The sequence below is a fragment of the Exiguobacterium alkaliphilum 12/1 genome (assembly GCF_000714435.1).
GTDB classification, from domain to species: Bacteria; Bacillota; Bacilli; order Exiguobacteriales; family Exiguobacteriaceae; genus Exiguobacterium; species Exiguobacterium alkaliphilum.
This window is the reverse complement of record NZ_JJMW01000032.1, coordinates 1-57671: the sequence shown is the minus strand read 5'-3', so window position 1 is coordinate 57671 and position 57671 is coordinate 1. Positions and strand designations below refer to the sequence as shown.

Genomic DNA, 57671 nt, shown 5'->3' with positions numbered 1-57671 from the left:
AAAGAAACAAAAAGTCGGGTTATTCATTACTTACGATGAGTTCGGACGTTTTCTCCAGCTGCTTGATAAAGCTAGCACGTACAAAGCAATGCAAGAAATGCAAGATTTAGCCGAACTTTCGAATCGACTCGAAAACTTAGGAGTGTTATTTATTACGCACTCTGGTTTACGACAATATGCAGAAAAAAACAGCTTTTCAAAGTCGGAATTAGAGCGAGTCGAAAAGCGTTTCCGTGCACATTATTTAGAGAGCGATTCTTCTCTTTTTTATCGTTCTGCCTTTAAGGTATTAGGGCGTCAAGATGAAGTGAATACGCCTAGTCTATTTCTCCAAAATGATATTGAGCGATATAAAATTGACATAACCAAGTTCAATTTATTTCCTCAAATGTCTTCACAAGAAATTGACGGAACTATATTAGAAGGATGTCAGCCGATTCATCCGCTAACAATTTATCTCTTGCCACACTTGTCGAATATTCTCGGCCAAAACGAGCGGACGTTGTACATGTTTTTAGCTCAGTTTGACGGCAAATTCGACGAGACAAAGTGGTATTATGCGGACGAGTTGTTCGACTATTTTTACTCTGATGAAACATTATATTATCGTATCGAAGAATTAAAACAGTATCGTTTCGCCGTTAGTTATGGGGTGACTGATTCAGCTCTTCGTCTAATCAAGTTACTTACCCTTCTTGAGAACTTCAAAGGGAAGTTTTCAATCAAAGAAGATTTAATCAGTTTCGCACTTGGAATCAGTGTCGATGAGGCAAAAGCGGTTATCGATGAGTTGATTCAGGTGAAATTACTGAGATACAACCGAATCACAAGCTCTTATGAAATGTATACAGGTTCAATTCTAGAGCTTGATGAATTAGTTCAGCAATATCGTCTGAAGATAAAAGACGATAATGTTTTAAGAGCACAACCATTGAAAGAACTAACCAAGAACAAGTATTATCTGCCTTTAACATATAACAGCGAAAAGAGTATGACACGATATATTGAAGTTGATTTTTATTTTGATGCTGATTCGATATTGGAAAAACAGACGGCATCGGATGGGGAATTGTCTGTCATTCTAAGTTCGGCAGAAACAGAAAAATCACATCTTCAATTAATTGATCACTCAACTGCTGATAACCAACGATTGTTTGTTGAATTTAAATTAGATAAACAAGAACTTGTCGAGAAAATTGATGAATATCGTACACTCATGCACATGTTAAGTGATAAGGTGCTTTTGAAAACAGATGAGCAGTTAGAATCCGAAATTGGTTACCGGATGGAGAACCTGATTTTTGAAATCCAACAGTATTTATCGCCACTTGAAAACTTTAGTCCTCAACATTTGAACTGGTTTTACGGTAATAAAAAAGTTGAAGGAATTACGTCTAGATTTGCGCTTGAAAATTTCTTATCAAATTGGATGAGCGAACGATTTAATGAGACGTTAGAAGTACGAAATGAAGGATTCAACAAGCAAAAAGTTTCTAAAGTTCAACGTAATGCAGCGGTTGGAGTACTTGATAAATTGATGAAGAGTCGTGCGATCGAAGATATCGAGATAGATGGGTTTGGTCCAGACTATTTAATTTATGTCTCGATTTTGAAAAACAATCAAATCGACCCATTTAACTTAACGAACTTGAATTCAGACATATTGAAAAATATGCGAGCATCAATGCTAAATTATCTTGAGACTTCAGATCGTGGCAATTTGTTAACACTTATGCAAGTTTTACAGAAAGAACCTTATGGCATGAGAAAACCGATTGTTCCGATTCTGACAGTAGCTCTACTCAAAGACTATTGGCATCAACTTTCCTTCTACGCGAATGGACTATTTGTTGAAGAAATGAACGCAGATTTGTTGTATTCCATTCTTGAACAAGAAGCGAGCTTTTATGAATTTGAGTTCTTTAAAATGGATCAAAATATTCGTCATTCTCTTTTAGGCGTGAATGAGACCTTCTTTGGAAATTCATTTGAAGAACACCCGGTTCAACTGTTTAGCAACTTAAGAAAATGGTTGCGTCAACTGCCGAGATATACTCAAATCACTTCTCAACAAGCTGAATCAATCATCGAATTCAAAGAAATCATTCGATACAGTGAAATCGACCCAATGGATGCAGCGACACGGCTTCATAAACTAGTAGGACGGATTGATGGTAACTTCTCTACCGTGAAACAAGACTTAGAAAACCATCTAACCAATGCTAAACATGACCTTGAAGAAGAAGCATTAAATGTCTTAGGAGTTCGTGAGGACTTAGATGCATGGATTGAGCTAAACCATGATTTAATATCAAAAAATCCAGTTTTATTCGACGTGGTCAATGCAATGGAGCGTGAAGAAGACTGGTTAGTAGTCTTAATTCGTAAAACAGTCGGAGTACGCCTTGAAGAATGGTCGGACGTCACTCTTGATTCGTTCCAATCATCGCTGAAACGATTACTAGTTGTTTCTGACGATGAAGAGACGATTCGAATCGTGACAAACGATCAAACGACAGCAACTATTCAAAAAGTGGAACTATCGGTAAAAGGGAAGACAGTATTTAATAATGTACAGCGAATAGTAAAATCTAGTGGTAGAACGATGCAAGCAGACGAAATGAAGTACATTCTTTACAAATTACTCGAAGAATTAGAGATGAGTTCGGAGGAGTGACCATGCGTCTAGATTTAGTGAGGAAAATTGAATTTGCGATTCGTCATCATGGTGGCACTGCTACTTTAAAAGAAATATATGATTATGTTGAAAAGTCGTTTTATCAACTTGGTTTAGACGGATATAAAGATTGGAAGTCTCAAGTCAGAAAACATATCCATATGAATTCAAGTGACTGTGATATCTACCGGGGAGAAAGAGATTTATTTTATGCAGTTAAAGGAAAAGGGAAGGGCATTTGGGGTCTTCGCCAACCGAATAATTGACCGAAAGCGGGACCAATTCATTTGGTTCCGCTTTCAATCTTTACAATACGTCACACCCCCTTGTCACAAAATCGACAATGCGTTACACTTCGAGACAGTGTGAAAAAAATGTATAAGGGGTTTATCCATGGAAATTGTACAGCAGTTATCTCAAGTTCAATTACTCAACCAGTTTTGGTTGTTAATGGCCTTCGTCATCCCGATGGTCATCTTGTCACGGATGGTCGTGGCCGGTTCACGGTTCTCGCCAATCCTCGTCATCGTCATCTTCGGCCTCGGTCTCGGCTTCGTCATGGTCGAGATGGGCATCGCGACACCGGGTCTCCCGGAGTTCCCGCTCGTCGACTTTATGTCACGAACGACGATTATCGCGCTCGTCGTGTCGTTCTTCGTCGGTGGGCAAGAGCTTCGTAAAATCTTGAGCAAGCAAGCGCTCGACGTGAAAGACATCGTCGTGCCGTCAAAAGAAGAGATGTTCCTCGGAACGGGACGGACGCAGTTCATCTTCATCCTCCGTTCGTTCTTCTTGCTCGTCGGATTGGAAGGGTTCTTCCGTATGATGATTCAACCGGGTACGGCTGAAGGGATCATGCTTTACTACCCGATCCTCGCATTAATCGGTCTCGCGGCGTCGTTCCTCTTGATCGACCACAAGGCGCAAATCGACGACAAACAAGTGTATATGCGTAAAGGTTTGATTGAGACGGTGATTCTTCTCGCCATCTTGTTCGTCTCGTACGCGATTGCCATGCTCGTCCAACCCGTCATCGCGCTCCCGCAGATTTTCTTCGCGATGATCGTCTCGTCAGCACTCGGTGCCATCTTCCAAAACTGGACGTATGGTCCGACGGTTCGCGCGCTCCTCTTCGCCGGAATCCCGGTCGTCTTGGCAGCGAACTTCATGGTCGGGGGGTCACGCATCAGTGACGCGTTCGCCATCGAAGGTATGAACTCGGTCCTCTTCTACGGATTCTTCGGCCAGTTGTTCTGGATGTTCGGTGGGATTGCGCTTCTCATGTGGTTCGCCCGCACGGCGCATATCCGTAACCTCGCACCAGGTATGGCCGGATCACTGTCGCATAGTGGTCTCACAGGCGCATGTACGGCTGGTGACTTCGGGAAAGTCGCAGCGAAACGTGCCCCGATCATGATCAACATCCCGTTCTTCGGTCACATCTTCGTCTTCTCGATTTTGGCAGTCAGTGCCGATAACGGGGCGCTCTGGATTTGGCCGACGGCGATCATCGTCTTGGTCGGTCTCACGCTCACGTTCCTCGCGCTCAAAAACTTGCGCGCTGCGAACGGCGAAGACTTCAAAGAAGTCAAGGCGCTCATGCAGTTCTCGTTCGGCTGGCAGATCATGGCCGTCTTCGGCGGACTCGTGCTCCTCAGCTTCAGCACGATCGCATTCGACTACTCGGCAATGGCCCAGTCGTCGGCGATCTCGCACTTCGGTCTCTTCGCGGCGATTCAAGGCGGCATGTTCGGGACGGAAGCTTCGCTTCTCATCCCGCTCATCTTCTCGATGCCGTTCCTCGTCCACCCGCTCGTGTTCTTCATGTTCGGGAAGGCGCTCGATAACAACGGCGAGATGCCACGCGTACCGGTTTACGCGATGGCGCTCATCGGTGTCCTCGGTGTGTCGGTCGCGATCATCGGACTATAAGCAAAACTCCGCTCCTACATCATGTAGGGCGGAGTTTTTTGTTCAGTTCACTTCCGTCACATGGAGCACCGGTTTCGCCGTCACGTAGTTGCCTACGTTTTGAGCGAACGCGATGAGGTCCGGGTTTTGGTTGTGTTGCTCGACGGCCGCTTGGTCGGCCCAGTTCTCGATCATGACGAACCGGTTCTCTGACGTCGTCGATTGGAACAGCTCATAGCTCAAGCAACCGGCTTCTTGTTTCGACGAATCGATGAGCTTGTTGATGTCCGCTAAGAAGCTGTCAAACGCGTCTTCTTTCACGTCGAAGATGGCATTGATTAGGATCATGTGGGGTTCCTCCGATTATTTGAAGTTCGTGATTGTTTCAGCGTCGAGGCGGGCCGATTGGTAGCCTTCTTCTGCCGCTTTCCCGACTGAGAGAATCATGACCGGCACGTAGCGGTCTTTGTCTAAACCGAACGCTTCCGCAAGTTGGTCTTTCTCGAAACCGCCGATCGGGTTCGTGTCGTAACCGTGCGCACGGGCGACGAGCATGAACTGCATCGCGGCGAGGCTCGAGTCGATTTTGACGATGTCGTTCATCTCTTGCTTCGACAAGTTTTTGTAGTACGGGAGAATGGCAGCGAGCTGTTGGTCGCGCACGTCTTCTGGCATTTTGCCTTCCGCGACGGCTTGGTCGTAAATCTGTTCGCCGAGCTCGTAGCATTCCATGTCGCCGAAGATGAGGAGCATCGCAGCCGACGTGTCGTTTTGACGGACGTTGAAGCGGATGAGCGGCTTGAGCGTTTCTTTCGCCTCTGGGCTCTCGACGACGACGAAGCGCCACGGTTGCATATTGACCGATGACGGTGCCATCGTCGCTTCTTGAATCATCTCGAGCATCTCTTCTTGTGAGATTTTCACGTTCTCATCGTACTCACGAATCGATTTACGACCGAGGACGACGTCTTGGAATGTATCGTTTTTAAATGTAGTTGCCATGGGGATTACCTCTTTCTCTCTTGTTATAGTTGGTTAAGCTTTTGGAGCAGACTCGACAGCTGATTGATCTCTGACTCGGACAGCACTTTCGTGATCAAATGCTTGCCGCGGTCGTGGTCTTGTTCACAGCTCGTCAAGTCATGCTTGGCTTCGTCGGTCAAATGGACGAACACTTCACGATGGTTCGCGGTGTTCCGTTCCCGGCGGACGTAGCCTTTTTCTTCAAGGATCTTCAAATGGCGGGTGATGGCCGCATTGTCGATTTTCATCGCCTGCTGAATCTCGCTTTGCGAACAGACGCCCTTGTCATGCACGATCATGAGCATCTCGTAGCGGGTCAGGCTGAACCCCGTCTCTTTCTCGAACGAGGTCGCGACGCGTTGGTCCGCCAGTTTAATTTGGTATAGCAGTCGGCTGATATCTCGTAATTCCATCTGTGGTGTCTCACCCCTCTCATTTGATAAGTCAATTATTGACTCGTCAAATGTAAAACATTCATGCCGTGCTGTAAAGGAGAATGCTCACACAAAAAACCATCCGCTCGTGCGAATGGCGATCAGTCTTCATATTTTGTACCGTCAAATCGGTACTCGGTGATGAACGTCGTCTCGTCAAACCCATATAGGCGATCGTGGCGGTTCAAGTCGTCAATCGTCTGGATCGAGGCGAACGAGGGCTCGCCGTCGCGCCCGTTCTGCGTCACGTTCAAATAACGTTCCGTGAAGTCGTCATCCTCGTCCGGCGTCCCGTCGAACGAGAAGTGGATTGACCTCACATCGTCCTCGAGCAGACGGATGATGTCGAGGACGCGTTGCTTTTGCTCGTCCGTATTGTCCCACGCCTCGTGCAACATGATCGCGACACCTAAAAATCGTTCAGGGTTCAGTTCGAAGATGGACGTCGCCGGCATCGTCTCGATCGTCTGTCCTCGTCCGGCGCCATCGAACACGGTCGCGCGCACCGTTTCTGCTTCCGTCAAGGCATTCGCGTCGACGAGCCGGGTGTGTAACGTCGACTCTGCTTCGTTCACCCAGTACGTCGGCATCACGTCGTCATGGATCGTCCCGTCACCGTACGTCCGGGCGTGATACGTGCCTCGGAGTGGGGGACGTTCGAGTTCAAACGTCGCTTTGAAGTTCGCCATTTTCCAATCACGTGACACGTCCACCTCGACGTTTTCCCCATATGTGTCATAAATGTATGTCTCGTAACGTTCCGTCGCTTCGCCGCGTCCGTATATCGTGCCTGCCACGAAGAGTGCGGCTGCGCCGATTAACAATCTCTTTTTCATATTCTTGGTCACCTCATCTTCAATGTACCCGAAAAGTCCCACCCGCGTCTCGGTCTAAAGGCGTATACAAATTATTTCCAATTCCCTGTAAACTAGAGATGCCCTCAAATAACTATTGCACTTACGTGTACTAGTACATATAATACACTTATAACGGATTTAAGGAGAGGGTGTGAGCCATTGCTTTACAATATGGATATGAAAAGTTCGGAACCATTATACGAACAGATCGTCAACCAGACGAAAGCGCTCGTCATCCGTGGCATTTTACGGCCCGGGGACAAGGTCATGTCGGTACGCGAACTCGCGACCGACCTCGTCATCAACCCGAATACGGTCAGTAAGGCCTACCAAGAGCTCGAGCGTCTCGGACTGCTCGAGATGCATCGTGGCCGTGGCACGTTCGTGTCAAAAGATTGGGTCGACCAGGACGCTTCACGCGGACCGGTGATTGAAGCCATTCAAAAACTCGCCATCGATTGCCATTACGCGAACGTCTCGTTCGACGAAGCGGTGACGTTGTTCGAGACCGAATATAAGAAAGTAGGGGAGAGTCATGCTGACAGTCCAGCAACTAACGAAGAAAATTGATCGACAGACCGTGCTCGACGGGGTCGACTTCACGGTCCATCGCGGCGAGATCGTCGCGCTCGTCGGACGGAACGGGGCCGGCAAGACGACGCTCCTCCGGACGATGGTCGGCATCATCCGACCGGACGCAGGCGATGTCTTATATGGGAAGACGAGTATCTTCAACACGCCGGAATTGAAACGGGACGTCATCTTCGTGCCCGACTCGGCCGACGCGCTCAAACATTACACGGTGAACGAAGCAGCTGCCTTATACGAGTCGATCTATCCGTCGTTCAACCGCTCGACGTTCCGTGAGACGCTCACGCGCTACAACATCGACAACAAGAAGATTCGCCAGCTCTCGAAAGGACAGAAGGCGATGGTGACGCTGTCGCTCGCGTTCGCTGTCCAGGCGAAGTACTATTTTCTCGACGAACCGACCGACGGACTCGATGTTGTCGCCAAAGCGGACGTCTTGAAGCTCATGATCGCGCAAATCGAGCAGCGTGATTGCTCGATCATCGTCTCGAGTCACCAGTTGCACGAGCTCGAGCGAATCGCCGACCGTGTCATCATGATTGAAAAGGGACGGGTCAAAGCCGTCATGACGCTCGAAGAGGCGCGTGCCTTGAGCGTGAAGTGGCAAGTCGTCTTCCAAGACGAGGTGCCGGTCGCGCTGCTCGAACGAAAAGACATCGAAATTTTAAGCGTGACCGGGCGTGTCGTCTTGTTCATGGCCCGGGAGCGGTCGGATGAGCTCGAGGCGTTCGTCGACAGCTACAAGCCGATGCTCGTCGAAGAGATTCCGATGTCACTAGAAGACGTGTTCCGCGTCCAATTAGGAGGTGAGGCGAATGTTGTCTAACGTGCTACTAAAAAAAGATTGGAAACAAGTGTCGCTCTTATGGATCTTACTCATCGGGCTCGGGATTCTCGCCTATACGATTCCAGTGTTCAATGAGATGCAGTTTTATGATGAACAGATCCAAGATATTCAAAATAACCCTTCGCAGTATCAGGAAGGGACGCCGAAAGACATCGCCACGCTCACGACGGAAGACTTTTTCAATACGACATCCGGGGCTGGCTATTGGATTGGTGACTTAGGGTCGCTCTTACCGCTCGAGACGGTCTTCTTCCTCTATGTCGTGTTCGGATTTTTAATGGCGTCCGTCTTGATTGGCAGTGAGCGCAACAGCCAAATGTCCGATTTCTCGATGTCGCTCCCATTCAGCCGCAACCAGCTGTACATATCGAAATGGTTGATTGGCGTCAGTGGCATCGTCCTGTCTTCCATCGTCGGCGGGACCATCATGCTGATCATGATCCACACGTCACGCTACGCGTTCTTGATTGAAGGGCAGACGTTGAAAGTGCTTGCTGTCCTCGGTTTTGTCATCTTGGTCGGTATTTCTGTCTTCACGTTGTCGCTCTGGATGGGCTCGTTCGGAGGTGAGGCGATCTCTCAGGTGCTCTGGTCCATCGTTGCCTTCCTGTTCCCGCTTGGGATTTTAGTGTTAGTGAACGGGTCGATTCAAGCGATGACGGGATACGTCTCATACGAAATGTACGCCCGGGCAATGGAAAGCCTTCCGATGCGCATCTTGTCGCCGCTCGTCAACATCGCGAACGTCGACACGTACATCTTGTTTACCGACAATTCGGTGTGGCGTGACTTCACGACGGTCGGGCTATCCAGTTCACTCCTCTTCATCGGGTTGACGTTCACGCTCGGTCTTCTCATGTTCAACCGGGCCCCGCAAGAAAACAACGGCCGCTTCTTCATGTTCACAGGCTGGCTCTGGCTCGTCCATGTCGTGATGGTCATTTGTTTCGCCATGCTCGGGGGCATCATTTTCTCGGCATTCTCGTACCCGACGAGTGTGACGCTGTATATTATTGGCTTCTTGATCGGCGGCTTCCTCGCGCACTTACTCGCGAGACGTCTGCTTTACCGCTTCAACTTGCAGCTCAAATCATAAGGAGGCATTCCGATGAAACGGTTCAGTCTATTGCTCGCCCTGCTCCTCGTCTTAACGGGTTGTGCGGATTCGTCGACAGGTCGCCCGAATCCGTTCCAATACAAAGGTTCATACGTTGGCGACAATAGCGCCGTCATCGGGATTGCCCAAAACTTGCCGATGCATGACTGTTACAAGTCGATCGAGCTGCAGACGAAGAAGCGTCCGTACGGTCTGACCGTGCGCTATGACGATCCGGAGCTCGAACGGATTGAACAAGAGCGGCTCGCCATCCGGAACGCCGCGACGTACTTCACGCTCGTCAAGAACGCCGAAATCGTCCGCTTCGCCTTCCCGAACCGGACGTACGCGTTCTCACGGCCGGAGATGGAGGCGTGGCTCGGCATCGATTTCTCAACAATCAAATGGGAGAAAGACTTGGTGCTTCGCCTCGATGAGAAAATCGGTAACGAGGCGCAGACGGAAGACTACTTCAAACGCATTTGAACGTGATTGGATTTCATCATCCAATCACGTTTTTTCGATATTTTCTGAAAATTATCGGGTAAAGGGTAGATGAAAGCGTTTTCTTCGTCATATAATGGAATTAACTGAACCATCATTCATTCTAAGGAGGAAAAGCGATGAACAAACCATGGTTACAAGATTACCCAGCCGACATGTCCGAGACGATTGACTATGAGGTGAAGCCGCTTTATGAAGCGCTCAGCCGCGCCGCGAAAGATTTCCCGGACCGGAAGGCCGTCTCGTTCATCGGAAAAGAGCTGACCTACGCCCAAATCGACGATGCAGCGCACCGTCTCGCGACGATGTTGCAGTCGAAGGGACTACAGAAAGGGGACCGCGTCAGCCTGATGCTTCCCAACTGCCCGCAATACGTCATCTCGTTCTACGCCGTCTTGTACGCCGGAGGCACGGTCGTCCAGACGAACCCGCTCTATACCGAGCACGAGCTCGAAAATTTGATCACCGACTCGGGCGCCAAGATTGTCATCACGCTCGACCTCCTCTATCCGAAATCGCTCCGCGTCAAAGAGAAGACGGATATCCAGACGATTATTACGACGAGCATCGCCGATTACCTCCCATTCCCAAAGAACAAGCTCTACCCGATTAAAGTGAAGCGCGAAAACAATATCGTCATCGACACGACAGGATCGGTCTTGTTCAAAGACTTTAAAAACTTTGGACCGGTGAAGCCGATTGAAGTCGATCCGAAAGAAGATGTCGCCGTCTTGCAATATACGGGTGGGACGACCGGTCTTCCGAAAGGTGTCATGTTGACGCACTTCAACTTGTCGGCGAACGTCGATCAGATTTCGAACTTCTTCTATAAATATAACCGCGGGGACGAGAAGCGCGTCTTGAGCGTCGTCCCGTTCTTCCACGTCTACGGCATGACGTGCTGCCTAAACTTCGGGGTGGCGAACGGCTATGAGCTCGTCCTTGTCCCGCGCTTCGACGTGACCGACGTCTTGAAGACGATCAACAAGAAAAAACCGCACTTCTTCCCGGGTGCACCGACGATGTATGTCGCTATCCTGAACGACCCGAAACTGTCGAAATATGACCTATCGTCCATCGAGGCCTGTATCTCGGGTTCGGCCCCGCTCCCGGTCGAGGTGCAAGAACAGTTCGAGAAAATCACGGGCGGACGGATCGTCGAAGGGTACGGATTGTCGGAGACGTCACCGGTGACGCATGCGAACTTCTTGTGGGATAAGCGCATCGTCGGCTCGATTGGTGTGCCGCTGTCGGACACTTCTGCTAAAATTGTAAAGGCAGACGGCGAGACGCCGGCCGAAATCGAAGAGATTGGTGAAGTCTTGCTCCACGGTCCGCAAGTGATGAAAGGCTACTGGCAGAAGCCGGAAGAGACGGCGGCCGTCTTGAAAGACGGATGGCTGGCGACGGGCGACCTCGGCTACATGGGTGAGGACGGGTTCTTCTATATCGTCGATCGGAAGAAAGACATGATTATCGCCGGTGGCTTCAACGTCTATCCGCGTGAAATCGAGGAAGTGCTCTATGAGCATCCGGCCGTCAAAGAAGCGGTCTGTATCGGCGTTCCGGACCCGTATCGCGGGGAGACGGTCAAGGCGTTCATCGTCAAGCGCGACGGCGTCGACGTGACGGAAGAAGAGCTCGACAAGCATTGCCGCGAGAAGCTTGCTGCCTATAAGGTGCCGAAACTGTACGAGTTCCGCGAAGAGTTGCCGAAGACGTTCGTCGGTAAGATTTTGCGTCGTGTCCTCGTCGATGAAGAGAAGGCGAAACAAGTGAAACAAAGCAGTTGACACGGCCTTCACACGTGATAGAATAATAAATGAATGAACCATCATTCATTTTTCAGTAGCGGTAAGGAGCTTGGGGTTTATGACAAAGAATGGATCAAAGAGTGACCGCATTATCGATGCGGCAGTGAAAGTGATTGCGGACCACGGGTATCACGGTGCGAAAGTGACGGCCATCGCCAAAGAGGCGGGTGTCGCCGATGGGACGATTTATCTGTACTTTAAGAACAAAGAACATCTCTTAATCGAGTTGTTCGAGACGAAGATGGGGCTGTTCATCGACTATTCGAAGCAACAGATTGAACGAGAGGCGACAGCCGCCGACAAGCTTTACCGCTTGATTGAGTCACATCTGAAACAGCTGTCGGCCGATTACGACCTCGCCGTCGTCACGCAAATCGAGCTCCGGCAGTCGAACTTGGCATTGCGTCAAAAGATTAGCGATGTGTTGAAACCATATTTGAACTTGATCGATGCGGTCGTCGCACACGGAATCGAGACGGGTGAGTTCGACAAACAGCTCGACTATCGGCTCGCGCGGCAGATGATTTTCGGTACGATCGATGAAGTGGTCACGAGTTGGATGGCGAGCGGCTTCAAGTACGACTTGATGTCGACGCTGCCGAAAGTACACCATATGTTGAAAAAAGGGCTTGCTTAACCGTAAGCCCTCTCATTGGCCCAAAAAATGAATGCTGATTCATGAGTGATGGTGCGAACAACTTAAAGGGGGAACTACGATGAATATTTTTGTATTGCTGAAACGGACGTTCGATACGGAGGAAGCGATTCAGCTCGAGAACGGGGAAATTCAAGAAGACGGTGCCGAGTTCATCATCAACCCATACGATGAATATGCGGTCGAAGAAGCCATTCGCAAACGTGACGATCTCGGGGGAGAAGTCACGGTCGTGACGGTCGGTCCGGACGATGCGGATAAAGAGTTACGCACGGCCCTCGCGATGGGAGCGGACAAGGCGGTCCGCATCTCAATCGAGGACGACGTCGAGGACGCGGACCATGTGACGATCTCGAAGGTGCTCGCGACCTATTTGAAAGAACAAGCGCCGGACCTCATCTTCGCCGGTAACGTCGCCATCGACGGTGGTAGCGGTCAAGTCGCCCCACGTGTGGCGGAACTGCTCGACATGAACTATGTGACTACAATCACCGAGCTTCAAATTGACGGGACGACAGCGACGGTCACGCGTGACGTCGAAGGGGACACGGAAGTGATTGAAGTGGCGCTCCCGCTTCTCGTCACAGCGCAGCAAGGATTGAACGAGCCACGCTACCCGAGCCTTCCAGGAATCATGAAGGCGAAGAAGAAGCCGCTCGAAGAGCTCGACCTCTCGGACATCGACCTCGATGAAGATGAGATTGAAGCGAAAATCGAGACGATTGAACGGTTCTTGCCGGAAGAGAAGAAAGCCGGACGCATCCTTGAAGGGGACACGGCGTCACAAGTGAGCGAGCTCGTCCAATTACTTCGCACGGAAGCAAAAGTCATTTAAGGGGGACACACATATGAAAGCTTTAGTACTCGCAGAGGCGCGTGAAGGCGCGTTACGGAATGTATCATTTGAAGCCATCGCTGCGGCGAAACAATTGACGGATGACGTGACGGCTGTCGTCATCGGGGAAGACGTCAAAGCACTTGCGAACGAACTCGGGGAATATGGCGCCGGACGTGTCCTCGTCGTCGAAGACGCGCGTCTCAAACATTACACGCCGGACGGTTACGGGCAAGTGCTCCGACAGCTCATCGACCAAGAGTCACCGGATTTAATCGTCCTCGGCCATACCGCGCTCGGCAAAGACATCGCACCGAAACTCGCGGCCCGTCTTGACGCCGGTCTCATCAGTGACGTCGTCTCGATTGAAGGATCTGGTAAAGACGCTGAGTTCGTCCGCCCAATCTATTCAGGGAAAGCGTTCGAGAAAGTGAAGTTCAAAGACTCGGTCATGTTCTTCACGATTCGACCGAACAACATCGATGCGTTACCACGTACGGCTGGTGCGAGCGCATCGGTCGAGACGCCGAGCGTCGAACTGAAAGACCTCGCGATGATCGTCAAAGAAGTCGTCCGCAAAGCGACCGGCAAAGTCGACCTCGCCGAGGCGAAAGTCATCGTCGCCGGTGGCCGTGGCGTCAAGAGCGAGGACGGCTTCAAGCCGCTCGAAGAACTCGCGGAACTGCTCGGTGGGGCGGTCGGTGCTTCACGTGGAGCATGTGACGCTGACTATTGTGATTACGCTCTCCAAATCGGTCAGACCGGGAAAGTCGTCACGCCAGACCTGTACATCGCCTGCGGTATTTCCGGGGCAATCCAGCACTTGGCCGGCATGAGCAACGCCAAAGTGATCGTCGCCATCAACAAAGACCCGGAGGCGAACATCTTCACGGTGGCGGATTATGGCATCGTCGGCGACTTGTTCGACGTCGTCCCGTTGTTGACAGAAGAGTTCCGCAAGCACCTCGTCAGTAGCTAAAGTGCAGAACGTTTGGGGAAACTTACCCTCCGTGGTATACTCTGAACATGAAATGCATGAGGGTTCCTGAGTGGATTCTCACATCTTATTGGGGAGGTATTTACCAAATGGCTATTAAACACGCAACGACTCAATCGTTTGAACAAGATGTACAAGAGGGCGTCGTCCTCGTTGATTTTTGGGCAGCATGGTGTGGACCGTGCCGCATGATCGCACCGGTACTCGAAGAGCTCGACCAAGAGATGGGCGACCAAGTCCAAATCATCAAACTCGACGTGGATGAGAACCCAGAAGTCGCGGGCGCTTTCCAAATCCAAAGCATCCCGACGCTCATGATGTTCAAAGACGGTCAACCTGTCTCGAAGACAATGGGCTTCCAACCAAAAGAAGCGTTGAAAGAGTTCATCGCGACAGCACAATAATGTCCAAAACAGCCGATCGGATCTCCGGTCGGTTGTTTTTTGTATGTCACCCGACAGACGAACTATGAGATTTTTTTTACATTTTCCGACGCGTTCCTTCATATTTAAAAGTTTAGAAATAGTTTGAATTTGTGAAGAAACAGGGAAGTTTTAATCATGGCTAAGAACGGAAAAATTGCGCTATACTCATGTAGAGACGTGATGTAGTCAGATGACCCTACTTTTAGTTTGGGCACGCTATATCGCTTGTACGACTCTGTTCGAAGGAGGAATTTTCTTGTCGGTGTTACATCTCGCTATTTTATTGCCGCTCCTCGCGGCACCGTTTATCCCGTTTCTGTTTCGGGCAGTGAAGCGAATACATACGGGGTGGTTCGTATTAATCGTCCCTACGCTTCTATTCGTGTACTTCTTCCGATACATCGGTATCACGAGTGATGGGGGTGTCGTCACGGAGACGGTCCGCTGGATGCCGTCGCTCGGCATCAACTTCACGGCGTACGTCGATGGGCTCGGCCTCTTGTTCGCGCTCCTGATCACGGGGATCGGTGCGCTCGTTGTCTTGTATTCGATTTATTACTTGAATAAAGACAAAGAATCACTCGGCCACTTTTACGTGTACTTGCTCCTCTTCATGGGGGCGATGCTCGGGGTCGTCTTGTCCGACAACATGGTCGTCATGTACATGTTCTGGGAGTTGACGTCGATTTCGTCGTTCCTCTTGATCGGCTACTGGTACGAGAAAGAGCGTTCCCGTTACGGGGCGCAAAAATCGATGCTCATCACCGTGTTCGGGGGTCTGTCGATGCTTGGGGGAATCGTCCTACTCGAGTCGATGGTCGGCTCGTTCAGTATTCGAGAGATGGTCGCGAACCAAGCGGTCATCGTCGATAGCCCGTTCTTCATCCCGGCGATGATCCTCATCTTGCTCGGGGCGTTCACGAAGTCGGCGCAGTTCCCGTTCCACATCTGGTTACCGGATGCGATGGAGGCACCGACTCCGGTCAGTGCATACCTCCACTCGGCGACGATGGTCAAGGCGGGGCTCTATTTGGTCGCGCGGATGAGTCCGGTGTTCCAAGAGTCGTCGCTCTGGCTATGGATCATCGTCTCGTTCGGGACGTTCACCCTCTTCTGGGGGTCGTTCAATGCGGTCAAACAGACCGATTTGAAAGGGATTCTCGCGTATTCGACCGTCAGTCAGCTCGGTCTCATCATGTCGCTCCTTGGCCTTGGGGCCGCGGCGCTTCATTATGACGGGGTCGATGACAACATCTTCATGGTCGCAACGATTGCCGCGATCTTCCATTTGATTAACCACGCGACGTTCAAAGGCTCGCTCTTCATGATGGTCGGAATCGTCGACCATGAGACCGGGACGCGTGACATTCGTAAGCTCGGCGGCTTGATGACCGTCATGCCGATCACGTTCACGATTGCCGTCATCGGTTCGTTGTCGATGGCCGGTCTACCGCCGTTCAACGGCTTCCTCAGTAAAGAGATGTTCTTGAAGGCGACGACGAAAGTGTTCTCGGCCGACTTCTTCGCGCTCGACACGATCGGCCTGCTCATCCCGGTCGTCGCGTTCATCGCGAGCGTGTTCACGTTCGTCTATAGCTTGATCATCTTCACGCGGACGTTCATGGGCAAAGCCCAGTTTGACAAGTTGCCGAAACAGCCGCACGAGGCGCCAATCGGGATGCTCATCCCGCCAGCGATTCTCGCCGTGCTCGTCGTCGTGCTCGGCTTCATCCCAAACGTGTTATCGAACACGCTCATCCGTCCGGCTGTCGAATCGATTTACCCGTCGCTCGTCGAAGGTGGGCAGGCGGTCGAAGTCGATTTGTATTTCTGGCACGGGATCACGCCTGAGTTGCTCATGACAATCGGGATTGTCGCGCTCGGGACGGTGCTCTTCTTCACGCTCAACAAATGGATGGGCATCTACAACCGTGTGCCGTACCGCTTGACGCTCAACGGCATGTACGACGGTTCGCTCGTCTGGTCGAACAAGGCGGCGTACCGCTTCAAAGACAACTACATGACGGGCTTCATTCGCTCGTATTTAATTTACATCTTCGTCTTCATGTCGGGGATGCTCTTGTTCTCGATGTGGTGGTATGAGATGTTCAACTTCTCGTTCGACGAGATGGCCGAGATTGCGCCATATGAGTATGTGCTCGGTGCGGTCGTCGTCTTGAGCGCGTTCGCGATTCTGTTCATGCGTTCGCGTCTCCCGGCAATCATCTTGCTCGGTGTCGTCGGCTATGGTGTCGCGCTCTTCTTCGTCTTCTTCGAAGCGCCGGACCTCGCGCTCACACAGCTCGTCATCGAGACGGTTTCGGTCGCGCTCTTCCTGCTCGTGTTCTACCATATGCCGGAAATCAGCAAGAAAGAAGTGCGGATGCGCTTTAAAGTCGGCAATGCGATCGTGTCGGTCCTTGTCGGTGTGACGGTCATGATGCTCAGCTTCATGACGCTGTCGAACAAGTCGCTCAGCTCGATCTCGGAATACTATAAAGAAAACGTCTATGAATTGGCTGCCGGGAAGAACATGGTCAACGTCGTCCTCGTCGACTTCCGTGGCTTTGATACATTGTTCGAGATTATCGTCCTCGCGGTCGCCGGTCTCGGGATTTACACGATGATCAAGTTCAGAACGACAGCACAACGTACGAAAGGAGAAGGTGAACATGGACATGAAGCCAAAAAGTGATAAACGCGTCAATGACGTCATTTTGCAGACGGCCGCGGTGATCATCTTCTTCATCATCATCGTTTTCTCGATTCACTTGTTCTTCTCGGGTCACTACTCGCCGGGCGGTGGATTCATCGGAGGCTTGATGACGGCAGCGGCACTCGTGCTGTTGTTACTCGCCTTCGATTCGAAGACGCTCGCGACGGTGCTCCCGTTCGACTATCGCCGGTTGACGGCGCTCGGGGCGCTCATCGCGGTGTTGACGGCGATGCATTCTGTCTTCTTCGACTTGCCGTTCTTCACGCACGCCTATGACAAGTTCTACTTGCCGCTTCTTGGTGAAGAGACGCTCCATACGGCGATCGCCTTCGACCTCGGCGTCTACTTCGTCGTCATCGGCGTCACGATGACGATCATTCAAACGATTGGAGAGAGTGAGTAATGGAAATCTTCGTTAGCATCATTATCGGTGTCTTGACGATGTGTGCAGTCTATATGATTCTCTCAAAGAGTTTGTTACGCATCATCATCGGCACGTCACTGTTCAGTCACGCCGCCCACTTGCTCGTCTTGACGATGTCAGGACTGAAGACAGGGGCCGCACCTGTCCTCGTCGACGGTGTGACCGACTATACCGACCCGTTACCGCAAGCGCTCGTCTTGACGGCGATCGTCATCAGTTTCGGGGTGACCGCGTTCTTCTTGGTGCTCGCCTACCGCGCCTACCAAGAGCTGAACACGGATAATATGGAGGAAATGAAAGGAACGGAATCGAATGATTAACTTACCTGTGTTTCCGATTGTCATCCCGGCGCTCGCGGCGATCATCATGATGTTCCTGCCAAAGAACGTGCGTCTGCAGCGCGGACTGGCACTTGGATCGATCTTTATCACGTTGCTCGTGTCGCTCTTGTTGGTGCACACGGTCTCGAACGAGGGCATCATGACCCTCAACCTCGGGAACTGGCCGGCGCCGTTCTCGATCACGCTCGTCTCGGACATGTTGTCTGCGCTCCTCGTCACGACGTCGACGCTCCTCACGTTCTTCATCGTCTGGTTCGCTGTCCATTACTTTTCGACGGCGTATGAAGAGAACTACTTATACGTGGCGATGCTGTTCTTGCTCGTCGGGGTAAACGGCGCCTTCACGACTGGCGATATTTTTAACTTGTTCGTCTTCTTTGAAGTGTTCTTGATCTCGTCTTACGTCTTGATCGTCCTCGGCGGCAAGGGCGTGCAGTTGCGCGAGTCGATTAAATACTTGCTCGTCAACGTCCTCGCCTCGGCCCTGTTCGTCATGGCGGTCGCGTATTTATACGGTGCCGTCGGGACGCTCAGTTTGGCCGACCTTGCCCAAAAGATTCCGCTCGTCGACAATCCGAACGTCATCTCGGTCATCGGGGTGTTGTTCATCATCGTCTTTGGGTTGAAAGGGGCGCTCGTGCCACTTCACTACTGGTTACCGGGATCGTACGTCGTCGCACCGACGCCGATTCTCGCGTTGTTCGGAGCACTTTTGACGAAAGTCGGGGTCTACTCGATTCTTCGGACGTATACGCTCCTGTTTGACGTGAACGGGACGTTCTTACAGACGTTCCTCATCGTCCTCGCCGTGCTCACAATCGTGACCGGGATGGTCGGGGCGATCGCCTATAACGACGTCAAGCTCATCATCATCTATAACATCATGATCGCCGTCGGGGTCATCTTGTACGGAATCGCGGTCAACACGCAGACGTCGCTCGAAGGGGCGCTCTACTACTTGATTCACGACATGATGATTAAAGCCGTCTTATTCATGCTCGTCGGGATGATGATCGGTATCACGAGGTCCGGGCAGCTCCGAGGCATGGGCGGGCTCATCACCCGCTTCCCGCTGTTCGGTTGGACGTTCTTCATCGCGGCGCTCTCGCTCGCCGGAATCCCACCGCTCAGTGGCTTCTTCGGGAAGCTTCTCATCATCCAAGGTGGGGTCGGAGAAGGGGACTTGTTCGGTCCGATTCTCGTCCTCGTCTCGAGCTTGTTCGTCCTCTTCTCGGTCATCAAGATTTTCTTGAACGGATTTTGGGGCGAAGAGCGCGGCACGTATGACGGCCCACTCGTCCCTTACGCGAGTCGTCTGCTCGTCCCGGTCTGCCTCTTGCTCGCTGTGGCGGTCGCCTATGGGTTCGGTGCTGAGTTGATGCATCCGTATATTACCCAGGCAATCGAACCGCTCACGCAACCAGAACTTTATATCGATGCCGTGTTAAAGGAGTGACTATAAGATGGCCTATCAAATATTGATTAACTTTTTCTTGGCGTTCATCTGGATGTTCCTCACGGGATCGTTCACGACGTATGGGTTCCTGATTGGATATATTCTCGGATTGCTCGTCATCTTCATGATGCGCCGCTTCTTCCGTGAAACAGGGACAAACTTTTATTTCATGCGAGTGATTAAGCTGTTTAAGCTACTCCTCATCTTCTCACGTGAGCTCGTCATGGCGAACTTCGAGGTGTTGCGCCTCGTCCTCAGTCCGAAGCTCGAGATTCAACCCGGGATTTTCCGGTACGAGACGTCGCTCAAATCGGGCTGGAAGATCAGCCTGTTGTCGATGCTCATCTCATTGACGCCAGGGACGCTCGTCGTCCAAGTGTCGCAAGATAGTAAGATCCTCTATATCCATGCGCTCCATATGCCGGATAAAGAGGCACTCAAACGAGACATTTACGAAAACTTTGAATCTAGCATTAAGGAGGCGACGGAATGATGCATTGGTTAGACATCTTAATCTACATCTCACTCGCCATCCTTGTCATCGCGATGTTGTTCATGCTGTATCGGGTCGTGAAAGGGCCGACGACGCCGGATCGCGTCATCGCCCTTGACTCGATTGGGATCGCGCTCATCTCGGTCGTCGCGTTATTGTCGATTCTGCTCGACACGACGATGTTCTTCGAGGTTATCCTCTTACTGAGTATCCTTGCTTTCATCGGGACGGTGGCGTTCTCGAAATACCTAGAGAGAGGAGCAATCATCCATCATGACCGCGACAATGATCTTTGATATTTTGACCGGCGTCTTCACGGTCATCGGGGTGTTCTTCACGGTCGTCGCGGCGATCGGCCTTCTCCGTCTGCCTGACATCTACTCGCGTACACACGCGGCGTCGAAGTCGGCGACACTCGGTGTCATGTTCGTCTTGTTCGCGGCCGTGCTCCACGTCTGGGTCGACCAACGCGTCTTCGATGCACGGCTCTTGCTCGGGTTGTTCTTCGTCTTGTTGACGGCCCCCGTCGGCGGACATTTGATTGCCCGGGCGGCGCATACGAAAGGCGTGCCGCTCTGGAAGGACTCACTCCAAGACGCATTGAAGGAAGACAAGGACAAAGGATTGGAATAACGAAAAGACTCGCCGCGGCGAGTCTTTTGCTTGTTGGCGAACATCGATCGAAGCGCTCGTCCTTCTGGCGCCCATGCTTTCCGCAGGCAATCCCGGAGCCGCATCGCGACTAACGTCACTGCTGGGTCTCCGTTGGATTGCTTTCCTGCAGAGGACAGGACGCTTTGATGTGTTTACAAAAAAAGACGAATCAGGTCGCGATGTGCGAATGGATTCGTCAACCGATTTAAGACTCGCCGCGGCGAGTCTTTTTTACGTGGTCTCATAGTAAGAAGCTCAAGTCGGACGCTGACGTCGGATAGGCGAACTGCAAGTGTTTGACGTGTTGATGGGTCATGTTGTTCTGTATAATGAAAGAGAACAGGTTAATCAGTTCCGGCGCGTGCTGGCCAATTAAGTGGGCGCCGAGTACATGGCCGTCACGGCTGAGCAGGACGCGCGAGAACGCCGTCTCGTCATGGATGCGTTCATACGTCAAAAAGTGGGACAAGTCGATGTCTTTGCATTCGAAATCGATTCCGTTCGCTTTCGCCTCCTCGACCGTCAGACCGACCTTGGCGATCGGCGGCGATGTGAACACGACCGTCGGCGCCGGCCGCTCCGGAAACGGGCGGGTGTTTCCTCGCAAGAGGTTCAAGGCGGCGATCCGTCCTTCTTGCCCGGCGAACGGTGTGAGCGGCGGGTTGTCGCTCGCGCTGACGTCCCCGGCGGCGTAGATGTTCGGGTTCGATGTCTGCAAATAGGCGTTGACGCGAATCCCGTCGTGGTCGGCTCTGACGCCGGCCGCCTCGAGATGGAGCCGCTCGATGCTCGGGATGCGGCCCGACGCGTTAAGGACGAGCCCGTGAAGGGTAGAGTCATCAGACAACGTCAATACGTCCCCGTCGAGCGCGCTCGGCTCGACACCATAACGGACGTCAATCCCGATGCGCTCGGTCTCATCGATGAGCCGCTTCACGACGTTCCGGTCGAACGCCTTTAAGGCGCGTGAGCGGACGAGTAGCGTGACGTCGCAACCGAACCGCCGCAGAATATGGGCGAACTCGAACGCGATATAACCGGCCCCGACGATACTCACGTGCGCAGGCAACGACGCGAGGTCGAAAACATCGTCGCTCGTGATGGCGTGCTCCCCGCCCGGGATGTCGAGCGGGCGGGGAATGAGACCGGTCGCGATGATAAAATGATGAGCCGAAATCTCATGTCCGTTGATGACAATCGAGTCCTCATCGATGAAGTGGGGTTCGCCTTCGAATAAATCGATGCCGTGCTCTCTCCAGTTGTGCGTCTTCGTCGTCGGGACCGCGAAACGATATTCATCGACGCGACGCTTGAACGTCGCCCAGTCGAGTGTGATCTCACCGTTGACGCCGAGCGTCTTTATCTGGTCGACCCGGGCTACGAGTTCCGCGCCTTCCGCGAGCATCTTTTTCGGGTCGCAGCCGCGTTGCGGGCACGTCCCGCCGAACGTCCAATTCTCGACGATGGCAATCTCTTTACCGGCGTCACGTAAAATATTTGCCGCTTGGCTCGCGGCCGAGCCGCTCCCAATAATGATGACGTCATACCGTTTCATAACCATTCCCTCCCTCGAAGACTTCACCATATTTTTCCCGTCCTCGAGGAAGCTAAACTGAGGTGACCGAACTTGAGTCAAACTGACCACATTAAACATAAATTGGCGCTCCTCCCGGACGACCCCGGCTGTTACTTGCATAAGAACGAGTACGGCGAGGTCATCTACGTCGGGAAAGCGAAGAACTTGAAGAACCGGGTCCGCTCCTACTTCACGGGGGCGCACGACATCAAGACGATGCGTCTCGTCGCTGAGATTCGCGACTTTGAATACATCGTCACGGCGAGCGAGCTCGAGGCGCTCCTGCTCGAGATGACGCTCATCAAAAAGCACGACCCGAAATACAACATCCGGTTGAAAGACGATAAGACATACCCGTATATCAAAATCACGAACGAGCCGTACCCGCGCCTACTGACGACACGGAAGTTGAAGAAGGACGGCGGCTATTATTTCGGCCCGTATCCGAACGCCTATGCCGCGAACGAGACGAAGCGTCTTCTCGACAAGCTGTACCCGCTAAGGAAGTGTCAGCCGATGCCACGTAAGCTCTGCCTGTATTACCATATCGGACAATGCCTCGGGCCGTGTGAGCTCGCCGTCGATACGGACGACCAGAAAGCGATCGTCCAAGAGATTCGCCGGTTCTTGAACGGGGAGACGGCCGAGACGCTCGCCAAGCTCGAGATCGATATGGGGAAGGCCGCCGAGGAGATGCAGTTCGAGCGTGCCGCCGAGCTCCGTGACCAAATCCGGGCCGTCGAATCGATTATGAACAAACAGAATATGATCACGGCCGACCCGACCGCGCGCGACGTGTTCGGCTACACGCTCGACCGGGGCTGGATGTGTGTCCAAGTGTTCTATATGCGTGGCGGCAAGATGATTGAGCGTGACGTCTCCCTCTTCCCGCTCCACGGGGAACCGTCCGAAGAGCTCGAGAGTTTCATCGTCCAGTTCTACGAACAGAACGTCGTGCCAAAAGAAGTGCTTGTCCCTGAAATCGTCCGCGTCGACTTGTTGGTTGATGCGATCGGCACGAAAGTGATGCAGCCGAAACGGGGAGCGAAACGGCAACTGCTCGCCTTGGCGACGAAGAACGCGGAAATCGCGTTGAACGAGAAGTTCGAGTTGCTCGCCCGCGACGAAGAGCGGACGCTCCTGGCGATGCGCGAGCTCGGTGAGGCGATTGGCATCCCGAACTTGTCGCGCGTCGACATCATCGACAACGCCAACATCCAAGGAAGCGACGCCGTCTCGGCGCTCGTCGTCTTCGAGGACGGCAAGCCGCTCAAGAAAGAGTACCGGAAGTACAAGATTCGCACCGTCCAAGGGCCGGATGACTACGAGACGATGCGCGAAGTCGTCCGCCGTCGGTTCCGTCGGCTGTTGACCGAGGAGAAGCGCTTGCCGGACTTGCTGTTGATTGATGGGGGCATCGGACAATTGAACGCCGCCCTCGATGTGCTCCAGAACGAGTTCGGACTCGACTTACCGGTCGGCTCGCTCAAAAAAGACGACCGACACCGGACGAGCCAACTCTTGTTCGGGGAGGGTGGCGGCATCGTCGAACTGAACTCGCGCTCGAGCGCGTTCTATCTGTTGCAGCGGATGCAAGACGAGGTCCACCGTTTCGCCATCACGTTCCACCGCAGCCTGCGGACGAAAAAGATGACGAAATCGGTGCTCGACGATATTCCGGGGGTCGGGCCGAAACGGCGCCAACAATTGATTCGACATTTCGGGTCGATGAAACAGATTCGCCTCGCCTCACTCGAACAGTTAAAAGAAGCGGGACTGCCGGAGAAGTTGGCAGAGAAAGTGCTCGAGCATGTGCATGAGGAGACCGATGAATAAGAAAGAGCCGATGCGGAAAATCGCATCGGCTCTTCGTCATTCGTACGAATCTTTTCGGTCTAATTGGACGGTGATGTGGACGGTTTGGCGTGCCGGCTCGGCGAAGCCTTCAGCGACATATTGGAGACGCCCGGCGATCTGTTCGGCTAAAAAGCCCGCCTCGAGCTGATAATAACCGGTCGCTTTTTGCTGTGTCGAAGGAGGCGGAACGAGTTCGAACGAGAACTTACTTCCTTTTTCTTTCACAAGCGTCAATTGCCCCCATCCGGCTTCCTCGAAAAATGCGACGAGTTCATCGTCTGGCATAACCGGGAACTTTCGGGCGACCCGTTTACCGGCCCAATAGATGACTTGGCCGTAGTCTTCACCAAGCAAGTCTGTCAACACATAATCGCGCAACAATTCAATCGCGAAAGTGGGTTGGCTCATAGTTTCCATCTTCTTCCATCACTCCAATCTCTCTATACCATTATAACGACGAATTGGGATTTGGTCACCGGGATTTTTCGAAAAGAATGTGCCGGAAATCCGTCCGGTTGTCTTGTCATACAATTTTCACAAGAGTAGAATAGGAGTCAGAAAGCTATATTTAGATTTGAAAACGCTTTTATTTACAAAACGAGCCAAGTGCTCGGACAAAGGGGGAACTAGAATGGCAACGCGTCGTGACTATTTCAGTCGTAAAGTCCATTCGCTACTTGGGGTCATCCCAATCGGCTTGTTTTTGATCGTTCACTTGTCGGTCAACTACTATATCGTCGATGGGGTGGAGTCGTTCAACAAGGCAGCAAAATTCATGGAGAGCTTACCGTATTTATACTTCCTTGAAGTGACGATCATCGCCTTGCCGATGATTTTCCACGGTGTGTACGGCGTCTATTATGCGTTCCTCGGGTCGATCAACTCGAACCGATACTCATACGCCCGCAACTGGATGTATATTCTACAACGCTTCACAGGCGTCTTCCTCGTCATCTTCATCGCGTGGCACGTTTGGGAAACGCGCTTGGCGAAGATGCGCGGCGTCGAGGTCAACGCGGAGATGATGCAAAACATCGTCGACAACCCGCTCATGCTCATCTTCTACATAGTCGGGATTCTCTCGGCTACGTTCCACTTCGCGAACGGACTTTGGTCGTTTGCAATCACGTGGGGCATCACACAGTCACCGCGCTCGCAACGTTTCATGAGCTACGTGTCAGGTGCCGTGTTCTTGGCACTATCTTTTGTCGGACTTCGTTCAATCTTGACGTTCGCCGGCATCTTGTAATAGGGGGAATTTTACATGGCAAATCAAAGTTTGATCGTCATCGGTGGCGGTCTGGCTGGACTCATGGCGACGATCAAGTCGGCTGAGATGGGTGTTCCGGTTAAATTATTCTCGCTTGTACCGGTCAAGCGTTCACATTCGGTTTGTGCACAGGGCGGCATCAACGGGGCCGTCAACACGAAAGGGGAAGGGGATTCTCCTTGGCAACACTTCGATGACACGGTTTATGGGGGCGACTTCCTTGCCAACCAACCGCCTGTCCAAAAGATGGCAGAAGCGGCACCGAAAATCATCCACATGTTCGACCGGATGGGCGTCATGTTCAACCGGACGCCGGAAGGTCTTCTTGACTTCCGTCGCTTCGGCGGCACGCTCCACCACCGCACGGCGTATGCCGGTGCGACGACGGGGCAACAGCTCTTGTATGCACTAGACGAGCAGGTTCGTCGCTATGAGGCGCAAGGGCTCGTCGAGAAGTATGAAGGCTGGGAGTTCCTCCGGGCCATCATCGACGAGGCGGGCGTCTGCCGCGGTGCGGTCTGTCAAGATCTTCGTTCGATGGAGATTAAAGCGTTCCCATCGGATGCGGTCATCCTCGCGACAGGCGGCCCGGGTGTTATCTTCGGCAAATCGACGAACTCGGTCATCAACACCGGGCAAGCGGCCGGGGCGGTGTATCGTCAAGGCGCGGTCTATGCGAACGGCGAGTTCATCCAAATCCACCCGACGGCGATTCCAGGGGACGACAAGCTTCGTCTCATGAGTGAGTCGGCGCGCGGTGAAGGTGGACGTGTCTGGACGTATAAAGACGGGAAGCCTTGGTACTTCCTTGAAGAGAAGTATCCGGCCTACGGAAACCTCGTGCCGCGTGACATCGCGACGCGTGAGATCTTTGACGTCTGCGTCAACCAGAAGCTCGGCGTCAACGGCGAGAACATGGTGTACCTCGACTTGTCGCACAAAGACTCGAAAGAGCTCGACATCAAGCTCGGCGGCATCCTCGAGATTTATGAGAAGTTCGTCGGCGACGACCCACGGAAAGTGCCGATGAAAATCTTCCCGGCCGTCCACTACTCGATGGGCGGACTCTGGGTCGATTACGACCAGATGACGAACATCCCTGGACTGTTCGCGGCAGGGGAATGCGACTACTCGATGCACGGTGCGAACCGTCTCGGCGCGAACTCGCTTCTTTCGGCCGTATACGGCGGGATGGAAGCCGGTCCCGCAGCGGTCAGCTACATGCGTGGCCTCGACCAAGCGACCGAGAGCGTACCGGAAGCCCTCTTCAACTTCAACGAGCGCGAAGAGATTGAACGCTTCAACAACATCCTCGCGATGGACGGTACGGAAAACGCGTATCAGATTCACCGTGAACTCGGTGAGCTCATGACGGACAACGTCACGGTCGTCCGCTATAACGACAAGCTCATCGCGACGGACCAAAAGATTCAAGAACTCCGTGCACGCTTCAATAACATCTCCGCGACCGATACGGCCCGCTGGAGCAACCAAGGTGCCTCGTTCATCCGACAGCTCGACCACATGCTCGATCTCGCGCGCGTCATCACACTCGGCGCTTTGAAGCGGGACGAGAGCCGTGGGGCCCATTACAAGCCGGACTTCCCGGAACGGAATGACGAGCAGTTCATGAAGACGACGATGGCACGCTATGACAATGGGGAAGTCGATATCTCGTATGAAGAGATCGACGTTTCGTTAATCCCGCCGCGTAAACGGGATTACTCGAAGAAAGGGGCGAAGACGAAATGACGACGCCAATGCAATCAGACCAAAAAGACATCCGCTTCATCATCGAACGCCAAGATGGACCGGATCAACCGACGTATACGGAAGAGTTCACGGTACCTTACCGACCGAACATGAACGTCATCTCGGCGCTCATGGAGATTCGCCGGAACCCGGTGAACGCCGAAGGCCAAAAGACGACGCCAATCAACTGGGACATGAACTGTCTCGAGGAAGTATGTGGCGCCTGCTCGATGATCATCAACGGGAAACCGCGCCAATCGTGTACGGCACTCGTCGATAAGCTCGAGCAACCGATCCGTTTGTCACCGATGAAGACGTTCCCGGTCGTCCGTGACCTTCAAGTCGACCGTCAGCGCATGTTTGACGCGTTGAAAAAAGTGAAGGCATGGGTCCCGATCGATGGCACGTACGACCTCGGTCCAGGACCGCGGATGCCAGAGAACAAGCGTCAATGGGCGTATGAGTTGTCGAAATGTATGACGTGCGGTGTCTGCCTCGAGGCGTGCCCGAACGTCAACGATAAGACGAACTTCATCGGTCCGGCCGCCATCTCGCAAGTCCGCCTCTTCAACTCGCACCCGACCGGCGCCTTCCACGCGGAAGAACGTCTCGAGGCGCTCATGGAAGACGGCGGCATCATGCAGTGCGGGAACGCACAAAACTGTGTCGAAGTTTGCCCGAAAGGCATCCCGCTCACGACGTCAATCGCCGCGATGAACCGCCAGACGACGCTTCACTCGTTCAAATCGTTCTTCGGTAGCGACAAGGGCCGTACCGGCTCTGCGGTCGAGGCGTAAGGGGAGCGGATGACGAAATACTTCCGCGAAGCCGATTGGGAAACACGTGTCAGAGCAGGGGTCGCACTAGACGTCAAAGTCCGATTCTCGGAGTGCGACCCGTACGGTCACATGAATAACACGATTCCGTTTATCTATTTCGAAGATGCGCGAATCGAGTTGCTTGAGGCGACAGGTTTTTCATTGAAAGATGGGTTCGTCGTCGTGGCGGACGCGCAGTGCGATTACGTCCGCCAAGTGATGCCGCGCCAATCGATCAAGGTATATGCCAATGTCTTGACGGTCGGAAACACTTCATGTGATATTCATTACGGGGCATATGATGGAGAACAGCTCATGTTCGCGGGGCGCACGAGCCTCGTGCACTTGTCGAAATCCGGTCGTCCGGTCGAATGGACTCCAGAATATAAAAACCGCTTGCAGAATTTTTGCGAATCCGCTATCATTTGATAATGAGTTCACAAACAATTATTTTGCAGGTCCGCCTGTAGAATTGAAATTTGAAGGGAGACTATCACGTCATGGAAAAAACGTTCACAGTCGTTGCAGATTCAGGAATTCACGCTCGTCCAGCTACACAGTTGGTTAACACAGCTTCTAAGTTCCAATCAGATATCAACCTTGAGTACAACGGTAAAACGGTAAACCTCAAGTCGATCATGGGTGTACTTTCACTCGGAATCGCGAAAGATTCGACAATCAAAATCACTGCAGCTGGTGACGATGCAGAAGAAGCGGTTAACACGCTTTCTGACATGCTCACAAGCGAAGGTCTTGCTCAGTAATTCGGGCAACGGACGAGGCGGCCAATCGGCTACCTCGTCTTTTTTGTTTGTCACATGACCGTTTCTTTTGCCGGAACGGCTTTTTTGGTAAGATAGATGGGAATGGAAGTGATCACATGAAACGAGCGATTGGAGTACTCGATTCAGGTGTTGGCGGCTTGACCGTAGTCAAAGAATTGATGCGCCAACTACCGAAAGAAGAAATCATCTACATCGGCGACACGGAGCGGTGCCCGTACGGCCCGCGCCCGCACGACGAGATTGAAGCCTATACATGGGAACTGATTGAGTTCCTGCTCAGCAAGAACGTGAAGATGATCGTCATCGCCTGCAACACGGCGACGGCCGTCGTCTTGAAGGAAGCGCGTAAACGTCTCCATATCCCGGTCATCGGTGTCATCGACCCGGGTGCCCGGGCCGCCGTCAAAGGCACGCGCAATAAACATATCGGCGTCATCGGAACGAAGATGACGGTCGAAAGCAACTCGTACGAGACGGCCCTCCGTCACGTGGCGGGCGAGGTCGACGTCTATTCGCTCGCCTGTCCGCCGTTCGTCCCGCTCGTCGAAGCGGGCGAGCTCGAGGGGGAGCGCGTCCGAACGATCGTCGAAGAGACGCTTCGTCCGCTCCAGCCGTCCGAGATGGATACGCTCATCCTCGGTTGCACGCACTACCCGCTCCTCGCGCCCGTCATTCAAGACGTCGTCGGGCCGGACGTGCACCTCATCTCGTCTGGTGACGAGACGGCGCTCGAAGTGGCGGCCATCCTCGATTTCCAAGAACTCGAGAACGACCTCGATACGGTCCCGACGCATCAGTTTTATGCGACGGGGGACGTCGACATGTTCAACCGGCTCGCGACCGAATGGCTCGGTCTATCCGTCACGGCGGAGAAAGTAGAGGTGTCCCTCAATGCGTAGTGAACGAAAATATGATGAATTGCGTGACGTCGAAATCATCCCGCACGTCAATAAGCACGCCGAAGGCTCGGTCCTCATCTCAATCGGGGACACGAAAGTCATCTGTACGGCGACGGTCGAAGAGCGTGTCCCGAATTTCTTGCGCGGCAAGAGACAAGGGTGGATCAACGCCGAGTATGCGATGTTGCCTCGGGCGACGGGAGACCGGACCGTCCGGGAAGTCGTGCGCGGCAAACAGTCAGGGCGGACAATGGAAATCCAGCGGCTCATCGGCCGTAGCCTCCGTTCGGTCGTCGATTTGGAACGGCTCGGGGAACGCACGATTTGGATTGACTGCGACGTCATCCAAGCCGACGGCGGGACGCGGACCGCTTCCATCACGGGCGGATTTTGTGCGCTCGTCCTCGCGGTCGACGCGCTCATCCGCCAAGGGAAACTGACGGACACGCCGATCAAGGAAGGCGTCGCCGCCATCTCGGTCGGACGGACCGATGCGCTCGTGCTCGACTTGGACTATGAAGAGGATGCAGCGGCCGAGGTCGATATGAACGTCGTCATGACGGCGAGCGGACGCTTCGTCGAAGTGCAAGGCACCGGTGAAGAAGCGACGTTCACCCTACAAGAGATGAACGAGCTGCTTCAACTCGCACAAGGCGGGATTGAGCAGCTGTTCAAAACGGCAGAAGCCGCCCTCGGCGCCTCATGGTGGTACGTCGGCGAACAGATGGAGGAAACGACATGAAGTTGATTGTGGCAACACATAACCCAGGAAAAGTGAAAGAGTTGGAGGCGATGTTGACGCCGCTCGGGTTCGAGGTCGAGTCGCTCTTAGACTACCCCGACGCGCCGGAGACGGACGAGACCGGGACGACGTTCGAAGCGAACGCTGAACTGAAGGCGACGGAAGCGGCACGTTATTTCGGACAGGCGGTCCTCGCGGACGATTCAGGACTTGAAGTCGATGCGCTCGACGGGGCACCGGGGATTTACTCGGCCCGCTTCGCCGGACCGGAGAAATCCGATGCGGCCAACAACGCACTGTTGTTAGAGAAATTGAACGGGGCGACCGATCGTACGGCTCGCTTCGTCTGTGCCCTTTGCCTAGCGAAACCGTCGGGCGAGACGTTGACGGTACGCGGGACGCTCGAAGGGACGATCGGCTATGCACCGCATGGCGAGAACGGTTTCGGGTACGACCCGCTCTTCATCGTCCCGTCGCTCCATAAGACGGCGGCGGAACTCGAGCGGGACGAGAAGGCAGCGGTCAGTCACCGCGGACAAGCGTTACGGAAGTTGGAGGCAGAAATCATTTCGTTCATGGAAGGGTGAGCCGTATGCGTTTTCTAATCGTCAGTGATAGTCACGGATTGACAGAAGAACTATTGAGCATCTTCAACCGGCACGAACAAGAGATTGATGACGCGTTCCATTGTGGGGACTCGCAGCTCGCACTCGTCGATGAGCACTTGCTCCCGTATCGGACCGTACGCGGCAACTGCGATTTCGGTGGCGACCTTCCGCTCGAACGCGTCGAGGCGACGCCGGCCGGGACGATTCTCATCGTCCACGGTCATCACCATGACGTGAAGTACGACTTGAACCGATTGCGCTACCGGGCCGAGGAAGTCGGGGCGAGCGTCGTCTTGTTCGGCCACTCCCACGTCGCCGGGGCGTTGATTGAGGACGGGATTGTATACATCAACCCGGGTTCGATTCGGATGCCGCGCGGTCGCAGTGAGAAGACGTATGCGCTCCTTGACCTTGAGAACGGAGCGGCCTCGGTCCGGTTCTATCAATCGGAAGACGGCTCGGCTGTACCGGACCTCGACGTGAGCGGAAAGCTGTGACGGAATGAAAAGAAGGAATTGACAGCAAACCATTTTTCTATTATAGTTTTCTTGTCAATGTCCCAATAGCTCAGCTGGATAGAGCAACGCCCTTCAAGACAAATAGGAGCCTTTATAGGGAAACAAGAACCTATAAAGTGGACGACACTATATCGGTGAAGCCTTAACAGATCATGCTGATGGTAATACCGAGGAAACTTGTACCTTTCCGAAGGTCGAGCTGGTTCGAAGGACTGTACATGTTGCAGAGGTAGAGCTAGTGAAGGAACGTTTTCGTTCGTGAGGTTCCGTAGAGACTACACGTGTCGCACCTGAAACGGTGAAGATATAGTCCAGACTACAAACAACACACGTTGGTGGCGAAAGCCATGGTGGTAAGCTAAGGCGTCGGTCGGGGGTTCGAATCCCTCTTGGGACACTTCCATTTAAAATAGAGATAGCCTCCACGGGGGCTGTCTCTTTTTTCGTTTTTCATGGGAATGATTTGACATTCCACTCGATCCTAAGGAAGATGGAGAAGAGTGGAAGAAAGGGTGTGGGGAGATGGGTCAAAACCAGCAGTATCCGTTTCCGGGGAACTGGACACGACTTCAAAAGATGGTGAAAGAAGCCGACATGGCCGGGGAGCGGCAACGCATCGAACCGATTCTATGGGAATGGTATGAACAGTTAAGCGGTGACGTCTACTTGTTCATGGAAATCTTTCAATGTCTGATGGAACGTCCGGACGAGCCGGAGACGCTCGAACGACTCGAAGAGCTCGTCACGACGCAGATGGAGACGTCGGAACGGCCGGAGACGTGCGGCCTTCAAATCGCCCAATATTACATCATGCGCGATCAACCGTTCGAGGCGGCCCATTGGATTGAAAAATATTTGAGTGTCCAAGACGGCGACAACGTCAACACGCAGGCGTATCAAGTGCTTCAAGTGTTGAAACTGACGGAGTTCCCGGCGGCGATCGCGAAGTTGAAGCGGACGCTCCATCAAGGGAGCACGGCCGAGCAGATCGAAATGCTCGCACACGTTCATTTCAATATCGACGACGTGCTTGATAACGTGTTGAAGGCATACCTCCTCGAGGACCGGCCGAAAGTGATTAAAGTGATGGTGCTCGAGCGGGCGATCGCGGAACTTGAGACGATTGAATGGACCGACCGTGGGGAACGATACGTGTATGACCGTACCGAGGCGAGCACGTTCGCGCGCGAATGGGGCTTCACGTATGGTGATTTGCAAAAACGGTTTTATGGGGACGAGATCGCGACGCAGCTGTCGACGAACTATTGTTACGTCCATTACCCGTTCGTGCCCCATCTCGCCGATGAGCTCGAACCGGCCATCGTCGAGGCGAAACGGGCGATGTTGAACGCGATGGAAGCGAACGGTCTTGCCGGGGAAATACTTGAGGCGGACGCCTCGTTCACACGGTCACTCCTCGACTAAATCGTTGTGTGCTCGTGTCGGATTTATGCTATAATACGGATTGTTGTACATTCTTGTACGTATAAACGAATTGTTGGAGGGACTTAGCATGACAGCAAAATGGGAAAAAACATCAGGTAGCCAAGGCGTACTCACGTACGAAGCACCTGCAGAAGCTTTTGATAAAGCAGTCGACGCAGCATTCAAAGACGTCGTCAAATCATTGAACGTGCCTGGCTTCCGTAAAGGGAAATTGCCACGCCCAATGTTCAACAAAATGTACGGGGAAGAGGCGCTCTACCAAGACGCACTCGACATCCTCTACCGTGACACGGTTCAATCTGCAGTCGAAGAAGCTGGTTTCGAACCAATCGCACTCGAAAACATCGATGTAGACGGCACGCTCGAAAAAGGCAAACCTGTAACGTTCAAAGTAACGTTCGTTGTTGAGCCTGAAGCTGAGCTTGGCGAATACAAAGGTCTCGAGTACGAAGCTGTTGAAACAACAGTCACTGACGAAGAAGTCACAGCAGAACTTGACGCGCTTCAACAGCAAGGCGCTGAGCTTGCTGTTAAAGAAGGCGCAATCGAAAACGGCGATACAGCTGTCTTTGATTTCGCAGGTTTCGCTGATGGCGAGCAGTTCGAAGGCGGCACAGCTGAGAACTACACGCTTGAAATCGGATCAGGCCAATTCATCCCTGGCTTCGAAGAGCAAATGGTCGGCATGACAGCTGGTGAAGAAAAAGACGTTGAAGTAACATTCCCTGAAGAGTACCACGCTGACAACTTGGCGGGTAAACCAGCGACATTCAAAGTCAAGCTTCACGAAGTGAAAGCGAAGCAAGTACCTGAGCTCGACGACGAGTTCGCAAAAGACATCGACGAGTCAGTATCTTCACTCGACGAGTTGAAAGCGAAAATCCGTGAGCGTTTAGAAGCTGGCAAGAAGCAAGAAGCAGACGGCACGATGCGCGACCAGCTCGTTGAACAAGCGACTGCAAACGCGACAATCGACGTACCTGCAGTTCTCGTCGAGCAAGAAGTAGACCGCATGGTTCAAGAGTTCGGTACGCGTGTATCTTCACAAGGCATCGACCTCAACATGTACTTCGAACTCACAGGAACTTCTGAAGACGCAATGCGCGAAGAGATGAAAGAGCAAGCAGAAGAGCGCGTAAAAGCTCGTCTCGTCTTGAAAGCCATCGCTGAGAAAGAAGCAATCGAAGTGTCTGACGAAGATGCTGAAAAAGAGCTCGAAGAAATGTCTAAGCTCTACAACATCGCACCAGACCAACTCCGCACGATGCTCGCGCCACAAGGCGGAATCGAGACACTTAAAGGTGACCTCAAGTTCCGTAAAGCGATCGACATCCTCGTTGAAAACGGGAAAGCGAAGTAATCGGATCGAAAGGACGGCTGCCGCGCAGTCGTCCTTTTTTCGTCACGACACTTTGCATGTGTTAATCTTTGATGAAGTGATTTGTTCATGCTACAATTATTGCAACGCAGAGATGTAAATGTCTTTTCACGGTGCAAGTCGCACCGGAAAATACAAATAGGCGATTTATCGCACTTACATCCATTTCCATTCAGAAGGGGTGTACCGAATGTTCAAATTTAACGAGGAAAAGGGGCAACTCAAGTGCTCGTTTTGCGGAAAATCGCAAGAACAAGTCCGTAAATTAGTCGCCGGTCCTGGCGTATACATTTGTGACGAATGTATCGAACTGTGCAATGAAATCGTCGAGGAAGAGCTCGGTGTGGAGGAAGAAGTCGAATTCAAAGACATCCCGAAACCACAAGAGATTCGCAACATCCTTGATGAGTATGTCATTGGTCAAGACCGCGCCAAACGTGCGCTTTCGGTAGCTGTCTACAACCACTATAAACGCATCAACGCCGGCGGCCGTTCGGACGATGTCGAACTTTCGAAGTCGAACATCGTGATGATCGGACCGACTGGTAGCGGTAAGACGCTTCTCGCTCAGACGATGGCACGCGTCTTGAACGTCCCGTTCGCAATCGCGGACGCGACGAGCTTGACAGAGGCAGGTTACGTCGGGGAAGACGTCGAGAATATCTTGCTCAAGTTGATTCAATCGGCCGACTACGACGTCGAAAAGGCTGAGAAGGGCATCATCTATATCGATGAAATCGATAAGATTGCCCGCAAGTCGGAAAACCCATCGATCACGCGTGACGTATCGGGTGAAGGCGTTCAGCAGGCACTTCTCAAAATCTTGGAAGGTACGGTCGCGAGTGTCCCGCCACAAGGTGGTCGCAAGCATCCGCATCAAGAGTTCATCCAAATCGATACGACGAACATCTTGTTCATCGTCGGCGGCGCGTTCGCCGGCATCGAAGCGGTCGTCAAACGCCGCATCGGGAAGAAAGTCATCGGTTTTGGGAACGACCAAGAGAACCGCGAGTTGACGCAAGAAGACTTGCTCGCCCGTGCGCTTCCGGAAGACCTTCAGAAGTTCGGGTTGATTCCTGAATTCATCGGTCGTTTACCGGTCATGGCGACGCTCACGACGCTTGACGAAGAAGCGCTCGTCGAGATTTTGACGAAGCCGAAGAACGCCCTCGTTCGTCAGTACGAGAAAATGCTCGAACTCGACGACGTCGAACTCACGTTCACAGACGAGGCGTTGATTGAAATTGCCAAACTTGCGATTAAACGTAAGACTGGCGCACGCGGTCTCCGCTCGATTATCGAAGAAATGATGCTCGATGTGATGTTCACCGTCCCATCGCGCGACGATATCGAGAAAGTCATCATCACGGATGAAACGATTACGGGTCTTGCCGGTCCGAAATACGTCCTCCGCGATGGCACTGTCGAACAGACGGGCGACAACAAAGAGACAGCATAACTTTTAACGTAAAAGGCTCAAACACTCGGCACATCCGAGTTTTGGGCCTTTTTGCACAGGAGGCGTTGTAATGGAACAATTACCAATCCTTCCTTTGCGTGGAGTCGTGGTCTATCCGCTGATCGGAGTGACGATCGATGTCGGTCGTCCGCTCTCCTTACGGGCACTCCTTGCCGCAAAGGAACACGAGACAGATTTGATTGTCGTGACCCAAAAAGAGACAGGCAAAGAATCACCTGAGCAGGAAGATTTATATGCGATCGGGACGCGCGTCCACATCGCCAAGATGAGCGAGTTGTCGAACGAGACGGTACGGGTCCGCCTCGTCGGGAAAGAACGCGTCAAAATCAATGCGATTGATGAGACGAAGGAAGGCTGGTTCGCCGACGTCGAGCCGCTCGAACTCGTCGAAGGCGAAGAAGTCGAACGGACGGCACTCGTCCGGTTGTTGAAAGAACAGTTCGGCAAACTCGTCGGGTCGATTAAAGGGTTGTCGCCGGACGAACGGCGCCGTTTCGAGATGTATGAGCGGCTCGAGTCGCTCACCGACTACATCGCTTCGAAGCTCGACATCGATGTCGACCTCCGCCAAGCGATGCTCGAAGAGCCGGACGCCGTGAAGCGCGGGCTCGAACTGCTCGAGATCATGACGCATGAAGTCGAGATCATCGAGCTCGAGCAAGAGTTGCGTGAACGGACGAAGAAGACGATCGAGCAGGCGCAAAAAGAGTACTATTTACGTGAGCAGATGAAGACGATTCAACAAGAACTCGGTGACCAGTCGCAAGACTCAGAACCGAACCGTCTCCGTGAGAAGCTCGAGGCGCTCGACTTGCCTGAGACGACACGGAAGAACGTCATGCGCGAAGCCGAGCGGTTGAACGTCGTACCGGCGACCTCGCCAGAGTATGCCGTCATTCGCAACTATCTCGACTGGGTCGTCTCGCTCCCGTGGGGCATCGAAACGGAAGACAAACTCGACGTCAAACACGCGGCCGACGTCTTAGACGACGACCATTACGGGCTCGAGTCGGTGAAAGACCGCATCCTCGAGTACTTGGCCGTCCGCCAATTGACGAACTCGCTCCGTGGCCCGATTCTCTGTTTATCTGGACCTCCCGGGGTCGGGAAGACGTCGCTCGCCCGCTCGATCGCTTCGGCGCTCGAACGGCATTTCGTCCGTGTCTCGCTCGGCGGGGTGCGGGATGAGGCCGAGATTCGCGGTCACCGCCGGACCTATATCGGCGCGATGCCGGGTCGAATCATTCGTGGCTTGAAGCAAGCCGAAAGCAAGAACCCGGTGTTCTTGCTCGATGAGATTGACAAGATGGCGTCCGACTTCCGGGGTGACCCGGCGTCAGCGATGCTTGAAGTGCTCGACCCGGAACAGAACGTCTCGTTCTCGGACCACTATATCGAGGAGCCGTTCGACTTGTCGAACGTCCTCTTTATCGCGACGGCGAACGACGTGTCGCAAATCCCAGCACCACTCCTTGACCGGATGGAACTCATTCAAATCGGGGGCTACACCGAGCTCGAGAAAGTCGAGATTGCGAAGCGCCACTTGATTCCGAAACAATATAAAGAGCACGGGTTGAAAAAAAGCCAGCTGACGATTAAAGAGGACGCGCTCTATGAGGTAGTCCGTCGCTACACGCGTGAGGCCGGTGTCCGGAACCTAGAACGCGTCATCGGTTCGCTCTGCCGGAAAGCAGCGAAACAGATTGCCATCGGCGAGAAAAAACGCGTCACGATCTCGTTGAAGAAACTGAGTGACTATCTCGGGAAACCGAAGTATCGCTACGGGAAAGGTGAGACGGAAGACTCGATTGGAGCCGTCACGGGCCTCGCGTACACGGCGTTCGGGGGCGATACGCTCACGATTGAAGTGGCGCTCGCACCAGGCAAGGGCAAGCTCCAGTTGACGGGTAAACTCGGCGACGTCATGCAAGAATCGGCACAGACGGCGTATAGTTACGTCCGTGCCAACGCCGAGCGGTTCGGCATCGACCCAACGTTCTATGAGCGCCAAGACGTGCATATCCACGTCCCGGAAGGTGCCGTCCCGAAAGACGGTCCATCGGCCGGCATCACGATCGCGACCGCGCTCATCTCGGCACTGACCGGCAAGAAAGTCCGCCGTGACATCGGCATGACCGGAGAAATTACGCTCCGGGGCCGTGTGTTGCCAATTGGCGGATTGAAAGAAAAGGCGCTCGCCGCACATCGGGCCGGACTCACGACCATCGTGATTCCGCACGACAACGAGCGCGACATCGACGACATTCAAGACACGGTCCGTGAGAAACTGACGTTCGTGCCTGTGACGACGCTCGATCAAGTACTAGACGTAGCATTTGGAGGAAACTAATGAAAATCACTAAAGCAGAATTTATCACGAGCGCCGTCGCGCCTGACCATTACCCGGTACATGAATTGCCAGAAGTGGCGCTCGCCGGACGCTCGAACGTCGGGAAGTCGTCGTTCATCAACAAGATTTGTCAGCGTAAGGCGCTCGCGCGGACGTCATCAAAGCCTGGGAAGACGCAGACGCTCAACTTCTTCAACATCAACGACGAAATCATGTTCGTCGATGTCCCGGGCTATGGCTACGCGAAAGTGTCGAAGACCGAACGCGAGAAGTGGGGCGTCATGATGGAGCAATATTTGACGACACAACAGGCACTCCGTGGTGTCGTGCTCTTAGTCGACATCCGTCATGAGCCGACCGGCGACGATGTGACGATGTACAACTTCTTGAAGCATTACGACATTCCGGTCATCGTCGTCGCGACGAAGCTCGATAAAATCAAGAAGAGCCAGCGTCAAAAACACGAGTCGGCCGTCAAACGCAAGCTTCAGTTCGACCCGTCCGACCGGTTCGTCGCCTTCTCGGCGGAGACGGCAGAAGGAAAAGACGAGGCGTGGAAAGCGATTTACGACTTGTTGACACGCGAAGACGACTGAACGAGGCGAGGGGATTCCCTCGTCTTTTTTGTTTTCATGGTTACCGGAGCGGGTATTTATCGTATAATTGTCTACATATATTGTTAGGACAAGAGAATATTGAACGAGGTGGAAGGATGCATATTATGTTTGGAAACAAATGGTACCGCGCATTATTTTGGACGTTGACGATTTTCTTGGTCATCTGGGTCGGGACACAGATCTCATTCGTGTTCGAACCGGTGAAAGTAATCCTGGCGCTCGTCACGGTACCGCTCATCATTGCTGGACTATTCTTTTATTTTCTCGTCGGCATCGTCGACTACTTGGAGAGACGTTCCGGGAAACGCGGCGTATCCGTCGCCATTACCTTGACGTCACTCCTGCTCATCATCACAATCGTCTTCAGCGTGCTCGGGCCGCTCCTCGTCGAGCAAGTGACGTCACTCGTGAACGCCTTGCCGAGCATCGCGAAAGAGTTGCAGGTGCAAATCTTCGCCGTTCGGGACTCGCTCATGGAAAACGAGTTCTTGTCACGATTCGTCAATGAGAACGATGACATGTTCACCGAGTTCACGAACAACGTCACGGCGTACCTAGGGGACATCTTCGGCAACGTCGCCTCATCGGTCGGTCGTCTCGTCGGCTTCATCACGTCGGCCGTCATCACCATCGTCGTCATTCCGTTCATGCTCATCTATATGCTCCTTGACGGGAAGCGTCTTCCGGACTCGATCGTCAAATGGTTGCCGAAGAGCTATGAGACCGAGACGCGCAAAATCTTGAACGACATGCACACGACGGTGAAGAACTATGTGCACGCACAACTGCTCGTCGCGTTCTTCGTCGGCATCACGTCGCTCATCGGGCTTTGGATCGTTGGGGTCGATTACGCGATTCTGCTCGCCCTCTTCATGATGGTCACGAACATTATCCCGTACGTCGGTCCGTTCCTCGGTGCCGCGCCGGCCGTCGTCGTCGCTTTCATCCAAGAGCCGATTATGGCCGTCTGGGTCATCATCGTCATCATCGTCGTACAGCAGATCGAGTCGAACGTCATCTCGCCGCTCATCCAAGGGAAATCCCTCAAAGTGCACCCGCTTACGATTATCATCGTGTTGCTCGTCGCGGGGAATCTCGCCGGCATCATCGGGATGCTCATCGCCGTGCCGACGTATGCGGTGGCGAAAGTCGTCGTCCAAAACATCGTCCGCATCTATAAGTTGCGGGAGCATAAGCAATACTTGGAGGCCGAAGAAGAAAAATCGGAAAGTGCGATTATCACCGATCCTTCCGGGTTGAAATGACGAAAAAAGTAGAAATGGCTTCGTTGTCCGTTTCTACTTTTTTTCGTCACAAAAAGTTCTTATTTTATTTCAGGAAAATCAAACAGAAGATTATAGTTCCCAGATAAGAACTGTTATAATGTACGGTAGAGATTGAAATAGAAAAGACAACCGTCGGTGGATTTTGGATGAGGGGAAGAGATACATGCATATTGTCGTCGTTGGACTGAATAACAAGACAGCCCCTGTCGCGATTCGGGAGCAGTTCTCGTTTGGGGAGCAAGAAATCGTGGATGCGATGATTGCACTTCGCGAAGAGAAGAGCATTTTCGAGTCGGTTATTTTGTCTACGTGTAACCGGACCGAGCTATACGTCGTCACCGACCAGCTCCATACGGGACGTTATTACACGAAACGTTTTTTGGCCAACTGGTTCGACCTTGAGATGGACCAGTTCACGCCATACTTGTCGATTCGTGAAGGTGAAGAGGCGATTCGCCACTTGTTCCGCGTCACGTCTGGGCTCGATTCGATGATCATTGGGGAAACACAGATTTTAGGGCAAGTGAAGTCGAGCTTCTTCCGTGCGCAAGAGAACGGCACGACAGGGACAGTATTTAACAAACTGTTCAAAGAAGCCGTCACGCTCGCCAAACGGGCTCATACCGAGACGCAAATTGGGGAAATGTCGGTATCGGTAAGCTCGGCAGCGGTCGCACTCGCGCAAGAGATGTATACGTCACTTGACGACAAGCAAGTCGTTGTCGTCGGTGCCGGCGAGACGGGCGAGTTGACGACGCTCAACTTATTCGAGGCTGGGGCGAAACAAATCGCCGTCTTCAACCGGACCGAGAGCAAGGCGAAAGCGGTCGCGGACAAGTTCAAAGGCCGGGCCCATTCGATTCGTGAGATTGCCTGCGGTCTGCTCGATGCGGACATTTTAATCAGCTCGACGGGCGCGAAGCAAGCCGTCATCGAATATGATGACGTGGCGGCAGCGCAACTGCTCCGCCGTGAACGTCCGCTCTTGTTGATTGACATTGCCGTACCGCGAGATATCGATCCAGCGGTACGTGCGCTTCCGGGTGTCCACTTGTTCGATGTCGACGACTTGAACGGCATCGTCAACAAGAACTTGGCGGCCCGCCTCGTCGAAGCCGAGAAGATTGAAGTGAAGATTGACGCTGCGATTCACGAGTTCCAGGCATGGCTCGTCACGCTCGGCGTCGTGCCGATCATGAACGAGTTGCGCGGCCGCGCGCTCACGATTCAAGAGGAGACGATGGAGAGCCTCGAGCGTAAGCTCGACCATTTGTCGGATCGCGACAAAAAGGTCATTGGCAAGCATATGAAGTCAATCATTAACCAGATGCTTCGCGAACCGATTGACTATATTAAAGACGCAGCCGCTCAGCCGGATGCGAACACACGCATCAACCAGTTCGTCGAGACGTTCGGTCTCGATGTCGACATCCCTGACGCCGAACCGGAAACGGAAGAAGCCGAAGCGATGTCAGCTAAAGCACCACTACGCGCTTTGATGCGCTAATACAAAATCAAACAGGCGGCGAATCTCGTCGCCTTTTTCTATGAAGGAGACCAATCATGCGTAAAATCATTGTCGGCTCACGCCGTTCCCAACTCGCGATGACACAGACGAAATGGGTCATCGAGCAATTGAAGAAAGCTGGCGCACAAAACGAGTTCGAGATTAAAGAGATCGTGACGAAAGGTGACCAAATCGTCGACGTCCAGTTATCCAAAGTCGGCGGAAAAGGGTTGTTCGTCAAAGAGATTCAACAACAGATGCTCGACGGTGACATCGATTTTGCGGTCCACAGCATGAAAGACGTCCCGGCCGAACTTCCGGAAGCGCTCTACATCAGCTGTATGCCAAAGCGCGTCGACGCGCGTGACGTCCTCATCTGTGAGAACGGCCATACGCTCGAGACGCTCCCGGAAGGTGCGATTATCGGGACGAGCTCGCTCCGTCGCGGCGCGCAAATGCTCGCGGCGCGCCCGGACTTCGAGATTCAATGGATTCGCGGCAACATCGACACACGACTAAAAAAACTCGAGACGGAAAACTTCAACGCCATCTTGCTCGCCAAAGCCGGGCTTGAGCGCATGGGGTGGACGGACCGTGTCGACTTCGAAGCGCTCGACCCAGACATGATGGTCCCGGCCGTCGGCCAAGGCGTGCTCGCCATCGAGAGCCGGAAAGACGACGCTGAAGTGACGGCGGTCTTACAACTGTTACACGATGACGTGACGGCGAAAGCGGCGACGGCCGAGCGGACGTTCTTAAAGGCGATCGAAGGGAGCTGCCACGTGCCGGTCGGTGGTTACGCGACGGTCGACGGGGACGATGTGACGCTCACCGGGCTCATCGCCTCGGTCGACGGGAAAGAAGTGCTCCGCGTGACGAAGACGTCGAAGGATGAAATCGCACTTGGGCAAGACGTGGCGAACGAACTCCTCGGACGTGGCGGACGTGAGATTCTCGCCTCGGTCGATGTGTGACGTCTGGCACACAGGGACAAAACGATTGACCGCTTCGCAACGGGCCACGCTCGAGGCGAGCGGTCTTTCCGTTCATCACGTCCCGCTCATCGAGACGAGATTGACCGATGCGCCACTACCGACCCGTTCATTCGATTGGCTCGTCGTCACGAGCCAGACAGCCGTACCGGCGCTGACGGACGTCCCGCGCGACGTCCGCGTCGCCGCCGTCGGCGAGAAGACGAAACAAGCGCTCGAACGAGTTGGCTTCACCGTCTCGCTCATGCCGGAGACGTATACGGGCGAGGCGCTGTTCCACGAGTTGGCCCACGTCGTCAAACCGGACGAGACCGTCGTGTTCGCCCGGGGCGATTTGGCGAACACAGATCATATGAAACAACTTCACCATGTCGTCGACTGGGTCGTCTATGAGACGGTCGGTCGTGACTTGACCGAGGCGGAAGTCGAGGCGCTCGAACGCGTCAACGCACTTCTCGTCCTCAGCCCGTCCGCCGTTCGGGCGATCACACCGTACCTCGACCGTTTCGACGGGACGTGGTACGCCATCGGTGAAGTGACCGAGCGCGCCGTCCGGGAAGTGTCGACGTTACCGGTCCGCGTGCCTGAGTGTTATACTATGGATGCATTAATACAGTGTGTAGGGGAGGATTTTTCATGAACCAGTTCGACCGTCACCGTCGCCTTCGTTCATCGAAGTCGATGCGTGCACTCGTACGTGAAAACCATGTTCGGAAAGAAGATTTGATTTACCCGCTCTTCATCATCGAAGGGACAAATATTAAGCGTGAGGTCAGTTCGATGCCCGGCGTCTTCAACTTCTCGCTCGACCGGCTCGAGGACGAAATCAAGGAGATCGTCGACCTCGGTATTCAGTCGGTGCTCTTGTTCGGCGTACCGGAGCATAAAGACCCGGAAGGTTCGGAAGCGTATCATGACCACGGCATCGTCCAAGAAGCGATCCGTCAAGTGAAAGCGTGGGCGCCAGAACTCACGGTCATCGCCGACACGTGTCTCTGTGAATATACGTCAACGGGCCACTGCGGCATCGTGAAGAACGGGGACGTCGATAACGACGCGTCACTACCGCTTCACGTCCAGACGGCGATCACGCAAGCACAAGCCGGCGCTGACATCATCGCGCCGAGTTCGATGATGGACGGCTTCGTCGCGTCGATTCGGGAAGGGCTTGATCAAAACGGGTTCAGCCATATCCCGATCATGAGCTACGGCGTCAAATACGCATCGGCGTACTACGGACCGTTCCGTGACGCGGCGCAGTCGGCACCGGGTGAAGGTGACCGGAAAGGCTATCAGATGGACCCGGCCAACCGTCGCGAGGCGTTCCGGGAGTCGCAATCGGACGTCGAGCAAGGGGCGGACTTTATGATCGTCAAACCGGCGCTCGCGTTCATGGACATCATCCGTGATATGCGCGACTCGCTCGATATGCCGATCGTGGCGTATAACGTGAGCGGGGAGTACGCGATGATCAAAGCGGCATCGTTGAACGACTGGGTTGACGAACAACGCATCGTCATGGAGACGATGGTCGGATTCAAACGGGCCGGCGCCGATCTCATCATCACGTATTTCGCTAAAGACGTCTGTCGCTATTTGGAAGGAGACTACGCATGACCTACAAACAAACACGCTCAGAAGCGGCGTTCGAACAAGCACGTCCGCTCATGCCGGGCGGGGTGAACAGCCCGGTCCGTGCCTATAAATCAGTCGGGATGACACCGATCTTCGCCGAACGTGGTGAAGGCTCACGTGTGTACGACATCGACGGCAACGAATATATCGACTACGTCCTCTCTTGGGGACCGCTCATCCTCGGTCACCGTGACCCTGTCGTGACGAAAGCGATCCAAGAGCAGGCCGAGAAGGGCTGGACGTTCGGGACACCGACCGAGCTCGAGACGAAGATGGCGGAACTCGTCATCGACCGCGTCCCATCGATCGAGATGGTGCGTATGGTCAACTCGGGTACGGAAGCGACGATGGCGGCACTTCGCCTCGCACGCGGTTACACGGGCAAGACGAAAATCTTGAAGTTCGAAGGCTGCTACCACGGTCACGGCGACTCGCTCCTCATCAAGGCGGGATCGGGTGTCGCGACGCTCGGCCTCCCGGACTCACCGGGCGTGCCGAAAGAACTCGCGAGCCACACGCTCACGGTGCCGTATAACGACTTAGAAGCGGTCCGCGTCGCGTTTGAGAAGTACGGCGATGACCTCGCAGGTGTCATCGTCGAGCCGGCTGCGGGCAATATGGGCTTCGTGCCACCGCAGCCTGGTTTCCTCGAAGGACTCCGTGAGATCACGGAGCAAAACGGCGCGCTCCTCATCTTTGACGAGGTCATGACCGGCTTCCGTGTCGGCTACAACTGTGCCCAAGGCTACTTCGGTGTGACGCCGGACTTGACGTGTCTCGGGAAAGTCATCGGCGGCGGTCTTCCGGTCGGCGCGTACGGCGGGAAACGCGAGATCATGGAACAAATTGCGCCGCAAGGACCGATTTACCAGGCGGGCACGCTCTCAGGAAACCCGCTCGCGATGATTGCCGGCTACACGACGCTGTCGCAACTCAAACCGGAACATTATGCGGAGTTCGAACGCAAAGCGGATCGTCTCGCCGAAGGCTTCACGAAAGCGGGCGAGAAGTACAACATCCCGCACGACACGAACCGTGCCGGGTCGATGTTCGGCTTCTTCTTCACGAACGAGAAAGTGACGAACTTCGAGAAGGCGAAATCGGCCAACCTCGAGATGTTCCGCTCGTATTATCAGAAGATGGCGGCGCGCGGCGTGTTCTTGCCACCGTCACAGTTCGAAGGCTTGTTCCTCTCGACCGTGCATACGGACGAGGACATCGAGCAGACGCTCGCAGCGGTCGAAGCGACGTTCAAAGAGCTACAAGAAGAGTTTTCACTCTAATCTTGACGGAACCCGCTTCTGTCGCTACAATTGTTTAACAGATACGAACAAAAGCTATGATGAGGAATAGTACGCAACAAACATCCTTTCCCAGAGACGCGGCCGTTAGGTGCAAGGCCGCGAAGGATGGTGCGGAAGTCGCCTCGGAGCTGACCTTTTGAACGCGAGTAGAGAGGTCCGGTCCATCGACCGTTATTCGATTTTGAGGGCGCCAACGTGTTTGGCGAACTAAGGTGGTACCGCGGAAGATTCGGCTTCTTTCGTCCTTAGCGTATAGGACGAAAGAAGCCGTTTTTGTGTTTACATTTTATAGAGGGGGCATTATATATGGCCAACGAGACAAACGAAATCACCATGCCGACGAAGTACGACCCGAGTGCGACGGAAGCGAAATGGTACGACTACTGGTTAGAGAACGACGTATTCAAAGCAGACGAGGACGACTCGAAACAGCCGTACACGATCGTCATCCCGCCACCGAACGTGACGGGGAAACTTCACCTCGGACACGCATGGGACACGACGCTCCAAGACTTATTGACGCGCTTGAAGCGCATGCAAGGCTATGACGTCCTCTGGCTCCCAGGGATGGACCACGCCGGCATCGCGACACAAGCGAAAGTCGAACAAAAGCTCCGTGAGGACGGCATCATGCGTTACGACCTCGGTCGCGAGAAGTTCCTCGAGAAGACGTGGGAGTGGAAAGACGAGTACGCGGACACGATCCGTGCCCAGTGGTCAAAACTTGGCCTCGGCCTCGACTACTCGCGTGAGCGCTTCACGCTCGACGAAGGGCTCTCAAAAGCGGTTCAGGAAGTATTCGTCCGCTTGTACGAGAAAGGCTTGATTTACCGTGGCGAGTATATCGTCAACTGGGACCCGGCGCAAAAGACTGCCGTCTCGGATATCGAAGTCATCTATCAAGAAGTCGAAGGCGCGTTCTATCACATGAAGTACCCGCTCGCGGACGGTTCGGGCCACATCGAGATCGCGACGACGCGTCCGGAGACGATGCTCGGCGATACGGCCGTTGCCGTCAACCCGAAAGATGAGCGTTACGCGCACCTCGTCGGCAAGACGATCATGCTCCCGGTCATGAACCGTGAGATTCCAATCGTCGCGGACGACTACGTCGACATGGAGTTCGGTACAGGCTGCGTGAAGATCACACCGGCACACGACCCGAACGACTTCGAGATTGGGAACCGTCACGAACTCCCGCGCGTCCTCGTCATGGACGAAGGCGGCAAGATGAACGAGAACGCAGGCAAGTACGAAGGGCTCGACCGCTTCGAATGCCGCAAGCAACTCGTGAAAGATTTAGAAGCGGACGGCACGCTCGTCAAGATCGAGCCGCACACGCACTCGGTCGGTCACTCGGAACGTTCGGGCGCGGTCATCGAGCCATATCTTTCGAAACAGTGGTTCGTCGACATGGAGCCGCTCGCCAAAGCGGCGCTCGAAGCGCAAGGACATGACGACACGAAAGTCAACTTCGTCCCGGAGCGGTTCGAAGGCACGTACCTCCGCTGGATGGAGAACATCCGCGACTGGTGTATCAGCCGTCAGCTCTGGTGGGGCCACCGCATCCCGGCTTGGTACCATAACGAGACGGGCGAGGTATATGTAGGGAAAGACGCACCAGCGGACAGCGAGAACTGGACGCAAGACGAAGACGTGCTCGACACGTGGTTCTCGTCAGCGCTTTGGCCGTTCTCGACGATGGGCTGGCCGGACACGGATGCGAAAGACTTCAACCGTTACTTCCCGACGAGCGCGCTCGTCACGGGTTATGACATCATCTTCTTCTGGGTATCGCGCATGATTTTCCAATCGCTCGAGTTCACAGGGAAGCAGCCGTTTAACGACGTGCTCATCCACGGTCTCATCCGCGACTCGGAAGGCCGCAAGATGTCGAAATCGCTCGGGAACGGCGTCGACCCGATGGAAGTCATCGACCAATACGGCGCGGACTCGCTCCGCTGGTTCCTCCTTACGGGATCGACACCAGGGAACGACCTCCGTTTCTATTGGGAGAAAATCGAATCGACATGGAACTTCGCGAACAAGATTTGGAACGCGAGCCGTTTCGCTCTCATGAACATGGACGGCATGAAGTATGAAGAAATCGACTTGTCAGGTGAGAAGACGCTCGCCGACAAGTGGATCCTCACTCGTTTGAACGACACGGTCGACCAAGTGACGCGTCTCGTCGACAAGTACGAGTTCGGCGAAGCCGGTCGCTACCTGTACAACTTCATCTGGGAAGAGTTCTGTAACTGGTACATCGAGATGGCGAAACTCACGCTCTACGGTGAGGACGAGGCGGCGAAAGCGACGACCCGCTCGGTGCTCGCGCATACGCTCGACTCGATCATGCGTCTCATGCACCCGTTCATGCCGTTCCTCACAGAGGAAATCTGGCAGCACTTGCCGCACGAAGGCGACTCGATCGTCCGTGCGAGCTACCCGACGCGCCGTGACGACCTCCACTTCGCAGACTCGGTACCTGCGTTCGAGGCGGTCATGAACGTCATCCGTTCGGTCCGTAACATCCGCTCGGAAGTGAACGCGCCGATGTCGAAACCGATCCAGCTCTTCATCTCGACGTCGGATGAGGCGACACAAGGTTACTTGAGCGCGAACGAAGCAACGATCGGCAAGTTCACGAACGCGACCGAGCTCGAAATCGGACGTGGCTTGACGGCACCGGACAAGTCGATGTCGGCCATCATGACGGGCGCAGAACTGTTCATCCCGCTCGCCGACCTCATCAACTTCGAAGAAGAAATCGCCCGTCTTGAAAAAGAAGTGGCGAAGTACGAGAAGGAAGTCGAGCGCGTTCAGAAGAAACTCGGCAACCCAGGCTTCACCGGCAAGGCGCCAGCTCACGTCATCGACGAAGAGAAAGCGAAAGAGAAAGACTACCTCGACAAACGTGACGCGGTCCGCGCCCGTTTGGAAGAGTTGCGCAAGTAATCCCTTGACCTTCTTTGGAGATTTTTTCTCCGAAGAAGGTTTTTTTTGGTAGAATTAGGTATTACATACGACAAAGGTGGATGAGATATGAAGCGACGATGGGTCATCGCGAGCCTTGCTGTGTTCGGTTTGAGCGGGTGTATGGCGGAAACGCCTGCGCCGATTGAACGAACCGAATCCGAAGTAACAAGCAACGAAGAAACCGAATCGACATCGGAGGAGAAAGACGTGTTCGGCTCCGTGATTGAAGATGTGCCGAAAGGGACCGTTCGACTTGTCGATGCGGTCACGGCCCAATACACACTTCAATATACAGATGGCACGTCCGAGCAACCCTCGAAAGAGGGTGTTTTCTACGAAACGGTCCTCGATAATCTTGGACTCATCGCCATCCGGTTGCCTGATCGCGACGATTCGTTCGGCGTGTTCAACTATTCACGGGGCGAGGAGTGGATGTTGCATGGTATTCAACACCTCACCGTGTCCAAGGCGGCTGAAAAAGTCCGACACGGATTGGATTTGCCTGAAGCGGAGCTCTTTATCGCCCACTTTGAGATGAATCAGCTCGAGCGCCCGGTCGAGATGTGGACGTTGTATGATGAGACGGAGCGCATCACGATTTTGTCGACCGATTCGTTTAGTGTGACTGGCGGTGAATTGATTGACCGACGAGACGTTTCGAATGAGCGGTATCGCTTAAATCAACCGGTAGGGAACGGCTTGTATTACTTCGACCAAGGGAGACTGATTGTCGTGACAGGGAACGTATCGGAAGAGACGTTGCTCGACCTCTCGGACTCGTTACCAGAGGCGTCATCGGCAGACTTTCCAATAAAAGAATAAATTAAATCAGGAGAAAGGATGGGTTCTTGTTTGCCAGTGCACGAATTTGATTTATGGGATCGAAACTTGAAAACACCTATACGTAATTCAGATTATAATGGATACACTGAGGTTGATGATGATTTTATCCAAGAGCTTATGGAGGAGTGTTCGATTATGCGTACCTATTTCCATTCGTATCATCGTCCTGAACTCGGGTTAGATTATTATGGAATCACCATAATCCCAAACGAATCGTTGTCGATGTTCTATAATGTCGTCACACAGTCAAGAGCATTCCCTCAATCAGAAGCGTTGAGCGATTTAGCGAGCCTAATCGTCCGTGCTGAGCGCGAGGGGAAAGACTTGGTCCACTTTGGGATTTAAACGAGAAGAACCTCCCGACATCAATCCTGACGTCTGGAGGTTCTTCGTTTTAGCCAGGTGATGTAGAGGCCGATAGCGGTAATCCAAAGGAAATGCATGTAGAGCGAATCGGTCAACCCGACCCGATACAGATGGACGAGATAGACCGCGTACAGAAACGCGGCGATGAGCATCAAAATGAAATAGACGACTCTCATTCGTGGTCACTTCCGTCCCAACCAGGTAGCTGTTTGGTCAATAGGAAGTACGATGAGATGAACAAGGCACCGAGCGCAAGCCCGGTCCATTGTGGCTGGACCGTTTGGCCGATCAATAGGAGATAGAGACCATATACCGTGTAGGGAGCCGAAACGATGAGAAACATCAGTGCGACGATTGTGACCTTCATTTTGTTTCCTCCCATTCCAACTCGTTCAAATGTTTCATGAACTGGAAGAACGAAACGATTAAGAAAAACGCGGGCATGGACCAAACCCAGCCGCTATGAAACGGACCTTGCCACAGCTCGAGCGAGATGAGGCAGGCGAAACCGAGTGAGATGAGTGACGCGAGTAGACGCATAGGGAACCTCCTGAATCGTTGATACTCACCTATACGTCGATTGATTGTAGAAGGTTCCTAAAAAAATCCATCCCACGAGAGCGGGATAGATCATGTGCCACAAAACGTCTGGTACGGAACCGTCCGCGGTGGACCTGGCGAGACGTAGCGTCCGTAGTCGGCTTCGTAATCATACGGGCTTCTGAGAACGACGAGGAGTGCATGTGTCGGCTCGAAGTCACCACGAGCGGCTGCTTGAATCGCTGACTCGACGTGATGGTTGCGCGGGATGACCGCGGGGTTGTGCTGGCGCATGAGCCGGGTCACGTCTTCATCCGGAAGACCTTGTTCCCCGAGACGTTTCCGCCAGGCTGCGAGCCACGCCTTGCCGTCGTCACGATTGGCGAAGGCGAGCGATTCCGTGTCACGGAGCGTGAGGGCGCGGAACGTGTTCGTGAAGTCCGCCTCGGTCTCGACCATCAGGCGAAGCAATTCGTCCGTGAGCGCATCGTCTCCGTCTTTTCGGACGTATAGCCCAATCTTATGCGCGAGTCCCGTGAAGTATGCTTCTTTATACGTCTCGGTATACTCGTTCAACAGCTCGTTGGCGATGTCGATGGCGGCTTCTTGCGTCTCGGCGAAGAGCGGCAATAACGTCTCGGCCAGGCGTGCCAAGTTCCACGACCCGATGTACGGCTGATTCGCATAGGCGTAGCGGCCTTCCCGATCAATCGAGCTGAAGACGGTATGCGGATGATACGTGTCCATGAACGCGCACGGTCCGTAGTCGAGTCCTTCACCGCTGATGAACGTATTGTCCGTGTTCATGACGCCGTGGATGAAGCCGACGAGTTGCCAGTCGGCGATCAGTTTCGCCTGACGCGTGATGACGCGACGGAGGAACTGTTCGTAGCGGTCCGGCTTTCCTTCAAGGTCAGCGTCGTGGCGACGAATCGCATAGTCGGCGAGCGCGATGACGTCATCGATCGAACCGGCCGCGGCCGCATATTGGAACGTGCCGACGCGCAAGTGGCTCGAGGCGACACGCGTCAACACGGCCCCATGCTCGGGACGTTGTCGCATGACAGGCTCACCGGTCTTGACGACACTCAAGGCGCGGTTCGTCGGGATGCCGAGCGCGTGCATCGCCTCACTGATGATAAATTCTCTGACCATCGGACCGATGGCGGCCCGGCCGTCGCCGCCCCGTGAATATTCGGTCGGGCCCGAGCCCTTCAATTGGACGTCAAACCGTTTTCCGTTCGGTGCGAGATGTTCCCCGAGCATGAGGGCACGCCCGTCCCCGAGCATCGTGAAGTGCCCGAACTGGTGCCCCGCATACGCCTCGGAAAAGGACGTGTCGGTCTGAATATTCCCGGCTAACAGGGCGACGTCCTGTTTCACCGCCTCGATGTCGAGCCCGAGCGATTTCGCGAGATCGTCGTTGAACAAGACGAGCTCAGGTGCTTCGACCGGATGGACGGGTCCCCGGTCGTAAAAGATGTCACGGAGTTCAAGGTACGTCGCCTCGAAGTTCCAATTGGTTGTCATCACAATCCCTCCTTCTTCGCCTCGAGTATAGCACAGCCGATTCATTCGTTCGGTGTCTGCGAATTTTGGTAAGATGAGAAGGAAGTGTACATATAGGAGTGAATCGAGATGGAGACGAGACAAGACGTATTGAATTGGTTGAACGGACAGCTTCGGTTTGGCATCAAACCGGGGCTCGAACGAATGGAGTGGATGCTTTCACGACTCGGGATTGAGGAGTTGCCCTCGGTCCACGTTGCCGGGACGAACGGGAAAGGGTCGACCGTCGCTTTCTTGCGGTCGATGGCAATTAAACAAGGTCTGAACGTCGGGACGTTCATCTCACCATACATCATCCAGTTCGAGGAGCGGATTATGTTGAACGGAGAACCAATCGGGGAAGAGGACCTCGTCGACATCGCGAATCGCGTTCAAGCCTGTGCGAGTGCGTCACCAGAGACGTTGACGGAATTTGAACTGCTTACAGTCATGGCATGGCTCTATTTCCATGAACAACAGCCTGACCTCGTCATTTGGGAAGTCGGTCTCGGGGGTCGCCTCGACTCGACGAACGTGTTGAAACGGCCGCTCGCGACGGTCGTCACGTCCATCGGGCACGACCATCAAGGCATCCTCGGTGATACGCTCGAAGAGATCGCGCTCGAAAAGTTCGGCATCATGAAGCGCGATGTGCCGATGTTCCATAGTTTGACGGACGAGCGGTTGATCGCATTGTTAGAAGACAAAGGGGAGGCGTACGCGTCTCCGGTCCGAGACGTCACACCGCTCGTCCAATCAATTGAAGACGGACGAGAGACGATCGTGACATACGACGGGTTGCCTCCGGTGACGCTTGGATTGACGGGGCGCCATCAAGCGTATAACGGCGCATGTGCCGTCGCCGTCGCGCGCCATCTCGGATGGGAAGAAGAGGCGATTCGATTGGGACTCATCATTGCTCAACATCCAGGTCGATACGAACTCGTGTCAAAAGAGCCGCGTATCCTCCTTGACGGGGCCCATAACGCGGAAGGGGTCGAGGCGCTCGTCGAGCAAGTACGGCTCGAGGATGATGTGACGATCCTTGCCGCTATTCTCGCCGATAAAGACCGTCTCGCCATGGTGGACTCGTTAAACGAAGTCGGACGCGTTGTCGAGACGACGTTTGATTTTCCTCGGACGCGGATGAAAGAAAGTTTACTGGCGGACGGGGCCGACTATGTCGAGTGGAAGTCGTGGCTCAAGGATTGGGTAGAAAAGCCGCAGTCGAAAACGCTCGTCGTGACGGGATCGCTTTACTTCATCAGTGAAGTCAGAACGTATTTCCAAGAAACATTTACCAATGATTAAAGAAAGCTATGTAAGTTCTGGTAAAGTGGTGTGATAATGAAGAGTAAACATCAAATTTGGGGAGGAACTCACGTTGCGTAAGTTTCTGCACGTACTTATCATTGTCATCATGCTCGGCTCAACCGTGCCTCAAATGAGCCACGCCGATACAGACCAGCCTTTATTGAACATTCTTGTTTTACGAGATGCATACAGTTCCTCCAAAATTCTGACCGTCGATCAATATAAAGCGGCAATCGATTCATATCGAAGCTCGTTAAATGTAGATGCGTCAAAACTGAACGTACAGTTTATGACGATTAAAGAGTTCAACGCCTCCCGTTTCCCGATGACCGGGGCCTATGACGCTGTCATGATCGGAAGTAGCCCGTTGTCGACAAAATATCAGACGGGAACAATTGGGCGTAGCACGAATCACGATACGACCCTTCTATTCAACGATTTGACCGCCCTCAAAGTTGATGAGCTGTTCCATTCCATCGTACGCGTCGGCTTACCGCTTTACCTACACGAAGATGCCGCAACCGGTGGCGCACAGTTGAAGTGGCTCGCTTCGTTTGCGACCTATTCGAATGTCAAAGTCTTCCCGAGAGAGACGAACAAAAACGTCGATCAAGAGATGGTGCAACAGCTCAATAAAGTGTCGAGTATCCGTCCACGCTTGAAGACGACGAACGTCACATACAACCAACAACCGCTTGTGAACAATACGATCACGGTGCGAAACGACGTTCGGTCCCCGATCAACTTTACGTACAATATGGCGGCGCAACCGAACGCCTCAACCATCGTCGAACTCTACATCGATTTCGACCATAACGATCGCTTCCACCCGCAAGAGAAAGTCGTCGAGCAAGCGGCCAAGCTCTCCGGCACAATCGACTTCACGTTATCTCGTCCGACGTTCAGTGGCCCGAAGAACTGGATGCTCGTCGTGAAAGACACGATTACAGGACGAGCTGACTATAAAAAAGGAAGTTTCGTCTACTTGGACCAACAAGTACAAGCGAATATTCTACAACTGACGGCAGGGACGAGCACGAACGGACAAATCTCACGGGACTTGTCGGACATGCTTGTCGACCCGGCCGGCAACTATTCGTTCAAACTGACGAACGGGAACACCGACAGTTTCGGGAAAGGTGTGTACGACGCGGCGCTCGCGGCGAACGACTACGACATGTTGATCTTCGGCTTCCAAGACTCGTATAACGTGTCGGGGAGCATGAGTGAGAGTGCGACGAGAAAAGTGAAGCGTTTCAGTGAGACGGGACAAGGGGTCATGTTGACGCATGACACAATTTTCCGGACGAACAGTGCGGATGCGCCAACGTCAGAATGGGAGCGACAGTTTGTACACCAAGATCCTGCCTTGAACGTCTCGGGCCAACGTACGTATACGAATATGGGGTTCGGTGCGCCGGAACAGACGTCACGTGCCATCAAAGTGCAAGATGGGATTTTCACGAACTATCCGTTCAAGTTGGATGACGCGCCAAAAAGTATTTCAAATACCCACAATCAATATTTCACACTCGATTTAAATGACCCTGAAGTGACGCCTTGGTATAACCTCTATTCCACAGGTGGAAACCGGGTGTATGGAGACGCGAACAACCATTATTACACATACACGAAAAACAACTTCACTTACTCGGGTGCCGGACATACGAATAGCTTCACGCAGGCCGACGAGAAAAAAATCTTTATTAATACGATGTATCGAGCCTTCATCGGGGCGAATCATAAGCCTTATAACGTCATCGAATCCATCAGCGATCAAGTGAACGCGTATTCGAAAGAAGACATCAAAACGAAGACACTCGAAGTGACGGCCGGACGGGATGTCCGCGTCATGTGGCGCCCGAGCGATTATGATTTCCAAGACCAGTCCCTTACTTCGACGTTCACGTACAACGGCAAATCGGCGACGTTTGAAAACTTACGTAACTACGAAGTGAGAGAGTTCGTCATTCCGGCCGCTGATGTCATCGAAGGCAAACCATTATCTGTTTCGATTGAGACGACGGACAAACGGAATGCGAAAGTGACCGATACGTTGACGATCAACGTCAAACGACCGGAGTCGGTCAACGATCTTATTAAAGTCACGCGCTCGATTAACCCTTCGACCATCTCGCTTTATGAGACAGGTACGATCAAGTATCAAATCGAGTACCCTGAACAGTTCGACCGCCTACCGAACCAGTTAGGGGATAAGTTCATCCGTATCAACACGGCGACATTCACGGAACAGTTGCCGAAAGAACTTGAAGTCGTGGCCATTCGCGACGCGGCAGGGAAAGAGTGGCCCGTCACGAACACGCAGAAAATCGATGTCTCGTTCCCGTTAGAGCTCTATTATTTACGGAACGGTTCGATCAATGTCTTTATACCAGAGGAAAGCGGGGACCGTCGTCTCGCGTTTGACGTCGTCGTTCGAGCCGTTCAACCTTCTGGCTCTATCCTTCAGTTGAAACAAGCCGACAACGTCCTCAAGACGGACATCGAGTATTCGAAGAAGCAAGATCATATTTTGGATAAACATAACGACTGGGACAAAGAGACGACCATCACCTCGACGTTCCCTGATCTCTTCATCAACATCGGCTCCCCGTTCGCTTATAAAGCGACGATTCCTGACGTGACGCTACAAATCGGAGCGGAACAAGTCGTCAGCCCGGTCATCACGGATGCGAAAGGGAACGTGTTCTCGAATCCGACCTGGAGAACGTTGAAGTGGGAAGTCGTGGGCAACGACGGATTCGTTCAAATGAGCGGCTCAGGAAATAACGCCGTCATAAAAGGAATCAAGACCGGTCAAGCCAAACTACGTTTAACGATTGACCCAGGAGAAGGACGTCAGGCGATCACGACTGAATCAACTGTCAAAGTCATCAGCCCGCCCGAGCAAATTCAAATCAATGCGCAATCGTTATACGTCGGCCAAAAAGTGACGGTGGCCCCGAGTATCATGCCGAGTACGGCACAATACGAGACCGTGCGCTACGAAACCGTATCAGGTGACAGCGTTTCGTTCGTCCAAAAAGGCGCGACGCTCGAAATCAGCGGACTCAAACCGGGCAAAACGGTCATTCGCGCGACGGTCGACGCTGGCGATTTATTCAGTAACGTGAACGTACGTATGCCGTCCACGACCTTCACCGTAAACGTTCTAGCCCCGTCGTTGACGCAAACACCGGAACAACTCGACCTATGGGTGTGGGATAGCCTTGACGCTGAAAAGCGTGTAAACGATACGGCCGAGATTCGAATTATCTCAAACCCTGAAGTCGGAAAAGAGACGACGTTGATTGGGACGGTACCCGCTGCGTTGACAGTGACGCGAACAGCGTCTGGCTACACGCTTCGCGCCAATCACGGGCATGGGACGAATGGAAATGTGTCTGCGATTTCATTACAGACCGCTTTCGTCAAAACGGAACTGAAGAACGTCATATCCAATCCGACGGTGATTCGAGTGAATGAGTATCCGAATCAAGTGTTGGCTCAAGACGTGACCATCAATATCGGAGAAGGGTCCGCACCGCGAAACCCATCCCTCCAGTTCTGGCCGACCACCTCGACATGGCGTGACTATCGATTGAACGTGTTGTCGGGTGAGTCGTTTGTGAAAGTAGATGGATCTGGGAAACAACTCGTTCCAGTTAAGCCGGGCATCGCGAAAGTCCAAGTGTATACGACGCTTCCGAGCGACCGAACGTTCATCCCTGTCACCGACACGTTCTATGTTCGCGTCATCGAGACGTCTGGTGAGAGTAAAGATGATCGCTATTAATCGAGGAAGGTTGGAAGTCAATTGAAACGAAAATGGATGCTCGTTGCGTTAGGGGTCGTTGTCTTACTCGGTCTATACGTATGGAACTCGTCGACAGTCGACCTCACGCCCCTTGAAGGGGACGAATTGCAAGAAGCCATTGCTTCGAAACGCGATTTGACCGTGGAAGACATTCATCAGCTCCAACAACGTGGTGAATGGGAAGCGGTCGAACTCGCGATTCAGTCCGAGAAAGTCAAACCGACGCCCGAGCTGTTCCTAGAAGCGTTACAGTATGGAACGAGCGAGGTGATTCGGACCTACTTGGCTCATGAGGCGGACCCGTTCGCAGAAGTGAACGGAGAGCCGTTGATGGCACGCGTATACGGCGAGAACGCCGATGCCGCGAAATGGAACGTCGTGCATGAAGAAGTGCATGACGATCGGCTACTCGTGCTCGCAGCCGATGCGCTCGACTTGAACGCCGTCACCTCTTTACTTGATGCAGGCGCGGTCATACCTGTGCAAGCGAAAGAATCGATTTTATATCAAGCGGTTCGGCATAATCACGTGGTGCTCATCGAACGATTAATCGCGAATGGGGCGTTATGGACGTCGGCACATGAGCAGTTGGCCCGTGAGTTTCGTTCGGATGCCGTCTTGAATTGGATGAAGCAACGTTGAAAAAGACTCGCACTCAATCGGTGATATGCTCCCCAATAGGTAGACAGATGAA

General features: G+C 53.4%; 56 protein-coding genes and 1 other annotated feature (1 of these 57 running past the window's edge). Of the genes, 46 read left to right on the top strand and 10 right to left on the bottom strand.

All coding sequences use genetic code 11. From position 1 onward, the window contains the following. The 3 genes from RT52_RS07510 to RT52_RS07500 form a co-directional block, all read left to right on the top strand. Positions 1–2677, top strand: partial view of a hypothetical protein gene (locus RT52_RS07510; RefSeq protein ID WP_034816403.1) — the 3' portion only. It extends 683 nt beyond the left edge of the window; 2677 of the gene's 3360 nt are visible here — the last part of the coding sequence; the start codon falls outside the window, past its left edge; the stop codon is at positions 2675–2677. Positions 2678–2679: 2 nt separating this feature from the next. Then, complete coding sequence (locus tag RT52_RS07505; RefSeq protein WP_034816400.1) at positions 2680–2943, top strand: hypothetical protein; 264 nt, start codon at positions 2680–2682, stop codon at positions 2941–2943. 127 nt (positions 2944–3070) lie between these two features. Next, positions 3071–4609, top strand: a complete 1539-nt coding sequence (locus RT52_RS07500; RefSeq protein WP_034816398.1) for a hypothetical protein — start codon at positions 3071–3073, stop codon at positions 4607–4609. A 42-nt stretch (positions 4610–4651) separates the two neighbouring features. Here the strand turns inward: RT52_RS07500 and RT52_RS07495 are convergent, their stop codons facing one another. The 4 genes from RT52_RS07495 to RT52_RS07480 all read right to left on the bottom strand — a co-directional run bounded on the left by RT52_RS07495 (position 4652) and on the right by RT52_RS07480 (position 6881). Further along, the gene (locus RT52_RS07495) at positions 4652–4936 is read right to left on the bottom strand and encodes a putative quinol monooxygenase (protein WP_034816396.1); all 285 of its coding nucleotides are present in this window, start codon (positions 4934–4936) and stop codon (positions 4652–4654) included. 15 nt (positions 4937–4951) lie between these two features. Beyond that, entirely contained in the window at positions 4952–5590 is a 639-nt protein-coding gene (locus RT52_RS07490; RefSeq protein WP_034816394.1) for a nitroreductase family protein, read from the bottom strand. A 23-nt stretch (positions 5591–5613) separates the two neighbouring features. Next, positions 5614–6024: a MarR family winged helix-turn-helix transcriptional regulator gene (locus tag RT52_RS07485; RefSeq protein WP_034776750.1), complete on the bottom strand. Its 411-nt coding sequence runs from the start codon at positions 6022–6024 to the stop codon at positions 5614–5616. 122 nt (positions 6025–6146) lie between these two features. After that, positions 6147–6881, bottom strand: coding sequence for a hypothetical protein (locus tag RT52_RS07480; protein WP_034816391.1), 735 nt, complete (start codon positions 6879–6881; stop codon positions 6147–6149). 180 nt (positions 6882–7061) lie between these two features. Here RT52_RS07480 and RT52_RS07475 point away from each other — a divergent pair, with 180 nt between their 5' ends. The 16 genes from RT52_RS07475 to mnhG all read left to right on the top strand — a co-directional run bounded on the left by RT52_RS07475 (position 7062) and on the right by mnhG (position 20729). After that, positions 7062–7472: a GntR family transcriptional regulator gene (locus RT52_RS07475; RefSeq protein WP_034816390.1), complete on the top strand. Its 411-nt coding sequence runs from the start codon at positions 7062–7064 to the stop codon at positions 7470–7472. Continuing rightward, positions 7438–8319 (top strand): ABC transporter ATP-binding protein, encoded by an 882-nt coding sequence (locus tag RT52_RS07470; RefSeq protein WP_034816387.1) that lies wholly within the window; start codon positions 7438–7440, stop codon positions 8317–8319. The genes RT52_RS07475 and RT52_RS07470 overlap by 35 nt, the downstream gene beginning before the upstream one ends. Continuing rightward, on the top strand, positions 8309–9436 hold the full coding sequence (locus RT52_RS07465) for an ABC transporter permease subunit (protein WP_034816386.1): 1128 nt from the start codon (positions 8309–8311) through the stop codon (positions 9434–9436). The genes RT52_RS07470 and RT52_RS07465 overlap by 11 nt, the downstream gene beginning before the upstream one ends. Before the next feature lie 12 nt (positions 9437–9448). Beyond that, positions 9449–9922: a DUF4825 domain-containing protein gene (locus RT52_RS07460; protein WP_034816383.1), complete on the top strand. Its 474-nt coding sequence runs from the start codon at positions 9449–9451 to the stop codon at positions 9920–9922. Between the two features lie 137 nt (positions 9923–10059). Continuing rightward, complete coding sequence (locus RT52_RS07455; RefSeq protein ID WP_034816382.1) at positions 10060–11733, top strand: AMP-binding protein; 1674 nt, start codon at positions 10060–10062, stop codon at positions 11731–11733. A 79-nt stretch (positions 11734–11812) separates the two neighbouring features. Continuing rightward, positions 11813–12391 carry a TetR/AcrR family transcriptional regulator gene (locus RT52_RS07450; RefSeq protein ID WP_034809798.1) on the top strand — a complete coding sequence of 193 codons (579 nt, stop codon included), beginning with the start codon at positions 11813–11815 and terminating at the stop codon, positions 12389–12391. A gap of 79 nt (positions 12392–12470) precedes the next feature. Then, positions 12471–13244, top strand: coding sequence for an electron transfer flavoprotein subunit beta/FixA family protein (locus RT52_RS07445; protein ID WP_034809796.1), 774 nt, complete (start codon positions 12471–12473; stop codon positions 13242–13244). Between the two features lie 13 nt (positions 13245–13257). Next, entirely contained in the window at positions 13258–14223 is a 966-nt protein-coding gene (locus RT52_RS07440) for an electron transfer flavoprotein subunit alpha/FixB family protein (protein ID WP_034816380.1), read from the top strand. Between the two features lie 107 nt (positions 14224–14330). Beyond that, a complete protein-coding gene (trxA, locus tag RT52_RS07435; RefSeq protein ID WP_034809792.1) occupies positions 14331–14645 on the top strand; it encodes a thioredoxin in 315 nt (104 codons plus the stop codon). Between the two features lie 277 nt (positions 14646–14922). Further along, entirely contained in the window at positions 14923–17361 is a 2439-nt protein-coding gene (locus RT52_RS07430) for a Na+/H+ antiporter subunit A (RefSeq protein ID WP_034816378.1), read from the top strand. Next, positions 17345–17785, top strand: coding sequence for a Na(+)/H(+) antiporter subunit B (locus RT52_RS07425; protein WP_034816510.1), 441 nt, complete (start codon positions 17345–17347; stop codon positions 17783–17785). Before RT52_RS07430 ends, RT52_RS07425 begins: the two co-directional genes overlap by 17 nt. Continuing rightward, positions 17785–18126: a Na(+)/H(+) antiporter subunit C gene (locus tag RT52_RS07420; RefSeq protein WP_034816376.1), complete on the top strand. Its 342-nt coding sequence runs from the start codon at positions 17785–17787 to the stop codon at positions 18124–18126. Before RT52_RS07425 ends, RT52_RS07420 begins: the two co-directional genes overlap by 1 nt. Beyond that, positions 18119–19603 (top strand): Na+/H+ antiporter subunit D, encoded by a 1485-nt coding sequence (locus RT52_RS07415; protein ID WP_034816374.1) that lies wholly within the window; start codon positions 18119–18121, stop codon positions 19601–19603. Before RT52_RS07420 ends, RT52_RS07415 begins: the two co-directional genes overlap by 8 nt. Positions 19604–19610: 7 nt before the next feature. Next, on the top strand, positions 19611–20096 hold the full coding sequence (locus tag RT52_RS07410; RefSeq protein WP_034809784.1) for a Na+/H+ antiporter subunit E: 486 nt from the start codon (positions 19611–19613) through the stop codon (positions 20094–20096). After that, complete coding sequence (locus RT52_RS07405; RefSeq protein WP_081825915.1) at positions 20093–20392, top strand: Na(+)/H(+) antiporter subunit F1; 300 nt, start codon at positions 20093–20095, stop codon at positions 20390–20392. Before RT52_RS07410 ends, RT52_RS07405 begins: the two co-directional genes overlap by 4 nt. Further along, positions 20370–20729, top strand: coding sequence for a monovalent cation/H(+) antiporter subunit G (gene mnhG, locus RT52_RS07400; protein ID WP_034816371.1), 360 nt, complete (start codon positions 20370–20372; stop codon positions 20727–20729). Before RT52_RS07405 ends, mnhG begins: the two co-directional genes overlap by 23 nt. Positions 20730–20991: 262 nt before the next feature. Here the strand turns inward: mnhG and RT52_RS07395 are convergent, their stop codons facing one another. Next, entirely contained in the window at positions 20992–22305 is a 1314-nt protein-coding gene (locus RT52_RS07395) for a dihydrolipoyl dehydrogenase family protein (RefSeq protein WP_034816368.1), read from the bottom strand. 72 nt (positions 22306–22377) lie between these two features. On the opposite strand from RT52_RS07395, the gene uvrC reads away from it, so the two are divergent. Further along, positions 22378–24162, top strand: coding sequence for an excinuclease ABC subunit UvrC (uvrC, locus tag RT52_RS07390; protein WP_034816365.1), 1785 nt, complete (start codon positions 22378–22380; stop codon positions 24160–24162). 36 nt (positions 24163–24198) lie between these two features. Here uvrC and RT52_RS07385 read toward each other — a convergent pair whose 3' ends face one another. Next, positions 24199–24591, bottom strand: a complete 393-nt coding sequence (locus RT52_RS07385) for a YslB family protein (protein WP_245175489.1) — start codon at positions 24589–24591, stop codon at positions 24199–24201. 223 nt (positions 24592–24814) lie between these two features. Here RT52_RS07385 and RT52_RS07380 point away from each other — a divergent pair, with 223 nt between their 5' ends. The 23 genes from RT52_RS07380 to RT52_RS07270 all read left to right on the top strand — a co-directional run bounded on the left by RT52_RS07380 (position 24815) and on the right by RT52_RS07270 (position 49737). After that, complete coding sequence (locus RT52_RS07380) at positions 24815–25432, top strand: succinate dehydrogenase cytochrome b558 subunit (RefSeq protein ID WP_034816360.1); 618 nt, start codon at positions 24815–24817, stop codon at positions 25430–25432. A 15-nt stretch (positions 25433–25447) separates the two neighbouring features. Continuing rightward, the gene (sdhA, locus tag RT52_RS07375) at positions 25448–27205 is read left to right on the top strand and encodes a succinate dehydrogenase flavoprotein subunit (RefSeq protein WP_034816358.1); all 1758 of its coding nucleotides are present in this window, start codon (positions 25448–25450) and stop codon (positions 27203–27205) included. An 8-nt stretch (positions 27206–27213) separates the two neighbouring features. After that, positions 27214–28002: a succinate dehydrogenase iron-sulfur subunit gene (gene sdhB, locus RT52_RS07370; protein ID WP_200871127.1), complete on the top strand. Its 789-nt coding sequence runs from the start codon at positions 27214–27216 to the stop codon at positions 28000–28002. Between the two features lie 9 nt (positions 28003–28011). Next, the gene (locus RT52_RS07365) at positions 28012–28452 is read left to right on the top strand and encodes an acyl-CoA thioesterase (RefSeq protein WP_034816357.1); all 441 of its coding nucleotides are present in this window, start codon (positions 28012–28014) and stop codon (positions 28450–28452) included. 71 nt (positions 28453–28523) lie between these two features. After that, on the top strand, positions 28524–28787 hold the full coding sequence (locus RT52_RS07360) for a phosphocarrier protein HPr (protein ID WP_021066838.1): 264 nt from the start codon (positions 28524–28526) through the stop codon (positions 28785–28787). A gap of 116 nt (positions 28788–28903) precedes the next feature. Continuing rightward, positions 28904–29707 (top strand): glutamate racemase, encoded by an 804-nt coding sequence (racE, locus tag RT52_RS07355; RefSeq protein ID WP_034809774.1) that lies wholly within the window; start codon positions 28904–28906, stop codon positions 29705–29707. Beyond that, positions 29700–30449 (top strand): ribonuclease PH, encoded by a 750-nt coding sequence (rph, locus tag RT52_RS07350; protein ID WP_034816355.1) that lies wholly within the window; start codon positions 29700–29702, stop codon positions 30447–30449. The genes racE and rph overlap by 8 nt, the downstream gene beginning before the upstream one ends. Further along, positions 30446–31036 (top strand): XTP/dITP diphosphatase, encoded by a 591-nt coding sequence (locus tag RT52_RS07345; RefSeq protein WP_034809770.1) that lies wholly within the window; start codon positions 30446–30448, stop codon positions 31034–31036. The genes rph and RT52_RS07345 overlap by 4 nt, the downstream gene beginning before the upstream one ends. 5 nt (positions 31037–31041) lie before the next feature. After that, on the top strand, positions 31042–31554 hold the full coding sequence (locus tag RT52_RS07340; RefSeq protein ID WP_034816353.1) for a metallophosphoesterase family protein: 513 nt from the start codon (positions 31042–31044) through the stop codon (positions 31552–31554). 543 nt (positions 31555–32097) lie between these two features. Continuing rightward, positions 32098–33000, top strand: coding sequence for a hypothetical protein (locus RT52_RS07335; protein ID WP_034816352.1), 903 nt, complete (start codon positions 32098–32100; stop codon positions 32998–33000). Positions 33001–33088: 88 nt separating this feature from the next. After that, positions 33089–34381 (top strand): trigger factor, encoded by a 1293-nt coding sequence (tig, locus tag RT52_RS07330; protein ID WP_034809766.1) that lies wholly within the window; start codon positions 33089–33091, stop codon positions 34379–34381. A gap of 208 nt (positions 34382–34589) precedes the next feature. Further along, positions 34590–35858: an ATP-dependent protease ATP-binding subunit ClpX gene (gene clpX / locus RT52_RS07325; protein ID WP_034809764.1), complete on the top strand. Its 1269-nt coding sequence runs from the start codon at positions 34590–34592 to the stop codon at positions 35856–35858. A gap of 70 nt (positions 35859–35928) precedes the next feature. Further along, a complete protein-coding gene (gene lon, locus RT52_RS07320; RefSeq protein WP_034816351.1) occupies positions 35929–38229 on the top strand; it encodes an endopeptidase La in 2301 nt (766 codons plus the stop codon). Beyond that, complete coding sequence (yihA, locus tag RT52_RS07315) at positions 38229–38825, top strand: ribosome biogenesis GTP-binding protein YihA/YsxC (RefSeq protein ID WP_034809760.1); 597 nt, start codon at positions 38229–38231, stop codon at positions 38823–38825. Before lon ends, yihA begins: the two co-directional genes overlap by 1 nt. 125 nt (positions 38826–38950) lie before the next feature. Continuing rightward, positions 38951–40111 (top strand): AI-2E family transporter, encoded by a 1161-nt coding sequence (locus RT52_RS07310; RefSeq protein WP_081825918.1) that lies wholly within the window; start codon positions 38951–38953, stop codon positions 40109–40111. A 184-nt stretch (positions 40112–40295) separates the two neighbouring features. Continuing rightward, positions 40296–41639 carry a glutamyl-tRNA reductase gene (gene hemA, locus RT52_RS07305; RefSeq protein WP_034809755.1) on the top strand — a complete coding sequence of 448 codons (1344 nt, stop codon included), beginning with the start codon at positions 40296–40298 and terminating at the stop codon, positions 41637–41639. 56 nt (positions 41640–41695) lie between these two features. Beyond that, positions 41696–42613 carry a hydroxymethylbilane synthase gene (gene hemC / locus RT52_RS07300; RefSeq protein WP_034809752.1) on the top strand — a complete coding sequence of 306 codons (918 nt, stop codon included), beginning with the start codon at positions 41696–41698 and terminating at the stop codon, positions 42611–42613. After that, the gene (locus RT52_RS07295) at positions 42543–43271 is read left to right on the top strand and encodes a uroporphyrinogen-III synthase (protein ID WP_245175487.1); all 729 of its coding nucleotides are present in this window, start codon (positions 42543–42545) and stop codon (positions 43269–43271) included. The genes hemC and RT52_RS07295 overlap by 71 nt, the downstream gene beginning before the upstream one ends. Beyond that, positions 43268–44248, top strand: a complete 981-nt coding sequence (hemB, locus tag RT52_RS07290) for a porphobilinogen synthase (RefSeq protein WP_034816349.1) — start codon at positions 43268–43270, stop codon at positions 44246–44248. The genes RT52_RS07295 and hemB overlap by 4 nt, the downstream gene beginning before the upstream one ends. Beyond that, positions 44245–45549, top strand: coding sequence for a glutamate-1-semialdehyde 2,1-aminomutase (hemL, locus tag RT52_RS07285; RefSeq protein WP_034816347.1), 1305 nt, complete (start codon positions 44245–44247; stop codon positions 45547–45549). Before hemB ends, hemL begins: the two co-directional genes overlap by 4 nt. Positions 45550–45596: 47 nt before the next feature. Then, positions 45597–45820, top strand: a binding site (T-box leader). A 56-nt stretch (positions 45821–45876) separates the two neighbouring features. Beyond that, positions 45877–48528 carry a valine--tRNA ligase gene (locus tag RT52_RS07280; protein ID WP_034816346.1) on the top strand — a complete coding sequence of 884 codons (2652 nt, stop codon included), beginning with the start codon at positions 45877–45879 and terminating at the stop codon, positions 48526–48528. A gap of 87 nt (positions 48529–48615) precedes the next feature. Next, complete coding sequence (locus RT52_RS07275) at positions 48616–49371, top strand: hypothetical protein (protein ID WP_034816345.1); 756 nt, start codon at positions 48616–48618, stop codon at positions 49369–49371. Between the two features lie 156 nt (positions 49372–49527). Then, entirely contained in the window at positions 49528–49737 is a 210-nt protein-coding gene (locus tag RT52_RS07270; protein ID WP_051690303.1) for a hypothetical protein, read from the top strand. 20 nt (positions 49738–49757) lie between these two features. Here RT52_RS07270 and RT52_RS16355 read toward each other — a convergent pair whose 3' ends face one another. The 4 genes from RT52_RS16355 to RT52_RS07260 form a co-directional block, all read right to left on the bottom strand. Beyond that, positions 49758–49934 (bottom strand): hypothetical protein, encoded by a 177-nt coding sequence (locus RT52_RS16355; RefSeq protein ID WP_156028796.1) that lies wholly within the window; start codon positions 49932–49934, stop codon positions 49758–49760. Further along, positions 49931–50125, bottom strand: coding sequence for a hypothetical protein (locus RT52_RS07265; RefSeq protein ID WP_034816344.1), 195 nt, complete (start codon positions 50123–50125; stop codon positions 49931–49933). The genes RT52_RS16355 and RT52_RS07265 overlap by 4 nt, the downstream gene beginning before the upstream one ends. Further along, positions 50122–50298: a hypothetical protein gene (locus tag RT52_RS16350; protein WP_156028795.1), complete on the bottom strand. Its 177-nt coding sequence runs from the start codon at positions 50296–50298 to the stop codon at positions 50122–50124. The genes RT52_RS07265 and RT52_RS16350 overlap by 4 nt, the downstream gene beginning before the upstream one ends. A gap of 90 nt (positions 50299–50388) precedes the next feature. Next, positions 50389–51828: a protein adenylyltransferase SelO gene (locus RT52_RS07260; protein WP_034816343.1), complete on the bottom strand. Its 1440-nt coding sequence runs from the start codon at positions 51826–51828 to the stop codon at positions 50389–50391. A 108-nt stretch (positions 51829–51936) separates the two neighbouring features. Between RT52_RS07260 and RT52_RS07255 the strand changes: the two genes are divergently transcribed. The 3 genes from RT52_RS07255 to RT52_RS07245 all read left to right on the top strand — a co-directional run bounded on the left by RT52_RS07255 (position 51937) and on the right by RT52_RS07245 (position 57619). Continuing rightward, the gene (locus tag RT52_RS07255) at positions 51937–53157 is read left to right on the top strand and encodes a bifunctional folylpolyglutamate synthase/dihydrofolate synthase (RefSeq protein WP_034816341.1); all 1221 of its coding nucleotides are present in this window, start codon (positions 51937–51939) and stop codon (positions 53155–53157) included. 73 nt (positions 53158–53230) lie between these two features. Beyond that, complete coding sequence (locus RT52_RS07250; protein WP_034816339.1) at positions 53231–56956, top strand: DUF5057 domain-containing protein; 3726 nt, start codon at positions 53231–53233, stop codon at positions 56954–56956. A 21-nt stretch (positions 56957–56977) separates the two neighbouring features. Continuing rightward, positions 56978–57619 carry a hypothetical protein gene (locus RT52_RS07245; RefSeq protein ID WP_034816336.1) on the top strand — a complete coding sequence of 214 codons (642 nt, stop codon included), beginning with the start codon at positions 56978–56980 and terminating at the stop codon, positions 57617–57619. Positions 57620–57671: the final 52 nt, after the last annotated feature.

Coding starts and splice junctions, on each gene's coding strand:
- RT52_RS07505 (WP_034816400.1), top strand. CDS start 2,680: ATGCGTCTAGATTTAGTGAGGAAAATTGAATTTGCGATTCGTCATCAT.
- RT52_RS07500 (WP_034816398.1), top strand. CDS start 3,071: ATGGAAATTGTACAGCAGTTATCTCAAGTTCAATTACTCAACCAGTTT.
- RT52_RS07495 (WP_034816396.1), bottom strand. CDS start 4,936: ATGATCCTAATCAATGCCATCTTCGACGTGAAAGAAGACGCGTTTGAC.
- RT52_RS07490 (WP_034816394.1), bottom strand. CDS start 5,590: ATGGCAACTACATTTAAAAACGATACATTCCAAGACGTCGTCCTCGGT.
- RT52_RS07485 (WP_034776750.1), bottom strand. CDS start 6,024: ATGGAATTACGAGATATCAGCCGACTGCTATACCAAATTAAACTGGCG.
- RT52_RS07480 (WP_034816391.1), bottom strand. CDS start 6,881: ATGAAAAAGAGATTGTTAATCGGCGCAGCCGCACTCTTCGTGGCAGGC.
- RT52_RS07470 (WP_034816387.1), top strand. CDS start 7,438: ATGCTGACAGTCCAGCAACTAACGAAGAAAATTGATCGACAGACCGTG.
- RT52_RS07465 (WP_034816386.1), top strand. CDS start 8,309: ATGTTGTCTAACGTGCTACTAAAAAAAGATTGGAAACAAGTGTCGCTC.
- RT52_RS07460 (WP_034816383.1), top strand. CDS start 9,449: ATGAAACGGTTCAGTCTATTGCTCGCCCTGCTCCTCGTCTTAACGGGT.
- RT52_RS07455 (WP_034816382.1), top strand. CDS start 10,060: ATGAACAAACCATGGTTACAAGATTACCCAGCCGACATGTCCGAGACG.
- RT52_RS07450 (WP_034809798.1), top strand. CDS start 11,813: ATGACAAAGAATGGATCAAAGAGTGACCGCATTATCGATGCGGCAGTG.
- RT52_RS07445 (WP_034809796.1), top strand. CDS start 12,471: ATGAATATTTTTGTATTGCTGAAACGGACGTTCGATACGGAGGAAGCG.
- RT52_RS07440 (WP_034816380.1), top strand. CDS start 13,258: ATGAAAGCTTTAGTACTCGCAGAGGCGCGTGAAGGCGCGTTACGGAAT.
- trxA (WP_034809792.1), top strand. CDS start 14,331: ATGGCTATTAAACACGCAACGACTCAATCGTTTGAACAAGATGTACAA.
- RT52_RS07425 (WP_034816510.1), top strand. CDS start 17,345: ATGAAGCCAAAAAGTGATAAACGCGTCAATGACGTCATTTTGCAGACG.
- RT52_RS07420 (WP_034816376.1), top strand. CDS start 17,785: ATGGAAATCTTCGTTAGCATCATTATCGGTGTCTTGACGATGTGTGCA.
- RT52_RS07415 (WP_034816374.1), top strand. CDS start 18,119: ATGATTAACTTACCTGTGTTTCCGATTGTCATCCCGGCGCTCGCGGCG.
- RT52_RS07410 (WP_034809784.1), top strand. CDS start 19,611: ATGGCCTATCAAATATTGATTAACTTTTTCTTGGCGTTCATCTGGATG.
- RT52_RS07405 (WP_081825915.1), top strand. CDS start 20,093: ATGATGCATTGGTTAGACATCTTAATCTACATCTCACTCGCCATCCTT.
- mnhG (WP_034816371.1), top strand. CDS start 20,370: ATGACCGCGACAATGATCTTTGATATTTTGACCGGCGTCTTCACGGTC.
- RT52_RS07395 (WP_034816368.1), bottom strand. CDS start 22,305: ATGAAACGGTATGACGTCATCATTATTGGGAGCGGCTCGGCCGCGAGC.
- RT52_RS07385 (WP_245175489.1), bottom strand. CDS start 24,591: ATGAGCCAACCCACTTTCGCGATTGAATTGTTGCGCGATTATGTGTTG.
- RT52_RS07380 (WP_034816360.1), top strand. CDS start 24,815: ATGGCAACGCGTCGTGACTATTTCAGTCGTAAAGTCCATTCGCTACTT.
- sdhA (WP_034816358.1), top strand. CDS start 25,448: ATGGCAAATCAAAGTTTGATCGTCATCGGTGGCGGTCTGGCTGGACTC.
- sdhB (WP_200871127.1), top strand. CDS start 27,214: ATGCAATCAGACCAAAAAGACATCCGCTTCATCATCGAACGCCAAGAT.
- RT52_RS07365 (WP_034816357.1), top strand. CDS start 28,012: ATGACGAAATACTTCCGCGAAGCCGATTGGGAAACACGTGTCAGAGCA.
- RT52_RS07360 (WP_021066838.1), top strand. CDS start 28,524: ATGGAAAAAACGTTCACAGTCGTTGCAGATTCAGGAATTCACGCTCGT.
- racE (WP_034809774.1), top strand. CDS start 28,904: ATGAAACGAGCGATTGGAGTACTCGATTCAGGTGTTGGCGGCTTGACC.
- rph (WP_034816355.1), top strand. CDS start 29,700: ATGCGTAGTGAACGAAAATATGATGAATTGCGTGACGTCGAAATCATC.
- RT52_RS07345 (WP_034809770.1), top strand. CDS start 30,446: ATGAAGTTGATTGTGGCAACACATAACCCAGGAAAAGTGAAAGAGTTG.
- RT52_RS07340 (WP_034816353.1), top strand. CDS start 31,042: ATGCGTTTTCTAATCGTCAGTGATAGTCACGGATTGACAGAAGAACTA.
- RT52_RS07335 (WP_034816352.1), top strand. CDS start 32,098: ATGGGTCAAAACCAGCAGTATCCGTTTCCGGGGAACTGGACACGACTT.
- tig (WP_034809766.1), top strand. CDS start 33,089: ATGACAGCAAAATGGGAAAAAACATCAGGTAGCCAAGGCGTACTCACG.
- clpX (WP_034809764.1), top strand. CDS start 34,590: ATGTTCAAATTTAACGAGGAAAAGGGGCAACTCAAGTGCTCGTTTTGC.
- lon (WP_034816351.1), top strand. CDS start 35,929: ATGGAACAATTACCAATCCTTCCTTTGCGTGGAGTCGTGGTCTATCCG.
- yihA (WP_034809760.1), top strand. CDS start 38,229: ATGAAAATCACTAAAGCAGAATTTATCACGAGCGCCGTCGCGCCTGAC.
- RT52_RS07310 (WP_081825918.1), top strand. CDS start 38,951: ATGTTTGGAAACAAATGGTACCGCGCATTATTTTGGACGTTGACGATT.
- hemA (WP_034809755.1), top strand. CDS start 40,296: ATGCATATTGTCGTCGTTGGACTGAATAACAAGACAGCCCCTGTCGCG.
- hemC (WP_034809752.1), top strand. CDS start 41,696: ATGCGTAAAATCATTGTCGGCTCACGCCGTTCCCAACTCGCGATGACA.
- hemB (WP_034816349.1), top strand. CDS start 43,268: ATGAACCAGTTCGACCGTCACCGTCGCCTTCGTTCATCGAAGTCGATG.
- hemL (WP_034816347.1), top strand. CDS start 44,245: ATGACCTACAAACAAACACGCTCAGAAGCGGCGTTCGAACAAGCACGT.
- RT52_RS07280 (WP_034816346.1), top strand. CDS start 45,877: ATGGCCAACGAGACAAACGAAATCACCATGCCGACGAAGTACGACCCG.
- RT52_RS07275 (WP_034816345.1), top strand. CDS start 48,616: ATGAAGCGACGATGGGTCATCGCGAGCCTTGCTGTGTTCGGTTTGAGC.
- RT52_RS07270 (WP_051690303.1), top strand. CDS start 49,528: ATGCGTACCTATTTCCATTCGTATCATCGTCCTGAACTCGGGTTAGAT.
- RT52_RS16355 (WP_156028796.1), bottom strand. CDS start 49,934: ATGAGAGTCGTCTATTTCATTTTGATGCTCATCGCCGCGTTTCTGTAC.
- RT52_RS07265 (WP_034816344.1), bottom strand. CDS start 50,125: ATGAAGGTCACAATCGTCGCACTGATGTTTCTCATCGTTTCGGCTCCC.
- RT52_RS16350 (WP_156028795.1), bottom strand. CDS start 50,298: ATGCGTCTACTCGCGTCACTCATCTCACTCGGTTTCGCCTGCCTCATC.
- RT52_RS07260 (WP_034816343.1), bottom strand. CDS start 51,828: ATGACAACCAATTGGAACTTCGAGGCGACGTACCTTGAACTCCGTGAC.
- RT52_RS07255 (WP_034816341.1), top strand. CDS start 51,937: ATGGAGACGAGACAAGACGTATTGAATTGGTTGAACGGACAGCTTCGG.